Origin of the sequence: Streptomyces sp. 8N114 (assembly GCF_052245835.1) — a bacterium.
Taxonomy (GTDB): Bacteria; Actinomycetota; Actinomycetes; order Streptomycetales; family Streptomycetaceae; genus Streptomyces.
The window spans coordinates 1-56,145 of the sequence record NZ_JBQQBT010000032.1; the positions used below are offsets into that span (position 1 = coordinate 1).

The 56,145-nt window shown below is 69.7% G+C and carries 54 protein-coding genes and 1 pseudogene; 35 read left to right on the top strand and 20 right to left on the bottom strand.

Annotation, left to right across the window (positions count from 1 at the left end; genetic code table 11):
- Positions 1–53: 53 nt before the first annotated feature.
- Positions 54–1,169 carry a septation protein SepH gene (sepH, locus tag ACTWQF_RS33675; protein WP_443283556.1) on the bottom strand — a complete coding sequence of 372 codons (1,116 nt, stop codon included), beginning with the start codon at positions 1,167–1,169 and terminating at the stop codon, positions 54–56.
- Positions 1,170–1,629: 460 nt separating this feature from the next.
- On the opposite strand from sepH, the gene ACTWQF_RS33680 reads away from it, so the two are divergent.
- Positions 1,630–2,808: a hypothetical protein gene (locus tag ACTWQF_RS33680; RefSeq protein ID WP_443283557.1), complete on the top strand. Its 1,179-nt coding sequence runs from the start codon at positions 1,630–1,632 to the stop codon at positions 2,806–2,808.
- A 131-nt stretch (positions 2,809–2,939) separates the two neighbouring features.
- Here the strand turns inward: ACTWQF_RS33680 and ACTWQF_RS33685 are convergent, their stop codons facing one another.
- The gene (locus tag ACTWQF_RS33685; protein ID WP_443283601.1) at positions 2,940–4,268 is read right to left on the bottom strand and encodes a D-arabinono-1,4-lactone oxidase; all 1,329 of its coding nucleotides are present in this window, start codon (positions 4,266–4,268) and stop codon (positions 2,940–2,942) included.
- A gap of 218 nt (positions 4,269–4,486) precedes the next feature.
- On the opposite strand from ACTWQF_RS33685, the gene ACTWQF_RS33690 reads away from it, so the two are divergent.
- Positions 4,487–5,647, top strand: a complete 1,161-nt coding sequence (locus tag ACTWQF_RS33690; protein ID WP_443283558.1) for a ferrochelatase — start codon at positions 4,487–4,489, stop codon at positions 5,645–5,647.
- A gap of 63 nt (positions 5,648–5,710) precedes the next feature.
- On the top strand, positions 5,711–6,544 hold the full coding sequence (locus tag ACTWQF_RS33695; protein WP_443283559.1) for an inositol monophosphatase family protein: 834 nt from the start codon (positions 5,711–5,713) through the stop codon (positions 6,542–6,544).
- A gap of 103 nt (positions 6,545–6,647) precedes the next feature.
- Here ACTWQF_RS33695 and ACTWQF_RS33700 read toward each other — a convergent pair whose 3' ends face one another.
- A complete protein-coding gene (locus ACTWQF_RS33700; protein ID WP_019359798.1) occupies positions 6,648–6,809 on the bottom strand; it encodes a hypothetical protein in 162 nt (53 codons plus the stop codon).
- A gap of 337 nt (positions 6,810–7,146) precedes the next feature.
- Between ACTWQF_RS33700 and ACTWQF_RS33705 the strand changes: the two genes are divergently transcribed.
- The 4 genes from ACTWQF_RS33705 to ACTWQF_RS33720 all read left to right on the top strand — a co-directional run bounded on the left by ACTWQF_RS33705 (position 7,147) and on the right by ACTWQF_RS33720 (position 10,653).
- Positions 7,147–7,800: a response regulator transcription factor gene (locus ACTWQF_RS33705; protein WP_443245584.1), complete on the top strand. Its 654-nt coding sequence runs from the start codon at positions 7,147–7,149 to the stop codon at positions 7,798–7,800.
- A gap of 5 nt (positions 7,801–7,805) precedes the next feature.
- Positions 7,806–9,074 carry a sensor histidine kinase gene (locus ACTWQF_RS33710; RefSeq protein WP_443283560.1) on the top strand — a complete coding sequence of 423 codons (1,269 nt, stop codon included), beginning with the start codon at positions 7,806–7,808 and terminating at the stop codon, positions 9,072–9,074.
- A 455-nt stretch (positions 9,075–9,529) separates the two neighbouring features.
- On the top strand, positions 9,530–9,829 hold the full coding sequence (locus ACTWQF_RS33715; RefSeq protein ID WP_016470291.1) for a DUF4193 domain-containing protein: 300 nt from the start codon (positions 9,530–9,532) through the stop codon (positions 9,827–9,829).
- On the top strand, positions 9,808–10,653 hold the full coding sequence (locus ACTWQF_RS33720; protein ID WP_443283602.1) for a hypothetical protein: 846 nt from the start codon (positions 9,808–9,810) through the stop codon (positions 10,651–10,653). Before ACTWQF_RS33715 ends, ACTWQF_RS33720 begins: the two co-directional genes overlap by 22 nt.
- Position 10,654: 1 nt before the next feature.
- Here the strand turns inward: ACTWQF_RS33720 and ACTWQF_RS33725 are convergent, their stop codons facing one another.
- Complete coding sequence (locus ACTWQF_RS33725) at positions 10,655–11,122, bottom strand: DUF3093 domain-containing protein (protein WP_443283561.1); 468 nt, start codon at positions 11,120–11,122, stop codon at positions 10,655–10,657.
- 56 nt (positions 11,123–11,178) lie between these two features.
- Here ACTWQF_RS33725 and ACTWQF_RS33730 point away from each other — a divergent pair, with 56 nt between their 5' ends.
- From ACTWQF_RS33730 to ACTWQF_RS33765, 8 genes are all read left to right on the top strand, one after another.
- Positions 11,179–11,781, top strand: coding sequence for a PaaI family thioesterase (locus ACTWQF_RS33730; RefSeq protein WP_443283562.1), 603 nt, complete (start codon positions 11,179–11,181; stop codon positions 11,779–11,781).
- Complete coding sequence (dut, locus tag ACTWQF_RS33735; protein WP_443283563.1) at positions 11,778–12,350, top strand: dUTP diphosphatase; 573 nt, start codon at positions 11,778–11,780, stop codon at positions 12,348–12,350. Before ACTWQF_RS33730 ends, dut begins: the two co-directional genes overlap by 4 nt.
- Before the next feature lies 1 nt (position 12,351).
- On the top strand, positions 12,352–13,131 hold the full coding sequence (locus ACTWQF_RS33740; protein ID WP_443283564.1) for a DUF3710 domain-containing protein: 780 nt from the start codon (positions 12,352–12,354) through the stop codon (positions 13,129–13,131).
- Between the two features lie 136 nt (positions 13,132–13,267).
- Positions 13,268–15,925, top strand: coding sequence for an ATP-binding protein (locus ACTWQF_RS33745; protein ID WP_443283565.1), 2,658 nt, complete (start codon positions 13,268–13,270; stop codon positions 15,923–15,925).
- Positions 15,926–15,956: 31 nt separating this feature from the next.
- Positions 15,957–16,643, top strand: a complete 687-nt coding sequence (locus ACTWQF_RS33750; RefSeq protein WP_443283566.1) for a response regulator — start codon at positions 15,957–15,959, stop codon at positions 16,641–16,643.
- 78 nt (positions 16,644–16,721) lie between these two features.
- The gene (locus ACTWQF_RS33755) at positions 16,722–17,126 is read left to right on the top strand and encodes an OB-fold nucleic acid binding domain-containing protein (RefSeq protein WP_276477461.1); all 405 of its coding nucleotides are present in this window, start codon (positions 16,722–16,724) and stop codon (positions 17,124–17,126) included.
- A 3-nt stretch (positions 17,127–17,129) separates the two neighbouring features.
- Positions 17,130–17,855, top strand: a complete 726-nt coding sequence (locus ACTWQF_RS33760) for a DUF3159 domain-containing protein (RefSeq protein ID WP_443245358.1) — start codon at positions 17,130–17,132, stop codon at positions 17,853–17,855.
- Between the two features lie 116 nt (positions 17,856–17,971).
- Positions 17,972–18,955, top strand: coding sequence for a DUF3048 domain-containing protein (locus ACTWQF_RS33765; protein ID WP_443283567.1), 984 nt, complete (start codon positions 17,972–17,974; stop codon positions 18,953–18,955).
- A 30-nt stretch (positions 18,956–18,985) separates the two neighbouring features.
- Here the strand turns inward: ACTWQF_RS33765 and ACTWQF_RS33770 are convergent, their stop codons facing one another.
- A complete protein-coding gene (locus ACTWQF_RS33770) occupies positions 18,986–19,648 on the bottom strand; it encodes a potassium channel family protein (protein ID WP_443283568.1) in 663 nt (220 codons plus the stop codon).
- A gap of 58 nt (positions 19,649–19,706) precedes the next feature.
- Complete coding sequence (locus ACTWQF_RS33775; protein WP_443283569.1) at positions 19,707–20,366, bottom strand: potassium channel family protein; 660 nt, start codon at positions 20,364–20,366, stop codon at positions 19,707–19,709.
- Between the two features lie 70 nt (positions 20,367–20,436).
- Between ACTWQF_RS33775 and ACTWQF_RS33780 the strand changes: the two genes are divergently transcribed.
- From ACTWQF_RS33780 to ACTWQF_RS33800, 5 genes are all read left to right on the top strand, one after another.
- Positions 20,437–22,545 carry an APC family permease gene (locus tag ACTWQF_RS33780; RefSeq protein WP_443283571.1) on the top strand — a complete coding sequence of 703 codons (2,109 nt, stop codon included), beginning with the start codon at positions 20,437–20,439 and terminating at the stop codon, positions 22,543–22,545.
- Between the two features lie 97 nt (positions 22,546–22,642).
- The gene (locus ACTWQF_RS33785; RefSeq protein ID WP_443283572.1) at positions 22,643–23,998 is read left to right on the top strand and encodes a class I SAM-dependent RNA methyltransferase; all 1,356 of its coding nucleotides are present in this window, start codon (positions 22,643–22,645) and stop codon (positions 23,996–23,998) included.
- A 443-nt stretch (positions 23,999–24,441) separates the two neighbouring features.
- Positions 24,442–24,636 (top strand): ribbon-helix-helix protein, CopG family, encoded by a 195-nt coding sequence (locus ACTWQF_RS33790; RefSeq protein WP_443283573.1) that lies wholly within the window; start codon positions 24,442–24,444, stop codon positions 24,634–24,636.
- A complete protein-coding gene (locus ACTWQF_RS33795) occupies positions 24,633–25,025 on the top strand; it encodes a type II toxin-antitoxin system death-on-curing family toxin (RefSeq protein ID WP_443283574.1) in 393 nt (130 codons plus the stop codon). Before ACTWQF_RS33790 ends, ACTWQF_RS33795 begins: the two co-directional genes overlap by 4 nt.
- Before the next feature lie 304 nt (positions 25,026–25,329).
- Positions 25,330–25,941, top strand: a complete 612-nt coding sequence (locus ACTWQF_RS33800) for an MBL fold metallo-hydrolase (protein WP_443283575.1) — start codon at positions 25,330–25,332, stop codon at positions 25,939–25,941.
- A 109-nt stretch (positions 25,942–26,050) separates the two neighbouring features.
- Here the strand turns inward: ACTWQF_RS33800 and ACTWQF_RS33805 are convergent, their stop codons facing one another.
- On the bottom strand, positions 26,051–27,505 hold the full coding sequence (locus ACTWQF_RS33805) for an FG-GAP repeat domain-containing protein (protein ID WP_443283576.1): 1,455 nt from the start codon (positions 27,503–27,505) through the stop codon (positions 26,051–26,053).
- A gap of 304 nt (positions 27,506–27,809) precedes the next feature.
- Here ACTWQF_RS33805 and ACTWQF_RS33810 point away from each other — a divergent pair.
- Both ACTWQF_RS33810 and ACTWQF_RS33815 read left to right on the top strand, forming a co-directional pair.
- Positions 27,810–28,240, top strand: a pseudogene (locus tag ACTWQF_RS33810) (MarR family winged helix-turn-helix transcriptional regulator); the annotation flags it as partial.
- Positions 28,241–28,393: 153 nt separating this feature from the next.
- Positions 28,394–28,885 (top strand): phospholipase, encoded by a 492-nt coding sequence (locus ACTWQF_RS33815; protein ID WP_443283603.1) that lies wholly within the window; start codon positions 28,394–28,396, stop codon positions 28,883–28,885.
- 201 nt (positions 28,886–29,086) lie between these two features.
- Here ACTWQF_RS33815 and ACTWQF_RS33820 read toward each other — a convergent pair whose 3' ends face one another.
- From ACTWQF_RS33820 to ACTWQF_RS33835, 4 genes are all read right to left on the bottom strand, one after another.
- A complete protein-coding gene (locus tag ACTWQF_RS33820; RefSeq protein ID WP_443283577.1) occupies positions 29,087–30,343 on the bottom strand; it encodes a glycosyltransferase in 1,257 nt (418 codons plus the stop codon).
- Between the two features lie 26 nt (positions 30,344–30,369).
- Positions 30,370–31,962, bottom strand: coding sequence for a sensor histidine kinase (locus ACTWQF_RS33825; protein WP_443283578.1), 1,593 nt, complete (start codon positions 31,960–31,962; stop codon positions 30,370–30,372).
- 11 nt (positions 31,963–31,973) lie between these two features.
- Positions 31,974–32,738 carry a response regulator transcription factor gene (locus ACTWQF_RS33830; protein ID WP_443283579.1) on the bottom strand — a complete coding sequence of 255 codons (765 nt, stop codon included), beginning with the start codon at positions 32,736–32,738 and terminating at the stop codon, positions 31,974–31,976.
- 94 nt (positions 32,739–32,832) lie between these two features.
- Positions 32,833–33,360, bottom strand: coding sequence for a MarR family winged helix-turn-helix transcriptional regulator (locus ACTWQF_RS33835; protein WP_443283604.1), 528 nt, complete (start codon positions 33,358–33,360; stop codon positions 32,833–32,835).
- A 129-nt stretch (positions 33,361–33,489) separates the two neighbouring features.
- Between ACTWQF_RS33835 and ACTWQF_RS33840 the strand changes: the two genes are divergently transcribed.
- Complete coding sequence (locus tag ACTWQF_RS33840; protein ID WP_443283580.1) at positions 33,490–35,079, top strand: MFS transporter; 1,590 nt, start codon at positions 33,490–33,492, stop codon at positions 35,077–35,079.
- A gap of 156 nt (positions 35,080–35,235) precedes the next feature.
- Here the strand turns inward: ACTWQF_RS33840 and ACTWQF_RS33845 are convergent, their stop codons facing one another.
- Entirely contained in the window at positions 35,236–35,553 is a 318-nt protein-coding gene (locus ACTWQF_RS33845; protein WP_443283581.1) for a hypothetical protein, read from the bottom strand.
- Positions 35,550–35,894 carry a hypothetical protein gene (locus ACTWQF_RS33850; RefSeq protein WP_443283582.1) on the bottom strand — a complete coding sequence of 115 codons (345 nt, stop codon included), beginning with the start codon at positions 35,892–35,894 and terminating at the stop codon, positions 35,550–35,552. Before ACTWQF_RS33850 ends, ACTWQF_RS33845 begins: the two co-directional genes overlap by 4 nt.
- Before the next feature lie 184 nt (positions 35,895–36,078).
- Between ACTWQF_RS33850 and ACTWQF_RS33855 the strand changes: the two genes are divergently transcribed.
- Positions 36,079–36,921: a helix-turn-helix domain-containing protein gene (locus ACTWQF_RS33855; RefSeq protein ID WP_443283583.1), complete on the top strand. Its 843-nt coding sequence runs from the start codon at positions 36,079–36,081 to the stop codon at positions 36,919–36,921.
- Positions 36,903–37,112, top strand: coding sequence for a DUF397 domain-containing protein (locus tag ACTWQF_RS33860; RefSeq protein WP_443283584.1), 210 nt, complete (start codon positions 36,903–36,905; stop codon positions 37,110–37,112). The genes ACTWQF_RS33855 and ACTWQF_RS33860 overlap by 19 nt, the downstream gene beginning before the upstream one ends.
- Before the next feature lie 91 nt (positions 37,113–37,203).
- On the opposite strand, the gene ACTWQF_RS33865 is transcribed toward ACTWQF_RS33860, so the two are convergent.
- From ACTWQF_RS33865 to ACTWQF_RS33880, 4 genes are read right to left on the bottom strand one after another with little or no spacing between them, the layout of a single operon-like run.
- Entirely contained in the window at positions 37,204–38,097 is an 894-nt protein-coding gene (locus ACTWQF_RS33865) for a hypothetical protein (protein ID WP_443283585.1), read from the bottom strand.
- A gap of 47 nt (positions 38,098–38,144) precedes the next feature.
- Positions 38,145–42,716 (bottom strand): putative T7SS-secreted protein, encoded by a 4,572-nt coding sequence (locus tag ACTWQF_RS33870; protein WP_443283586.1) that lies wholly within the window; start codon positions 42,714–42,716, stop codon positions 38,145–38,147.
- Positions 42,716–43,366 (bottom strand): hypothetical protein, encoded by a 651-nt coding sequence (locus ACTWQF_RS33875; RefSeq protein WP_443283587.1) that lies wholly within the window; start codon positions 43,364–43,366, stop codon positions 42,716–42,718. Before ACTWQF_RS33875 ends, ACTWQF_RS33870 begins: the two co-directional genes overlap by 1 nt.
- Complete coding sequence (locus tag ACTWQF_RS33880) at positions 43,366–43,794, bottom strand: hypothetical protein (protein WP_443283588.1); 429 nt, start codon at positions 43,792–43,794, stop codon at positions 43,366–43,368. Before ACTWQF_RS33880 ends, ACTWQF_RS33875 begins: the two co-directional genes overlap by 1 nt.
- Before the next feature lie 181 nt (positions 43,795–43,975).
- Between ACTWQF_RS33880 and ACTWQF_RS33885 the strand changes: the two genes are divergently transcribed.
- A complete protein-coding gene (locus ACTWQF_RS33885; protein WP_443283605.1) occupies positions 43,976–44,254 on the top strand; it encodes a hypothetical protein in 279 nt (92 codons plus the stop codon).
- Positions 44,255–44,418: 164 nt separating this feature from the next.
- Here ACTWQF_RS33885 and ACTWQF_RS33890 read toward each other — a convergent pair whose 3' ends face one another.
- Complete coding sequence (locus ACTWQF_RS33890) at positions 44,419–45,441, bottom strand: ScbA/BarX family gamma-butyrolactone biosynthesis protein (protein ID WP_443283589.1); 1,023 nt, start codon at positions 45,439–45,441, stop codon at positions 44,419–44,421.
- A 182-nt stretch (positions 45,442–45,623) separates the two neighbouring features.
- Here ACTWQF_RS33890 and ACTWQF_RS33895 point away from each other — a divergent pair, with 182 nt between their 5' ends.
- From ACTWQF_RS33895 to ACTWQF_RS33905, 3 genes are all read left to right on the top strand, one after another.
- Positions 45,624–46,904, top strand: coding sequence for a cytochrome P450 family protein (locus ACTWQF_RS33895; RefSeq protein WP_443283590.1), 1,281 nt, complete (start codon positions 45,624–45,626; stop codon positions 46,902–46,904).
- Positions 46,905–46,913: 9 nt separating this feature from the next.
- On the top strand, positions 46,914–47,636 hold the full coding sequence (locus ACTWQF_RS33900; RefSeq protein WP_443283591.1) for an HAD family hydrolase: 723 nt from the start codon (positions 46,914–46,916) through the stop codon (positions 47,634–47,636).
- 136 nt (positions 47,637–47,772) lie between these two features.
- Positions 47,773–48,429: a ScbR family autoregulator-binding transcription factor gene (locus tag ACTWQF_RS33905; RefSeq protein ID WP_443283592.1), complete on the top strand. Its 657-nt coding sequence runs from the start codon at positions 47,773–47,775 to the stop codon at positions 48,427–48,429.
- Positions 48,430–48,507: 78 nt separating this feature from the next.
- On the opposite strand, the gene ACTWQF_RS33910 is transcribed toward ACTWQF_RS33905, so the two are convergent.
- Together ACTWQF_RS33910 and ACTWQF_RS33915 are read right to left on the bottom strand one after the other, a co-directional pair.
- Positions 48,508–49,314, bottom strand: a complete 807-nt coding sequence (locus tag ACTWQF_RS33910; RefSeq protein WP_443283606.1) for an SDR family NAD(P)-dependent oxidoreductase — start codon at positions 49,312–49,314, stop codon at positions 48,508–48,510.
- A 123-nt stretch (positions 49,315–49,437) separates the two neighbouring features.
- Positions 49,438–50,091, bottom strand: coding sequence for a ScbR family autoregulator-binding transcription factor (locus ACTWQF_RS33915; RefSeq protein WP_443283593.1), 654 nt, complete (start codon positions 50,089–50,091; stop codon positions 49,438–49,440).
- A 335-nt stretch (positions 50,092–50,426) separates the two neighbouring features.
- Between ACTWQF_RS33915 and ACTWQF_RS33920 the strand changes: the two genes are divergently transcribed.
- From ACTWQF_RS33920 to ACTWQF_RS33945, 6 genes are all read left to right on the top strand, one after another.
- On the top strand, positions 50,427–50,564 hold the full coding sequence (locus ACTWQF_RS33920) for a hypothetical protein (RefSeq protein ID WP_443283594.1): 138 nt from the start codon (positions 50,427–50,429) through the stop codon (positions 50,562–50,564).
- The gene (locus tag ACTWQF_RS33925; RefSeq protein WP_443283595.1) at positions 50,561–51,694 is read left to right on the top strand and encodes a hypothetical protein; all 1,134 of its coding nucleotides are present in this window, start codon (positions 50,561–50,563) and stop codon (positions 51,692–51,694) included. The genes ACTWQF_RS33920 and ACTWQF_RS33925 overlap by 4 nt, the downstream gene beginning before the upstream one ends.
- Positions 51,695–52,089: 395 nt before the next feature.
- Positions 52,090–52,857 carry an FMN-binding negative transcriptional regulator gene (locus tag ACTWQF_RS33930; RefSeq protein WP_443283596.1) on the top strand — a complete coding sequence of 256 codons (768 nt, stop codon included), beginning with the start codon at positions 52,090–52,092 and terminating at the stop codon, positions 52,855–52,857.
- Positions 52,858–52,911: 54 nt separating this feature from the next.
- Complete coding sequence (locus ACTWQF_RS33935) at positions 52,912–54,222, top strand: lysine N(6)-hydroxylase/L-ornithine N(5)-oxygenase family protein (protein ID WP_443283597.1); 1,311 nt, start codon at positions 52,912–52,914, stop codon at positions 54,220–54,222.
- An 852-nt stretch (positions 54,223–55,074) separates the two neighbouring features.
- Entirely contained in the window at positions 55,075–55,632 is a 558-nt protein-coding gene (locus ACTWQF_RS33940) for a winged helix-turn-helix domain-containing protein (RefSeq protein WP_443283598.1), read from the top strand.
- Positions 55,633–55,639: 7 nt separating this feature from the next.
- Entirely contained in the window at positions 55,640–56,119 is a 480-nt protein-coding gene (locus ACTWQF_RS33945) for a winged helix-turn-helix transcriptional regulator (RefSeq protein ID WP_443283599.1), read from the top strand.
- The last annotated feature ends 26 nt before the right edge of the window (positions 56,120–56,145 follow it).

The following is a 56,145-nucleotide window of genomic DNA, read 5'->3' on the forward strand; positions in this document are numbered from 1 at the left end:
CCCTTCGTACAGTCCGCCGCGACGGCGCAGGCCCTCACGTTCGACGAACCCGCTCACTCCTTCTTGCGACGGGTGCCGAAGACGATCTCGTCCCAGCTGGGCACGGCGGCGCGCCGCCCCGGGCGGACGCCGTCGGCCTCGGCCTGCCGGTCCGTGTTGCCCTTGAGCCGGTCCCGGTGGGCGCCCCCCGACCGCGGCATCAGCACATCGGCGTACGCCGACCCGGCGCTCGCGGCGGGAGCGGGCGGCTCCACGGCCTCCTGCTCCTCCTCGCGCTCGCTCTCGGTGCTCTCCGCGGGCTCGGCGGAGGCGGCGGCAGGCTCGTCGTCCTCGTCCCCCGGCGCGTAGGGCTTCGACTCGGGGACGACCATGTCGCCCCGGAAGCTGGGCACCGCCTCCAGCAGGCTGGTCAGCGAGTCCGGGGTGCCGCTGCCGTCCTCGGCGCCGGGCACCTGATAGTCCTCGTCACCCGGCGCGGGCGCCAGCGCAGCGGGCTCCAACTCGTGCCGGCCGGAGCCGGAGCGCTCGCCCCGGTCCGTACGCTCCCGCGGCAGCCGGGCGATCCGGGGCACGAACGGGAAGCTGGGCTCCGGGGTGTCGTCGGTCTCGCCGATGAGCGCCCTGGCCTCGTCGTCCACCGCTTGCACCAGCCGGCGCGGCGGGTCGTAGGTCCAGGTCGCCGAGTGCGGCTGGGCCGCGACGCGGTAGGCGAGCAGCACCTCCCAGGTGCCGTCGTCGCGCCGCCAGGAGTCCCAGTGCACGGAGTCCTTGTCGGCGCCGCGCAGCAGCAGCCGCTCGGCGACGGCCTCACCGAGCTGCGGACCGACGTTCTCGCCGGGGCGGCGTACGGGGGTCTTACGGGCGCGCTCGGCCATGAACGCGCGCTCGGCGAGCACGGGGCCTTCGAAGCGGCGTACCCGGTCCACGGGGATGCCCGCGAGAGACGCGACCTCCTCAGCGGAGGCACCGGCTCGTATACGCGCCTGGATGTCCCGAGGCCGCAGGTGGCTCTCCACCTCGATCTCGATCTGGCCCAGCCGCGCCCGGTCGTTCCGGACGGCGGCGCGCAGCCGCTCGTCGATCGGAAGCGTGTATTCCGTGCTGTCGGCAGCTTTGAGCACCAGTCGTGTGCCGTCGTTGCTGACGGCCACGACACGCAGTTCGGGCATGGGGACCTCCCGGGTGGTGCCTGCCGACGTCACGTGCGTCGCTGCTCCCGCTAGACGAGTGTGGCCTGCCCGGGTGCAGCCTGCCACAACCTTGCCGACTTCCTCGGGGTCCGAGGCTGTGTCCAGATCGTTGTTCGAATCCTTTGGAACTGCCCAGAACCGCCGCTATGGCACGGTTACCTCCTCACAACGCACAGTGACCGAGGTGGTCACCGTGTGCAGCCAGCGCCGGGTCAGAACCGAGACCAGGGCTCGTCACACTACTCCATTAGGGCCACCCGGGTGGACCGCCGCGCCACCGAAGTTGCTCCGGAGTAAGGGAGTTGACGCCCCAAGAGTCCATTTGGCCTGGATACGGGGGTGGGAAGCGTCACAGAACCACCCGAAATGGAACCTTCCCCTTCGCTCGAAAGTCCCCTATTCGTGCACAGTGGTTGGAGTGTGCGATCGAGGGCGGTAGATGGACAAGAGCGACAACCGATCGATATCCAGCAAGGAAGCTGACAAAAAAGGAGAGAGCAAGAGTGCCAAGAAGCTGGATCTGAGCGTGGCCCAGGTGCTGGGCAGCGCGGTCGCCGCGGTGGTCGCCGCGTTCGCGGCGGGTCAGCTGGGGGTGTACGGCACCTTCCTGGGGGCCGGTGTCGTGAGCCTCGTCGCCACCAGTGGCGGTCCGCTCTTCCAGCACTTCTTCAGCAAAACCGGCGAGCAGCTCAAGGAAGTCACCGTTCCGCCCAAGGCACGGCAGGCCCCGGTGCGGGACCCCGCCGTGGGCTGGAAGGACGACGAAGGCCGGCACACCAGTCAGACCGTCCACAATGCCGGCGCGCTCCACGACACCCGGCCCGCCGCCACCCAACTGCTCTCCCGCACCTCATGGGGCAGGGAGACCGGGCGCGGCACCGAAGAGAGCTCTCCGCAGGGCGCGGACGCCACCCAGGTGCTGCGCAGTGCGGACGCCACCCAGGTGCTGCGTAAGGCGGACGCGACCCAGGCACTGCCCAGCGCGGACGCGACCCAGGCGCTGCGCCGCGACGATGCGACCCAGGTGCTGGGAACCGTCAAGCGGCCCGGGGGTGCGGGCGGCGGCGAGGAGCGTGCCGGGGAACTGCCAGGGGAGGGGGAGTTCACCGAGGCCACCACCCACGGCATCAAGTGGCGCGGCTGGCGGCGCACGCTGCTGCCCGCCGTGGTGGTGTTCGTGATCGCGATCGGCGGTATCACGCTGTACGAGGCGATCTCGGGCCACAGCGTTTCCGGCGGCAACGGCACCTCCGTCAGCGGTGTCTTCCGGCCGAGCCACGGCTCGTCAACCGGCAACTCGCCTGATGCGCCTCCCGCCACCTCGGAGCCGGACACGTCGCGGAACGGTGAGAGCCCGACCCCTACGCCGGAGGACTCGCAGCAGTCCACCGATCCGAGCGACCGGAACAGCGGCGAGGACGGGTCGACCGACCCCGGCGACAGCGGCAGCAAGTCGACGCCGACCCCCGAACCGTCCCAGCCCCAGCCAAGCGGGACGGGGAACACCGGCAACGGGGACACCAGCGGCTCGGACAGCCAGCAGGGCGGCCAGGACGCAACGGACTCCCCGCAAACCGGTGACGCGGGCAGCGGCTCCCAGCCCCAGCAGGGGCAGTAGCCCGGCCTCTCCTCCGGGGAGGGCAGCGCTTCCGGTTCCGTACCGAAGGGCCGTGCCGTACATCCGAACGGATGGACGGCACGGCCCTTCGGTATGTCTGTGCTGTATCTCTGTGCCGGTCGGTGTCCGTGTCAGTCGCCCAGTACGCGCCGCAGATAGTCGTTGCCGAACACCCGGTCCGGGTCCAGGCGATCGCGCAGGGCCGTGAACTCGCCGAACCGCGAATACACCCCCGCGAGGTACTCCGCGTCCCTGCTGTGCAGCTTCCCCCAGTGCGGGCGCCCGGCGTGGGCCGTCATGATCCGCTCGACGGCGCTGAAGTACGCCTCATGGGGCGTGCCCCGGTACAAGTGCACCGCCACATACGCCGTCTCGCGACCGCTCGCCGTCGAGAGCGGTATGTCGTCCGCGGGGGCCGTGCGCACCTCGACGGGGAAGCTCACCCGGAAGTCCGACCGCTCCACCAGGGCCTTCAGCTCCCGCAGCGCCGGTACCAGCGCGGCCCGCGGTACGGCGTACTCCATCTCCACGAAGCGCACCCTGCGCGGGCTCGTGAAGACCTTGTACGGGATGTCCGTGTAGCTGCGCGCCGACAGGGCGCGGCTGGAGATACGGGCGATGCCCGGAACGGTGGCGGGCACCGCCTTGCCGAGCGCGCAGGCCGTCCGGAAGACACCGTTGGACAGCAACTCGTCGTCGACCCAGCCGCGCACCCGGGACAGCGGCGCTGCGGGTCCTGCGCTGCGGTTGTTGCGCTTGGTGTTGCAGCTGTCGGTGTGCGGAAACCAGTAGAACTCGAAGTGTTCGTTCTCGGCCACCAGTTGATCGAACTCGTCGACGACCCGGTCGAACGGCATCGGCTCCTCGCGGGCCGTCAGCAGGAACTCCGGCTCCACCGCGAAGGTGATCTCGGTGACTATGCCCAGTGCCCCGAGCCCCACCCGGGCCGCTGCGAAGACGGCGCGCTCCTCCTCCGAGCCGTCCGCCGAGCAGCGCAGCACGGAGCCGTCGGCGAGAACCAGCTCCAGCCCCTTGATCTGCGCGGCCACCGAGGCCGAATCGCGGCCGGTGCCGTGGGTGCCGGTGCTGACCGCGCCGGAGACGGTCTGCTCCATGATGTCGCCCATGTTCGTCAGCGACAGGCCCCGCGCCGCCAGCGCGGTGTTCAGGTCCTTCAGCGGGGTGCCCGCGGCGACGGTGACCGTGCCCGCGGTCCGGTCCACGGCGCGTATCCCGGTCAGCCGATCGGGACGTATCAGCACCCCGTCCGTGATGGCGGCGGCCGTGAACGAGTGACCGGTGCCCGCGGCCTTCACCCGCAGTCCGTCGGCGGCGGCGCGGCGCACCACCTCGGCGAGGGCCTCCGTGGTGGAGGGCGAGACCGTGCGCTGCGGTGCGGCCGTTACATTGCCCGCCCAGTTGCGCCACGTCGCCGCCCGGCTGTCCGTCGTCGACCGCATGCCTGACCGCACGCCCATCCGTGACCGTCCCCTCTCGCCGCGCGCCGGCCGAGAGCTCGGCCGGTGGCCGAGGAACGCACCGCGACCGCCGGCGCCCCGCCCCAGCGGGCCCCCACCAGTTGGGGAGGGATCATACTCACGGCCGTCGCACAGCGACCCGGCAGTGTGCACGCCGAGGGCGGCGGCTTCCCGCATGCGCAGGATGGCAGGATCGAGACATGTCCGATGTGCTGCCCACCGAACCTCCCGCCCCCGGGCCGGACTCCTCTCCGGCTCCCTACGACGCGCTTCTGCTGCTCTCCTTCGGCGGCCCCGAAGGACTGGACGACGTCGTCCCGTTCCTCCAGAACGTCACCCGGGGACGAGGTATCCCCACCGAACGTCTCGAAGAGGTGGGCCGGCACTACTACCTCTTCGACGGGGTCAGCCCGATCAACGAGCAGAACCGGGCGCTGCTGGCGGTGCTCCGCGAGGATTTCGCCGCACACGGGCTCGACCTGCCCGTCTACTGGGGCAACCGCAACTGGGCGCCGTACCTGACCGACACCCTGCGCGAGGTGGTCCGCGACGGGCACCAGCGGGTGCTCGTGCTGGCGACCAGCGCGTACGCGTCCTACTCGGGCTGCCGCCAGTACCGCGAGAACCTCGCCGAGTCGCTGGCGGCCCTGCGGGAGGAGGGGCTGCCTGTGCCGCAGGTGGACAAGCTGCGGCATTACTTCAACCATCCGGGCTTCATCGAGCCCGTCGTCGACGGTGTGCTCGCCTGTCTGGAGGACCTCCCCGCCGAGGTACGCAACAGCGCCCACCTCGCCTTCACCACCCACTCCATCCCCACCGCCGCCGCCGACACCTCCGGCCCTGTCGAGGACCACGGGGACGGCGGGGCGTATGTGGCGCAGCACCGCGACGTCGCCGCGCTGATCACCGAGTCGGTCCGGGCGCGCACCGGTACGCAGCACCCCTGGAGCCTCGTCTACCAGTCGCGCAGCGGCTCCCCTTCGGTGCCCTGGCTGGAGCCGGACATCTGCGACCACCTGGAGGAGCTGCACGGGAAGGGGGTGCCCGGCGTGGTGATGGTGCCGATCGGTTTCGTCTCGGACCACATGGAGGTCCGCTACGACCTCGACACCGAAGCGATGGCCAAGGCATCCGAGCTGGACCTGCCCGCGCGCCGCTCGCCCACGGTCGGCGCCGACCCCAGGTTCGCCGCCGCCGTACGGGAACTGGTGCTGGAGCGGGCCGCCGCCGAGCGGGGCGAGACCCCCGCCCGGTGCGCGCTGGGCGCGCTGGGCGCGAGCCACGACGTGTGCCCGGTCGGCTGCTGTCCGGCGCGGTCGCCGAAACCGGCGGCGGCCGGCGCCGATGCGCCGGCCCTGTAAGGCCCCCATGCCCCTTGCGGGCATCCACCCTGCGACGTACGTACTACTGGAGCAGCGACAAAAGTGACTGACACCTCGCAGTCCGCACCCGAGCGCGCCGACGACACGCTCAAGGCCGAACTGCTCGCCCTCGCCCAGGAGGCAGCGGCCCGCGCGGGCACCCTTCTGCGGGACGGCCGCCCCGCCGACCTGGGCGTCGCCGCGACCAAGACCAGCCCCATCGATGTGGTCACCGAGATGGACCTGGCCTCCGAGAAGCTGATCACCGGCTTCCTGACCGAGCACCGCCCGCACGACGGCTTCCTCGGCGAGGAGGGCGCCAGCAGCGACGGCACCTCCGGCGTCCGCTGGGTGATCGACCCGGTGGACGGCACCGTCAACTATCTGTACGGACGCCCCTACTGGTCCGTCTCCATCGCCGCCGAGTACCACGGCGAGTGCATCGTGGGCGTGGTGGCGGCACCGGTACTCGGGGAGACGTGGCACGCGGTCAGCGGACAGGGCGCCTTTCTGGACGGGCACCGGCTGCGGTGCCGCCCGTCGCCGCCGCTGGACCAGGCGCTGATCGGCACCGGGTTCGGATACATCACCGAGCGGCGGGTGGCCCAGGCCGCCGTCGCCCACGAACTCCTGCCGCGGGTGCGCGACCTCCGCCGCGCCGGGTCGGCCGCCATCGACCTGTGCGATGTCGCCTGCGGACGGCTCGACGGCTACTACGAGCGCGGCCTCAACCCCTGGGACCTCGCCGCGGGGGACCTCATCGCACGTGAGGCCGGCGCCGTGACGGGTGGCCGCCCGGGCCTTCCCGCCGACGGTGACCTCACCATCGCCGCCTCACCGGGCGTCTTCGAGGCCCTCCAGCCCCTGCTGGAGCGGCTGGGCGCCTGGCACGACTAGCCTCCGGCGGCCGGTCCGGCGTCATCGCCGCGCCTCTCGACGGGCCGACAAAAGGTGCGGCCCCCGTCCGGGGGCCGCACCGTTGGTTGAGGGAAACTTGCCGTCAGGCGACCTGCACGCCGTGTTCGGCAGCGAGACGGCGGAGGTCTTCCAGTTCCGACTGTTCGACGTCCACGAGGAAGTCGTCGCCCGATTCACGTGCGCGGTGCAGGTCGGACTCGGTGGTCCGTATACGCTGCAAGATGCCTGCGGTGAATGCGTCCATGGTGTGCCCCCTCGTCGCGGGTCGGTGGCACGGGGAGTGCCGAGGGTTTGTGGTGCTTCCCCGATCACGGCGTGGTCCCCGGACTTGCGTCAGCGGTGCGTCGTGGCACGCTGCGCACAGGGCGTGATCGTGGGTGGTTCTCAGGTCCTCCCCAACGGGAACCTCAGAGAAACCTCAAACGCCCTGAAAAAGTGCCAGGGTCCCGTGCCGGAGTCCGTCCCCACCCTCTCACCTCGGCTCTTACCGCCGATTTACCGGGGTCCGATGCACGATGGAGAGCACGATCCCCGTCCATGTCCCGGGGTCCCCCATCCGTATCCAAGGAAGGAACAGCGCCGTGCGCGTACTCGTCGTCGAGGACGAGCAGCTGCTCGCCGATGCCGTGGCGACGGGCCTCCGCAGGGAGGCCATGGCCGTCGATGTGGTCTACGACGGCGCGGCAGCGCAAGAGCGCATCGACGTCAACGACTACGACGTCGTCGTGCTCGACCGCGACCTGCCTTTGGTGCACGGCGACGACGTCTGCCGCCGGATCGTCGAGCTCGGCCTGCCCACGCGGGTGCTGATGCTCACGGCCTCCGGAGACGTCAGCGACCGGGTGGAGGGCCTGGAGCTGGGCGCGGACGACTATCTGCCCAAACCCTTCGCCTTCTCCGAACTGACGGCTCGGGTGCGCGCGCTGGGACGGCGTACGACCACGGCCCTGCCGCCCGTACTCGAGCGGGCCGGAATCCGGCTGGACCCCGGCCGTCGCGAGGTCTTCCGGGACGGCCGGGAGATCCAGCTGGCGCCCAAGGAGTTCGCCGTGCTGGAGGTGCTGATGCGCGGGGAGGGGACCGTCGTCTCCGCCGAGCAGCTGCTGGAGAAGGCGTGGGACGAGAACACCGACCCGTTCACCAATGTGGTGCGGGTGACGGTGATGACGCTGCGCCGCAAGCTCGGTGAGCCGCCGGTGATCGTCACCGTGCCCGGCGCGGGGTACCGGATCTGACGTCGATGGCCTCCTCCACCTCCCCCACCGGGGCCGGCTCCGGCGGCCAGGTGCCCCCGGCACCGCCCAAGCCGAACTGGGACCCGCGCGAGACGCCCCGCTCCTCACCATGGCTGCGGCCCACCATCCGGATAAGGCTCACCCTGCTGTACGGCGGCATGTTCCTGATCGCGGGCATGCTGCTGCTGACGATCATCTATCTGCTGGCAGCGCAGGCGCTGGACGACGCCAGTCAGCTGCCGTTCCGCATCCTCAACGGGAACGCCCAGCCCACCTCGGACCGCTGTCCGGGGCTGACCGGGACGCTGCCCAGCGATGTGTTCATGCAACGGCTGTCGGCGTGTGCGGAGGCGCAGCGCAGGATGGCGCTGGACGGGCTGCTGCGCCGTTCCCTGCTGGCGCTGCTCGGGCTGGCGGTGGCCGCGTTCGCCTTCGGCTATGTGATGGCGGGCCGTGTGCTGTCGCCGCTGGGCCGCATCACGCGCACAGCGCGTCAGGTGGCCGGTTCCGATCTGCACAAGCGGATCGAGCTGGAGGGCCCTGACGACGAGCTGAAGGAGCTGTCGGACACCTTCGACGAGATGCTGGACCGTCTGGAGCGCGCCTTCACCGCGCAGCAGCGCTTCGTGGGCAACGCCTCGCACGAGCTGCGCACCCCGTTGGCGATCAACCGCACGCTGCTGGAGGTGCAGCTCGCCGACCCGAACGCGTCGCCGGAGCTCCAGCAGCTGGCCAAGACGCTGCTGGCCACCAACGAGCGCAGCGAACAGCTCGTGGAGGGTCTGCTGCTGCTCGCGCGGAGCGAGAACGAGCTGGTGGACCGCAAGCCCGTGGACCTGGCCGAGGTGGCCTCGCAGGCCGTCGAGCAGGCCCGTGGCGAGGCCGAAACCAAGGGCATCGAGTTGCGCGGGGTGCGTCAGCCCACATATGTGCAGGGCAACGGGGTACTCCTGGAGCGCGTCGCCCTGAACCTGGTGCACAATGCCGTGCGCTACAACCTGCGTGAGGGCGGATGGGTCTCGGTGAGTACGGAGGCCCAGCCGGGGCAGGCGGTGCTGGTCGTCGAGAACACCGGGCCTGTCGTCCCCGCCTACGAAGTGGACAACCTCTTCGAGCCGTTCCGGCGTCTCCGTACGGAGCGGACGGGCAGCGACAAGGGGGTCGGACTCGGGTTGTCGATCGTGCGCTCGGTGGCGCGGGCGCACGGTGGCGCGGTCTCGGCCGTGCCGCGCGAGGACGGTGGCCTGGTGATGCGGGTGACGCTGCCGCTGTGAGCACCACAGCGGCTGGAGGCCGCGATGGTGACAGACCTGGAGGTGACGAAAAGTGGCCAGAAATGGCTCGATGTAGCCGGGAGGCCGTTCGCTATATGCGGAATTAACGGCGTTCCCACTGCTTGCGACCGAGCTGTGATCGATCACACACGCGAATTTTCAAGTGGGTGCACAGAGTGGCCGGCAGGTGGGAAGAAATCCCGGAAAATCCAGGTTTCCGCAGGTGGAGATCGTGGGCAGTACCCGGGATGGCGTGTGCGGAGCGCTACTGGGGACCGTTTATGGTCCTCCTCGACAACCGACATGATCACCTCTTCAGGGGTGCGGTTGGGTGTCGATTGAGTAACAGACCTTGATGTGAGGCAAAATCTCCGCCTCGGGCCGGGCACAAGTCCGGCCTCTCACGCGTTACGTGCGCTGGAGACACCACAGACACCCAGAGGGGGAGAGCGACAATGGCTACGGATTACGACACTCCACGCAAGACCGACGACGACGTCAACGAAGACAGCATCGAGGAGCTGAAGGCCCGGCGGAACGACAAGTCCGCGTCCAATGTCGACGTGGACGAGTTCGAGCAGGCCGAGGGGCTCGAGCTGCCCGGCGCCGACCTCTCCAACGAGGAGCTGTCCGTGCGGGTGCTGCCCCGCCAGGCGGACGAGTTCACCTGCATGAGCTGCTTCTTGGTGCACCACCGTTCCCAGCTCGCCGCGGAGAAGAACGGCCAGCCGATCTGCCGCGACTGCGCGGCCTGAGAACGGACCGACTGCTCGTGGCGGTCAAAGGCGCACGTGACAACGGGCGAGGCCCTCATGACCGGTCGGCCTCGCTCGTGTCGTACGACGAGCACGGCCCCATGCCGTACGGAAGCGGTCCGGAGCCGTACGAGGGCGGCACCGCGCCGTCCGCGCAGCCCGGGAGCAATCCGCACGGCCCCGGGAGCGACCAGCGCGGCAGGGGCTTGTGGCGTTCACGGGGGCGCCGCGCCCAGGCGTTTGTGCGCACGGTCGCAGAGCGCATCATCGAGACCGCACCGCGCGTGCCGGTACGCGATCTCGACACCCTCCGCACGCAGTTCCCGGGGCTGAGCACCGAGGAGCTGGCGGACAAGCTGGTCGCCGGAGCCACCAAAGGCTCGGCGACCGTGGGCGCCGGTGTCGGCGCTGCGGCCATGCTGCCGGTGCCGCCCGCGATGCCCGCCGAGCTGGCCGCCGAGATCGTCGGCGTCGCCGCCGTCGAGCTCAAACTGATCGCGGAGCTGCACGAGGTCTACGGCCGCCGCGCGCCCGGCGACGTGCGCGAGCGCGCCACCGCCTACCTGGGGGCCTGGGCCTCCGAGCGCGGTATAGAGCTCACCCGGCCCGCCACCCTGAGCACGGCCTTGGGCGGGGAACTCCGCCGCGGGCTGCGGCAGCAGATCATGAAGCGCACGCTGCGCAATCTGCCGAACCTCACGCCGTTCCTGATCGGCGCCGCCGTCGGCGCCTTCACCAACCACCGGGACACCGCGAAGCTCGCCGCACGCATCCGCGCCGACCTGCGCACCACCGCGGACCAGAATCAGCTGCCCGGCGCCTGAACTAGGAAGCGGACGTCTCCCGGGCCGCGCGCAGTGCCGCCGCCAGCTGCTCCGGATGCCGGGTGGAGACGTACACATACGGCGTCGGGTCCTGTGGGTCGGTCACCTCGATCCGCACCGCTGTCGGGATGTAGCCGCGCAGCACCATGTGCGCGCGGGTGTCCGCCTTGTACGAACGCCAGGCACGTGCCTCCTCGGCGTCCAGCGGCTCGGCCTCGCCCAGTGCCGACACCGGGATCCGGGCGTCCCCCGCGACCAGCGAGCCCGCCACCACGCGCACCCGCACACTGCCGTACGCGCTCACGCACACGGACGCCAGCGCGGTGCCGGCCACCAGCCCGCACAGCAGCGGCAGCGGGCCGAAGGGGAACAGCGTCAGCGCACAGGCCACACCGATACCGGCGGCGATCAGCCACCAGGAGCGGGGAGCCGTGAGGCGTTCGTCGTAGGGCGGGACCGCGGGAACCATGCGTCCAGCTTGGCACGGCGCTCCTCGTCGCCCGCACGACGGTAAGGTCTGCACCCGTGAGTGCAGTCAATCCCCCCGGTTCCCCGAAGACCTCGCTGGTGCCGCCGCCCGACGCCGTCCCCCCGGTACGTCACCCGGAGGCCCCCGCGCCCGGTGAGCCGCTGGGCGCCCACTTCGACATGTGCTTCGGCTGCGGCGGGGGACAGCCGCACGGCCTGCACCTGACGGCGCGGGCCGGGGAAGGCGTCAGCGCCACCGCCGAGTTCACCGTCAGGACCGCCCACCAGGGCGCCCCGGGGCTCGCCCATGGTGGGGTGCTGACCAGCGCGCTGGACGAGACGCTCGGCTCGCTCGGCTGGCTGATGCATGTGATCGCGGTGACGGGGCGGTTGGAGACCGACTTCCTGCGGCCCGTCCCGGTGGACACGGTGCTGCACATCGAAGCGCACGCCAACGCCGTGCACGGGCGCAAGATCTACTCCACGGCCACCGGCCGGATCGGTGGTCCCGACGGGCCGGCGGCCGTGCGCGCCGATGCCGTCTTCATAGAGGTGAAGGTCGAGCACTTCATCGAGAACGGCCGCGAAGAGGAGATCCAGGCGGCCATGGACGACCCCGACCAGATCAGGCGCGCACGTGCCTTCGAGGTGAACCCATGAGCGACAGCGTCGAGATCCTGCTGCGGCGTACGGACCCGGGAGTGCCCGTCCCCTCCTACCAGCATCCCGGGGACGCCGGATGCGATCTGGTGACCACCGAGAGTGTGGAACTGGCGCCGGGGGAGCGGGCCGTACTGCCGACCGGTATCTCCATCGCTCTCCCCGACGGCTACGCCGCGTTCGTCCACCCGCGTTCCGGCCTCGCGGCCCGCTGCGGCGTCTCTCTGGTGAATGCACCGGGAACGGTGGATGCCGGGTACCGTGGTGAGATCAAGGTGATCGTGGCCAATCTGGATCCGCGCGAGGCCGTGCGGTTCGAGCGGTTCGACCGTATCGCCCAACTCGTCGTCCAGCAGGTGGAGAAGGTGCGTTTCCGCGAGGTTGAGGAGCTGCCCGGCTCGGTACGTGCCACGGGCGGGTTCGGCTCCACGGGCGGCCACGCGGCAGGCCGCCCGGCCCGGCAGACAGCCTCTGCCGACGAGCCGGGCGTCGCCCGGCAGACAGCCGCACAGCAGAAGGATTACGTTGCGGTCGGTGCTGATCGAGCTTCCGACCTGAGAGGACAGTGACGTGTTCGGACGTCGTCGCAAGAAGAGCGAAGAGCCTGAGGGCACCTCGGACGAGTTCGAGACGGAACAGGACGGCCAGGACGAGCCGCAGGACGGCGTGGAAGCCGAGACCGGCGAGACCCGGGTCAAGCTGCCCCCGGCACCCCGTCCGGACGGCCCCTGGGACATCGAAGAGGTCACCGACCCCAGCTCCGGCAGGGTCGACCTGGGCGGCCTTTTCATCCCCGGCGTGGAGGGCATGGAGCTGCGGGTCGAGGTCGCCGGTGACGCGATCGTCGCGGCGACCGTCGTACTGCAGGACAGCGCCGTCCAGCTCCAGGCGTTCGCCGCGCCCAAGCGCGAGGGCATCTGGGACGAGGTGCGCGAGGAGATCGCCTCCGGCATCACCCAGCAGGGCGGTGTCATCGACGAGGTCGACGGTCCGCTGGGCTGGGAATTGCGGGCCCAGGTGCCGGTGCAGCTGCCCGACGGCACGGGCGGAGTGCAGGTCGTACGGTTCGTCGGCGTGGACGGTCCGCGGTGGTTCCTGCGGGGTGTGATCTCCGGCCAGGGCGCGGTGCAGCCGCAGGCGGCCGGGGTGCTTGAGCAGATCTTCCGGGACACGGTCGTGGTGCGCGGCGACGGGCCGATGGCACCGCGCGATCCGATCGTCCTGAAGCTGCCGGAGGACGCCCAGATGGTGCCGGACGGCGTGCAGCAGGAGACGGTGGAGGAGGGCTCCCGCTTCGCGGGCGGCCTCGACAAGCTGCAGCGCGGACCGGAGATCTCCGAGGTGCGTTAGCACACAGCACGTGCACGGGCCGGGCCCTTCGGGGCCCGGCCTTTGTCGTGGCCGCGGCAGTGATCCATACGGAACTCTGACGGCCGGTGGGCCCTCACGCAGGCAGGTTCGCCCGGACTGCGAGGACAATGGGGGCATGTCATCTGTAGTGCGACCGCGGCGGGGCCAGCTGCGGGTTTTCCTCGGGTCTGCGCCCGGCGTCGGCAAGACGTACGCCGTGCTCTCCGAGGCGCACCGCCGGGTCGAGCGGGGTACCGACGTGGTGGTCGGGTTCGTCGAGCACCACGACCGGCCGCGTACCGAGGTGCTGCTGCACGGGCTGGAGCAGGTGCCGCGCCGCGAGATCACCTACCGGGGCGCGGCACTCACCGAGATGGACACGGACGCGGTGCTCGCACGCCGCCCGGCCGTGGCCGTGGTGGACGAGCTGGCGCACACCAACGTGCCCGGCTCGCGGAACGCCAAGCGCTGGCAGGACGTCGAGGAGCTGCTGGCCGCGGGGATCGACGTCGTCTCCACCGTCAACATCCAGCACCTGGAGTCGCTCGGTGACGTGGTGGAGTCGATCACCGGCGTACGGCAGCGGGAGACCGTGCCGGACGAGGTGGTGCGGCGGGCCGACCAGATCGAGCTGGTCGACATGTCGCCCCAGGCGCTGCGCCGCCGCATGGCGCACGGCAACATCTACGCCCCCGACAAGGTCGACGCCGCGCTCTCCAACTACTTCCGGCCCGGCAATCTGACGGCCCTGCGGGAGCTGGCGCTGCTGTGGACGGCCGACCGGGTCGACGAGTACCTCCAGCAGTACCGCTCCGAGCACCGCATACGCTCCACCTGGCAGGCCCGCGAACGCATCGTCGTCGGCCTCACAGGCGGGCCCGAGGGCCGCACCCTCATCCGCCGTGCCTCCCGGATGGCGACCAAGGGCGCGGGCAGCGAGATCCTGGCCGTCCACATCTCCCGCGCCGACGGTCTCACCTCGGCATCGCCCAAGGAACTGGCCGTCCAGCGCACCCTCGTGGAGGATCTCGGCGGCACCTACCACCACGTCATAGGTGAGGACATCCCCGAGGCCCTGCTGGAGTTCGCACGGGGCGTCAACGCGACCCAGATCGTGCTCGGTTCCTCGCGCCGCAAGACGTGGCAGTACGTTTTCGGGCCGGGGGTCGGCGCCACCGTCGCGCGGGACTCGGGCACGGACCTGGATGTGCACATCGTCACCCACGAAGAGGTCGCCAAGGGGCGGGGGCTGCCCGGGGCACGCGCCGCCCGGCTGGGCACGGTCCGGGTCGTCGCCGGCTGGCTGACCGCGCTCGGCGCCCCGACGCTGCTGACGTTCCTGATGCTGGCCTCCGACCCGGGCATCGGCTTCGCCAACGACGTACTGCTCTTCCTGGTGCTCACCGTCGCCGCCGGGCTGGTGGGCGGGCTGCTGCCCGCGCTGGCCTCGGCCGCGGTGTGCTCGGCGCTGCTCAACTACTTCTTCACCGAGCCCGTCCGTACCTGGACGATCAGCGACGGCCGCAATGTCGTCTCGCTCGCCGTCTTCTTCGCCGTCGCTGTGGCCGTCGCCTCGGTGGTGGACCTGGCGGCCCGCCGCACCCAGCAGGCGGCCAGGCTGCGCGCCGAGTCGGAGATCCTCTCCGTACTGGCGGGCAGCGTGCTGCGCGGCGAGACGCAGCACGGGACCGGCGGCCCCGGCACGGGGCCCAGCCTGGACGCGCTGCTGGAGCGGGTACGGGAGACCTTCGCCATGGACTGCGTCGCACTGCTGGAGCGGGCCGACGAGCGGGCCCCCTGGACGTGCGCGGGCAGCGTCGGCACCACCGCGTCCGGCAAGCGGCTGGCCACCCCGGAGGACGGCGAGACGGACATGCCCGTCGGGGACAACATGATGCTGGTGCTCTCCGGGCGCGTCCTGCCCGCGGAGGACCGCAGGGTGCTCGCCGCCTTCGCCGCGCAGGCCGCCGGGGTGCTCGACCGGCAGCGTTTGCTGGGCGAGGCCGAGCAGGCGCGCGAACTGGCCGAGGGCAACCGCATCCGCACAGCCCTGCTGGCCGCCGTCTCGCACGACCTGCGCACCCCGCTGGCCGCCATCAAGGCGTCCGTCTCCTCGCTGCGTTCCGACGACGTGGAGTGGTCGGCCCAGGACGAGGCGGAGCTGCTGGGCGCCATCGAGGAAGGCGCGGACAAGCTCGACAACCTCGTCGGCAATCTGCTGGACATGTCCCGGCTCCAGACCGGCACTGTCAAGCCCCTCATCAAGGACATCAGCCTGGAGGAGGTCGTGCCCAAGGCACTGGGCGGGGTCCCCGAGGGCAGCGTCCGGCTGGCCGTCGCCGAGGCGCTGCCGCTGGTCGCGGTCGACCCCGGACTGCTGGAGCGCACCGTCGCCAACCTGGTGGAGAACGCGGTCAAATACAGCCCCGAAGGCAAGAAGGTGCTGGTGAAGGCGAGCGCGCTGGCCGACCGGGTGGAGGTCCGGGTCACCGACCGCGGCCCCGGCGTGCCCGACAGCGACAAGGACCGCATCTTCGAGCCCTTCCAGCGCTACGGCGACGCCCCGGGCGGCGCCGGCGTCGGACTCGGCCTCGCCGTCGCCCGCGGCTTCGCCGAGGCGATCGGCGGCACCCTGGAGGCGGAGGACACCCCGGGCGGCGGGATGACCATGGTGCTCACCCTGCGCGCGGCGCACGGGCGCGGGCCCGTACGCCCCCGGCCGTCCGCGCGGACCGGCGCACCGGCCCGGCCGCAGCTCCAGACGCAGTCCCAGCCGCAGCGCTCCGGCGCCTGAGCGGCCACAACGGAATCGAGAGGAAGCAAGCATGCACCGGGTGCTCGTGGTCGACGACGAACCGCAGATAGTCCGCGCCCTCGTGATCAACCTCAAGGCCCGCAAGTACGAGGTGGACGCCGCGCACGACGGCGCGACCGCGCTGCGCATGGCCGCCGACCGGCACCCTGACGCCATCGTTCTGGACCTGGGCCTGCCCGACATGGACGGGGTGGACGTCATCCGCGGCATCCGCGGCTGGACCCGGGTGCCGATCCTGGTGCTCTCCGCGCGGCAGACGTCCGACGAGAAGGTCGAGGCACTGGACGCGGGGGCCGACGACTACGTCACCAAACCGTTCGGCATGGACGAGCTGCTGGCCCGGCTGCGTGCCGCCGTCCGTCGAGCCGAGCCGCCGGCTGGGGTGCCGGACGGCGCCGGTGTCATCGAGACCGACACCTTCACCGTGGACCTGGCCGCGAAGAAGGTGCACCGCGACGGCGGGGACGTACGGCTCACCCCCACCGAGTGGCACCTGCTGGAGGTGCTGGTCCGCAACCCCGGCCGGCTGGTGAGCCAGAAGCAGCTGCTGAAGGAGGTCTGGGGGCCCTCGTACGGCACCGAGACCAACTATCTGCGCGTCTACATGGCCCAGCTCCGCCGCAAACTGGAGACCGACCCCTCACACCCCCGGCACTTCGTCACCGAGGCGGGGATGGGGTACCGGTTCGAGAGGTGAGCCGGGTGCGACCGGTTCGAGAGGTGATCTGACGGCGGCGGGGGAATCGGGGCGCGGTCCGGCGGTACCCTGGCGGTTATGACTGGCGCCACCCGAGAACAGCGGGGCACGGGAAGCGGGCGGTTCCGACGGTTCCTGGAACGGCTCTCCTCCTCCGAGGAGGACCTGCGCTCGGCCGAGCTGCGTGAGGAAGCCGAGGACACGGGCTGTGCCCGTATCTCCGAATGCAGCGACCGCGAGATGGTGCGGGTAACCGGTACGCTGCGCACCGTGACGCTGCGGCCACGTGCCGGGGTCCCGACCCTGGAGGCCGAGCTGTTCGACGGGTCGGCCTCGCTGGACGTCGTCTGGCTGGGCCGCCGCTCCATCGCGGGGATCGAGCCGGGCCGCAAGCTGATCGCCTGGGGGCGGATCACCGTCAACCACGGCCGTCCCGTGATGTTCAACCCCAAATACGAGCTGCGACCCCTCGGACAGGAGTAGCGGGTGACCTCTCCCGACAAGCAGACCGACGCGGCGCCGCCGGACGGGCAGCAGGACGGCGGGGCCGGATCGCAGGCCGTGACGGAAGCGGCACTGTTCGAGGCGTTCGGCGGCGTGCGGGGCCTGGTCGAGACGACCGTGCCCGGCCTGGTGTTCATCGCGATGTACACGGTGACCCAGGACATCCACCTCCCCGCCATCACCGCACTGGTGCTCTCCGGCGTGATGGTCGTCTTCCGGCTGTTCCGCAAGGACACCGTCAAGCACGCGTTCAGCGGGATCTTCGGCGTCGGCTTCGGCGTGCTGTTCGCGATGATGACCGGCAACGCCAAGGACTTCTACCTGCCCGGCATGCTGTACACGCTCGGCCTGGCGCTCGCCTACATCATCACCTCGATGGCGGGCGTTCCCCTGCTCGGACTGGTGCTCGGGCCGGTGTTCAAGGAGAACCTGTCCTGGCGCAAGCGCAACCCCGGCCGTAAGAAGGCGTACACCAAGGCCAGTTACGCCTGGGGTTTCATCCTGCTCGGCAAGTCGGCCGTGCTCTTCCCGCTCTACTTCTGGGGCGACACCACGCAGTTCGGCTGGGTGACGGTCATCCTGAAGATCCCGCCGTTCCTGCTGGCGGTCTACCTCACCTGGATCTTCCTGGCCAAGGCGCCGCCGCCGATCAACGTCATCGCCGAGATGGAGGCCGAGGAGGAGGCCGCCAAGGCCGCCAGCTCCTGAGGGCCGAACGTGGTGGTTGCGGCGCACGGCAGCTGGGGGAGAGCAACCACGACGGGGAGTGTCCGGCGGTTCCGCGACGGCCTCAGCCAGTACGCTCGGCCGACGGAGGCGACGGCATGGATGAGCCCACTCGGGCCGGGCGGCCCGCACACCGAGCGACGCGACGCAGGACGTTGCTGCGTACCGCGCTGGCGGTCGGCACCGGCGGTGCCCTCGCCGCATGCGGGTCCGGCGGCGACGAGGACGACGCGTCCCCGTTCACAGGAAAGCGGCGCAAGGGCGACCACGTACTGGCGGTGAAGGTAGACAACGTGGCGGCGGCCCGCCCGCAGACCGGGCTCCAGCACGCCGACCTCGTCTACACCGAGGAGGTCGAGGCGGGCCTCAGCCGGATACTGGCCGTCTTCGCCTCCGACATCCCCGCCACCGTCGGGCCCGTCCGCAGCGCGCGCGAGTCCGACATCGAGCTGCTGCGCCAGTTCGGCGAGCCCGCACTGGCGTTCTCCGGCGTACAGGGCAAACTCCTGCCGACCCTGGAGGCATCACCGCTGCATCTGCTGCCGCCCGGTGAGCTGCGGGACGGCTACCAACGGGACCCCGGCCGCCGTGCTCCGCACAACCTCTACCTCAAGGCCCGCCGCGCCGAACGGGCAGCGGACGATGCCTCGGAGCCACGGGACATCGGCTTCCGCTTCGGCGCGGCTCCCAAGGGCGGCCGGGCCACGCACCAGGAGACCGTCCGCTATCCCGCGGCCCGCTCGACCTTCACCTGGTCCGCGGACCGCCGCCGCTGGCTCGTGGCGATGGACGGTGCCCCGGCCCGCTCCCGCGGCGACGGGCAGCTCGCGCCGGCGACCGTCGTGATCCAGCACGTGACCGTGCGCCAGTCCCGCTTCCAGGACCGCTCCGGCAGCAACACCCCGTACACCGAGACGGTTGGCTCGGGAGACGCGCTGGTGCTGCGGGACGGCAAGGCGTACGAAGCGCACTGGTCGCGCCCCTCGGCGAGCGGGGGCACCACCTTCACGGAGGCCGGGGGAGGGCGCCGGCTGCCCTTCGCGCGCGGCCAGGTGTGGATCGCGCTGGTGAAGAAGGGCTGACGGCGCGCCCCGAGCGGGCCCCTTCCCGGGTCAGCTCCGGGCCGAGAGCAGGTCCTCCAGCTGTTCCTCGCGCGCGGGGGCTGCGACGAAGAGCATTTCGTCGCCCGCCTCCAGTACGTCGTCCGCGTCCGGGGTCAGTACCCGGGTGCCGCGGATGATCGTCACCAGCGAGGTGTCCTCCGGCCAGTTCACATCCCCCACGCGGGTGCCCGACAGGGTGGACTCCGGCGGCAGCGTCAGCTCGACCAGGTTCGCGTCGCCCTGCGAGAAGCGCATCAGCCGCACCAGGTCACCGACGCTGACGGCCTCCTCCACCAGCGCGGACATCAGGCGCGGCGTCGAGACGGCGACGTCCACGCCCCACGACTCGTTGAACAGCCACTCGTTCTTCGGGTTGTTGACCCGGGCCACGACGCGCGGCACCCCGTACTCCGTCTTGGCCAGCAGGGAGACCACCAGGTTGACCTTGTCGTCACCCGTCGCGGCGATCACCACATGGCAGCGCTCCAGCGCCGCCTCGTCGAGCGAGGTGATCTCGCACGCGTCGGCCAGCAGCCACTCCGCCTGTGGCACCCGCTCGACCGAGATGGCCGTCGGCGCCTTGTCGATGAGCAGCACCTCGTGCCCGTTCTCCAACAGCTCACCCGCGATGGAGCGACCCACGGCGCCCGCTCCGGCAATCGCCACCCTCATGCTGCGTTCCCTTTTTTGTTCGCTTGTTCGCCCATGCTGCTGAGCGCGCGTTCCGTGGTCACGACTCCGGCCCCACAGCGAAGACTTCCTCCACCCGCGCGACCTCGTCGCAGCGCATCATCACATGCACCAGGTCGCCCTCCTGAAGCACCGTCTGGGACGTGGGCAGTATGGCCTCGCCCAGCCGGGTGAGGAAGGCGATGCGCACCCCGGCCTCTTCCTGGAGCTTGCTGACGCGCTCGCCGACCCACGCCGGAGAGGTGTGCACCTCGGCGAGCTGCACGGCGCCGCTCGGGTCCCGCCACAGCGGCTCGGAGCCGGACGGCAGCAGCCTGCGCAGCATCTGGTCGGCGGTCCAGCGCACGGTGGCCACCGTGGGGATGCCGAGCCGCTGGTAGACCTCCGCACGCCGAGGGTCGTAGATCCGCGCGGCCACATGCTGTGTGCCGAACATCTCACGTGCCACCCGTGCCGCGATGATGTTCGAGTTGTCACCGCTGCTGACCGCGGCGAAGGCGCCCGCCTCCTCTATGCCGGCCTCGCGCAGGGTGTCCTGATCGAAGCCGATGCCTGTGACCCGTCGGCCGCCGAAGCCCGAGCCGAGGCGCCGGAATGCGGTGGGGTCCCGGTCGATGACCGCGACCGTATGGCCCTGTCGCTCCAGGGTCTGCGCGAGCTCCGCTCCTACTCGTCCGCAGCCCATGATCACAATGTGCAACGCCCGTCCCTTCGTCCCGTACAGCGGGCCGTCTCAGCATCGCACGACTGGCACGCATACGATCCTCTGCGTGTCCAGGATGACCGACGTACCGAAACGACTCCTCCTCGGGAGGGCGCTGCGCAGCGACCGGCTCGGCGAGACGCTCCTGCCCAAGCGCGTTGCCCTCCCGGTGTTCGCCTCGGACCCGCTCTCGTCCGTCGCGTATGCGCCGGGCGAGGTGCTGCTGGTCCTGTCGGTTGCGGGGGTGTCCGCTTACAGCTTCAGCCCGTGGATCGCGGTCGCGGTCGTCGTGCTGATGTTCACGGTGGTGGCCTCGTACCGGCAGAACGTCCGCGCCTACCCGAGCGGTGGCGGGGACTACGAGGTGGCGACCACCAACCTCGGACGCAGGTCGGGTCTCACCGTCGCCAGCGCGCTGCTGGTCGACTATGTGCTGACCGTGGCGGTGTCCATCTCCTCCGGGGTGGAGAATCTCGGCTCGGCCATCCCGTTCGTCGTCGAGCACAAGGTGTTCTGCGCGGTCGTGGTCATCGTGCTGCTGACGCTGATGAACCTGCGCGGCGTACGCGAGTCCGGCAAGCTCTTCGCCGTTCCCACCTACTGCTTCGTCGTCGGTGTCTTCGGTCTGATCGTCTGGGGGGTGGTGCGCGGCGTGATCCTGGGCGACGAGATGCGCGCCCCCACCGCGGACTACGAGATCCACACCGAGCAGTCCGGGATCGCCGGGTTCGCGCTGGCGTTCCTGCTGCTGCGCGCCTTCTCCTCCGGCTGTGCGGCGCTCACCGGCGTGGAGGCGATCAGCAACGGCGTGCCCGCCTTCCGCAAGCCCAAGTCGAAGAACGCGGCGAGCACGCTGTCGATGATGGGCCTGCTGGCGGTCACGATGTTCTGCGGCATCATCGCGCTGGCGCTGACCACCCAGGTGCGGATGGCCGAGAACCCGGCCAAGGACCTGCTGATCAACGGCCGTCCGGCGGGTGAGGACTACACCCAGAACCCGGTCATCTCCCAGGTGGCGGCTGCGGTGTTCGGCGACGGGACGCTCCCGTTCGTGTTCCTGGCGGCGGCCACGGCGCTGGTGCTCTTCCTGGCCGCCAACACTGCCTACAACGGCTTTCCGCTGCTCGGCTCGATCCTGGCGCAGGACCGCTATCTGCCGCGTCAGCTGCACACCCGCGGCGACCGGCTCGCCTTCTCCAACGGCATCGTGCTGCTGGCCGGCGCTGCGACGATACTTGTGGTGGTCTACGGAGCCGACTCCACCCGCCTGATCCAGCTCTACATCGTGGGGGTGTTCGTCTCCTTCACGCTGAGCCAGACGGGCATGGTCCGGCACTGGAACCGGCTGCTGACCACCGAGACCGACCGCGCGCGCCGCCGCCACATGTACCGCTCGCGCGCCATCAACACCTTCGGAGCCTTCTTCACCGGGCTGGTGCTCGTGGTGGTGCTGGTGACGAAGTTCACCCACGGGGCCTGGGTCTCCCTGGTGGGCATGGCCCTCTTCTACGCCGTGATGACGGGCATCCGCCGGCACTACGACGGGGTCGCCGAGGAACTGGCGGCCGAGGACCCGGGCGAGGCCAAGCTGCGCCCCTCGCGGGTGCACTCCTTCGTACTCGTATCGAAGATCCACAAGCCGACGCTGCGTGCCCTGCGCTACGCCAAGCTGCTGCGCTCCGACACCCTCGAGGCCGTCACCGTCAAGATGGACCAGGACGAGACGGAGCAGCTGCGCAGGGAGTGGGACGAGAGCGGCATCGACATCCCGCTCACCATCCTCGACTCCCCCTACCGGGAGATCTCGCGCCCCGTCATCGACTATGTGAAGCGGCTGCGCCAGGAGCGGCCCCGCGACGTGGTGAGCGTCTTCATCCCGGAGTACGTGGTCGGACACTGGTACGAGCACCTGCTGCACAACCAGAGCGCGCTGCGGCTCAAGGGACGGCTGCTGTTCACACCGGGCGTCATGGTGACGTCGGTGCCCTACCAGCTGGAGTCCTCCGAGCTGGCGAAGAAGCGGGCCAGGCGGCGCGAGCAGTGGAACGCGCCCGGCTCCGTGCGCCGCGGCCCCGTCATCCAGCCGCGCAAGGCGCAGAAGGACGGCAAGGCCGGGAAGGGCGCCAAAGGCTCTGCCGAGAACTCCCGGAAAGGCCCGGGACCAGGGGGAGCCTGACCCGGCAGCGGGGAGAGCAGCCGCGAAGTAGACTCGACGGCTGCGGTCATCTTCCGCCCAGCCCCCGCACCCCCCTTTTCTTTGGAGTCACCCCCTGATGCCCGAAGCCAGCGCGTCCGCCGGCGCGTCCGAAGAGCTCGCTCCCTCCCTGGTAGGGGAGGAGTACGAGGTCGAGGTCGGCCCGGTGGCGCACGGCGGCCACTGTGTCGCCCGTACGGAGAGCGGCCAGGTGCTCTTCGTACGGCACACGCTGCCCGGCGAGCGGGTGATCGCGCGGGTCACTGAGGGCCGCGCCGACTCCCGCTTCCTGCGGGCCGACGCGGTCGAGGTGCTGGAGCCCGCGAAGGACCGCATCGAGGCGCCCTGCCCGTTCTCCGGACCCGGACGCTGCGGCGGCTGCGACTGGCAGCACGTCAAGCCCGGCGCACAGCGTCGCCTCAAGGCGGAGGTGCTCGCCGAACAGCTCCAGCGGCTGGCCGGGATGACCCCCGAGGACGTCTCCTGGGACGGCACCGTCGAGCCCGCACCCGGCGACAAGGTCGCCCCCGGCGAGGTCCCCGGCTGGCGCACCCGCGTGCGCTACACCATCGACGACGACGGCCACGCGGGGCTGCTCAAGCACCGTTCGCACGAGGTGCAGCGCATCGACCACTGCCTGATCGCCGCGCCAGGCGTCGACGAGCTGGGCATCGAGGACCGCGAGTGGCCGCAGATCGCCACCGTCGACGCCATCGCCGCCACCGGCTCCACCGACCGGCAGGTCGTCCTCACCCCCCGCCCCGGCGGCCGGCTCCCGCTGGTGGAGCTGAACCGCGAGGTCTCCGTCCTCCGGGTCGGCGAGAAGGACCGCGCCGTGCACCGGGTGCACGGCCGCGACTTCGTCCGCGAGCGCGCGGACGGCTGCACCTGGCGGGTCGGCGAGGGCGGCTTCTGGCAGGTCCACCCGCAAGCCGCCGACCTCCTCGTCGACGCCGTGATGCGCGGTCTGACCCCGCGCAAGGGCGAGACGGCGCTCGATCTGTACTGCGGCGTCGGCCTGTTCGCCGGTGCGCTGGCCGACCGCATCGGCGAGAAGGGCGCGGTGCTCGGCATCGAGGCGGGTAAGCGGGCCGTGGCCGACGCCCGCAAGAACCTCCAGGACTTCCCGCGCGTCCGCATCGAACACGGCAGAGTCGAAAAGGTCCTCCCGCGCACCGGCATCACCGAGGCCGACCTGGTCGTGCTCGACCCACCCCGCACCGGCGCCGGCAAACATCTCGTCAACCACGTCGCCACCCTGGGTCCCCGCCGCATCGCCTACGTCGCCTGCGACCCGGCAGCCCTCGCCCGCGACCTCTCCTACTTCGCCACCGCCGGCTACCGCCCCCGCTTCCTCCGCGCCTTCGACCTTTTCCCGATGACGCAGCACATGGAGTGCCTGGCGATTCTGGAGCCGGTGGAGAAGGGCTCCTGACCTGCTGGTTCCTTTCGTTTTGCAGGTTTCGGGCGGACGGGTCGTCCAGATTTCGTGGCTGCACGACGTGGAGCTTTTCGCGATGCGGAGAGTGCGCCTGACCTGCAGCTTCGTGGGATGGTGCGCGGAATGACGGATGAGGTGTCCCCACTCAGAGGGGCGCGGGCCGCAACCGTCGTGACGCTCGTTCGACGTCGGTTCTGATGGAGCGTCAGAAGTCGGTGGACAGCTGACAGGTCGACGGCCAGGTCGGGCAGGGTGAGGTTGCGCGCAGAGATGACGCGACCACGAGGGCCGGAACAGGCACATGGCAGACAGCACGCCCTGGCGTCCGGCCCGGTCGGCCGCCACGGCGCCCTCGCGGGAGGGTGGCGTCGTGGTATGGAGTCCCGAGTGGCTGGTATCACCTCGCTACCTAGATACCAGTCCGGTATCATTGCTGTATGGCGATGACACTCCGACTCCCCGACGACCTTGACGCGAAGCTCACCGAGCGTGCTCGGCGCGAGCGCCGCAGCAAGCAGGAACTCGCCATCGAGGCGATCCGCGACGCCCAGAATCGTGCCGAGCTGAAGGTCGATGACGTCCTGGCTGAGCTGGTGGACAGCGATGCGGAGATCCTGGACTACCTGAAGTGACCGAAGTGCGCTACATCCAGATCGACGAGATCCTGGCCATCGCTCGCAAGGTCAACGGTACCGAGCATGGCGTGCGCGACATGGGACTCCTGGTCTCGGCGATCGAACGGCCCCGGACCAACGTGTTCGGAGCCGAGCTGTATCCCACGCTGCACGAGAAGGCGGCGGCTCTGCTGCACTCCGTTGCCCGCAACCACGCGCTGATCGACGGCAACAAGCGCACCGCCTGGCTGGCTATGCGCGTCTTCCTGCGGCTTAACGGCGTCAGCGCCGGTATCGCCCCGCCGCACGTCTCCATCGCCGGTCCGTTCGTCGAGGAAGTCGCGCAGGACAACATCGATGTACCGGTCATCGCCAAGCGCCTGTCGGTCTGGTTTCCCGTCTCCTGACGCTCGACGACGAGAGGGCCGGACACTCGCGTTCCTGGCCCTCTTGCACTACACGGCGCGCTCATCGATGAGGCCGGAATGGTGCCGTCCATGTCGGTGACGATCAGCCTGGTGTTGGGGGAGGGGTTCGCGGACGGGGGCACAAAGCCTCCATGAGGGTCGCCCCGCGCCATCCGCCCGCCGAGCGGTTCGGATGGCATCCGAGCGCAGTGGCGCGTGCCGCGCTCCACCATGTGCGGTGCCCCCTTGCCCTGTCGTGCCGACCGGCTGAGCGCGTGGGACACCTGCCCCGACGGTGGGCAGCGTGACCGCCAGGCTACGGCTGACGCTGCTGGGGGTGGGGGCGATGAATTCACCCCGGTTCGCGCCGGCCGGTCTGCTGCTGCGCTACGGGAAGCTGCGGATCGCCTTCGACGGCGGTCCCGGAGCGGAACCCCCCGAGCGGCTGGATGCCTGGCTCGTCACCGATGAACGGGCAGAGCTGCGCTCGGCGTTGCGGCGTCTGGCCGCCGAGCGGGATGTCGAACCACACGCGGAGGGCCTGGCGCGGGGTGATCTGCGGATCACCTGTCTCCCCGTCGTGCACACCTCGCACCCCGCATACGGCTACCGCATCGCGGCAGCCGGGCAGGTGGCGGTGTGGGCGCCGGAGTTCTGGGAGTTCCCCGCATGGGCCTCGGACGCGGATCTGATGTTCGCCGAGGCCGCCTCCTGGGAGCGGCCCATCCGTTTCCGCGGCGGCGTCGGCGGTCACGCGGACGTCCACCAGGTCGCCGAGCAGGCCGCACGCCACGGAGTGCGGCGGCTGGTCTACGCCCACATCGGACGGCCAACCCTCCGTGCCATGGATGCCGGCCTGGCGCCCGACGCGGGTGAATGGGGCGTCGAGGGGCGGACCTACACCTTGACCGGATGAACCAGAACCACTCGCCGTCCCGGCCGGCAGACATCGGTCGCCCCGACGGCCTCCATCCCTCGTTCGAGGTCAGCGAGTTGCCCTTCTCGGATGAGTTGTCCTTCTCGGATCAACCCGCAGGCGTCACCGCAAACGCAGGGGGCACGTCGACGTCCGACGGGGTGAACTGGCGGGCACGGTCAGGCGCGAAGCCCTTCTTGGTGCCGGGGATCTCCAGGAACGCGCCCTTGCGGGCGGTGCGGAGGGGGACGAAGGCAAATGCGTCGTCGTGCCCGTCGCCGTTGGTGTCAAGGAGCGGGGCCTCCACGCTGAAGTCGTTCCAGCGGTCCGGAGCGGGAGGGCCCGGGAGGCCCTTGGTGCGGGCGTCGATCTCTTGGGCACCCTTCGCGGAAGGGCCGTCGGGGCCGCCCGGGAGGAGGGTGACCAGGCCGTGGGTGCGGTGGAATTCGGGGTTGTTGACGACCATGTCGGGATGGTCGTCGCCGTTGACCTCGCCGACCACTGGCGAGTAGCCCATGCTGGGGTTCGGCCCCTCGATGATCCGGAGGTCCCGCTTGCCGGTGCCGGTGCCGGTGCCGGTGCCGAGGCCGGAGCGGGCGCCGTGGAGGACGCCGACGCCGCCGTCCTCGCCCACCGTCCTGCCCCCGTACGACGCCGGAGGGAAGAGCGGCAGCAGCAGGTCGTCGATTCCGTCGCCGTCCGCGTCACCGACGGAAGGGGAGTTGGGGCCCTCCTCGTCGCTCGCCAGGATCTTGTTCAGGGCCGGTTCGACGCTGCGGTCGCGGGCCAGGCCACGCTTGGCACCCCGGTAGTAGGCGACGGGGGTGAGATCGTCGGGGGCGGAGTCGTCCTGCTCGGCGTCGTACTCGTAGGTGAGGACGAGGTCGGTGCGGCCGTCGGCGTCGAAGTCGCCCACCGCGGCGTCCTCCGGGGACGCGTAACCGTCCTGGCCCAGGTCGAGTGGGACGGGCTTGCGCGGGTGCTCGCGGGGCTGCTTGCCCGCGGGGGCGACGGGGCCGTACAGGATACGGGCGGACGCGTTTCCGGCCGCGGGGTCGCTGTTGGGGTCGCCTCGGCCACCCCGGCCGGCGTCGAACAGGTCGGTCTTCCCGTCACCGTCGAAGTCGCCGACCGTCATCAGGTGGAAGCCCCGGGGGACGTCGAGTGCCCGCGGGCCGGTCAGGCCGCGCGGTCCGCCGAACATCGCGAACGTCTGCTTCTTGGCACCCCGCGACCGTTCCCCCACCAGGTCGGTGAAGCCGTCGCCGTTCAGGTCCGTGCGCTGCGGGGGGTACTCGGTTTCGCCGTCGGCCCGAGTCGTCCAGGAGCGGTTGAGCCCGTTCTTGGAGCCGTAGACCACGAGCAGGGTGTTCTTGTCGAGGTCCTTGCCCTTGATGTCGGAGGTGACGACCGCGGCGTAGTCGTCGTAGCCGTCGCCGTTGAAGTCACCGCTGTCCGGGTCGTCGCCGGAGTCGGCGGCCTTACCGGCCGGCGGGCGCGGGGAGTCAGCCCGGTCGTCCGACGGCGTGCCGGTCCCGCTGCACCCGGTGAGCACCAGCATCATCGCGCAGGACGCGGACGCGGCAGCGACGACTGTGGACCGTGCCCGGCGTCGTGGCCGTTCCCTGCCACTTCGCCGCTTCGTGACGTGAGGTATCACCTCTGGCCCTTCCCTTCCGCCAGTAGGGAGCGTAGGTGAATTCTCCTGGCGGGACCCCGCTTTCCTCCCGGTCTCCCGAGCCGGCCGGCGTCCGGGATCCGACGGCACCTGGGTAGCCCCTGCCACGCACGTTGGCCGCTCGGGACTGATCACGTAGTCGGCTCGGTACGGGTTTTTCAGGGGCAGGACAACTCCAGGGAGGGACCGGGTGTCTGGCAAGCGCGGTGCCGATGTCGGCGAACGGACGGATGCGGTCGCGGCCATCATCGAGGACTGGAAGCGCGAGCGTCCCGAGCTGGACACCACGCCGATCGAGGTGCTGGCCCGGCTGCACCGCGCCTTTGTGCTCTACCAGGCGCAGACCGACCGGTCGGTCAGCGAACACGAGTTGTCTTGGGCGGGGTTCGACGTGCTCACGGCGCTGCGCCGGGCCGGCGAGCCGTTCCAGCTCACCGCGGGCGAGCTGGCGGCCGGCGGTCTGATCAGCTCGGCGGGTGTCACACTGCGGCTGGACCGGCTGGAGAAGGACGGGCTGATCGTGCGTGAGCGCGACAGCGAGGACCGCCGCGTGCTGCACTGCAGGCTCTCCGAGGCGGGGCTGAACTGATCGACGAGCTGTTCGCCCAGCACCTCGACAGCGTCCAACTTTCTCTTCCCCTGAACGAGTGCTGCTCGATTGAGAGTTGAAGCATCTGTTCAGCGACGTGCGGTGGTGCCAAGCTTGGCGTGCCCCGGCGAACCCCACCTGGCCTGGGCGTCTAGGGCTCGTCTTCTTCGGAGGTCATCATGCGAATGCGCCGCCGTCATGCCGTCCCCCTCTCCGCCGTCGCTCTGGCGCTTCCCGCCGTACTCATCCCTGCCGGCTCGGCATCGGCCGCGCCCGCCGACAAGTTGCAGGTCCTCAGCTCCTGGACGCAGACCAGCGCCTCCAGCTACAGCGCCTGGTACGCCGCCCGGCAGAACCAGGGGCAGTGGGCGGCCTACGAGTTCGACTGGTCGACGGACTACTGCAGTTCCTCGCCCGACAACCCGTTCGGCTTCCCGTTCCAGAACGCCTGCGCCCGCCACGACTTCGGGTACCGCAACTACAAGGCGGTCGGAGCGTTCGACGCGAACAAGGCCCGCATCGACTCCGCGTTCTACGAAGACCTCAAGCGTGTGTGCAGCCGGTATTCCGGGGCGACCAAGACCGCCTGCAACTCGACGGCGTGGACGTACTACCACGCCGTCGACATTTTTGGGCTCAAGGGCGCCGACAAGGCTGCCCCTGCCAACGCCTCTTGAGGGACTGCGCCCCGTAAGGGGCGCGGGGAACTGCGCGACCAGCTTGGGGGTACCCCCTGCTCGAAGAGCTTGGGGGAGCACCAGCGTCCGGCACTCAGCGCTACGGCGCCGTCCCGCCGCAACGGCACCGCCGGACACCACTCCGGTGGTTGCTCGCCGCTGCGGCGGGAAAGCGGTCCCGGCGCGCGAAAGGCACGGTGCTCAGCGACGGGGGAAGACCCAAGCGCGGAAGAGCGCGAAGCGCAACACCGTGGCGGCCAGATTGGCGCAGATCAGGACGGCGAGCTCCGCGCTGTGGGGCGCGTCGGCGGCGGCGGTGTCCAGCGCGGCGAGCGAGCCGCTGGTCAGCGCCAGGCCGATGGCGAAGACGAGCAGACCCTGCGCCTGTTGGCGCACGGCCCGTTCACGGCCGCGTACTCCGAAGGTCAGCCGCCGGTTCGCGGCGGTGTTCCCCAGCGCCGACAGCAGCAGCGCCGGCGCGTTCGCGGCCTGCGCGCCCATGCCCTGCCGCAGCAGCGAGTAGAGCGCCAGATAGAGCAGGGTGCTCAACGCGCCGACCAGACAGAAGCCGATGAGCTGGCGCGGCAGACCGCCGGGCACGTCGGCCAGGTGACGGTCGCGCGGATCGTCGCCGAACGGGCGGCGCAGCCGGTCGAGCGGCAGCGCGCCGCTCGCCAGCCCTCGGCCGACCCGCCAGACGCCCTTGAGGTCGTCGGTCACCGTGCGCAGGATGTCCACCCGCGAGTCCGGGTCGTCCACCCAGTCCACCGGCACTTCATGGATACGCAGCCCGGCACGCTCCGCCAGGACCAGCAGCTCGGTGTCGAAGAACCAGCCGTTGTCCTGCACCAGGGGCAGCAGACGGTCGGCCACCTCACCGCGTACGGCCTTGAATCCGCACTGCGCGTCGGAGAACCGGGCGGCAAGTGAGCCGCGCAGCAGCAGGTTGTAGCCCCGCGAGAGAACCTCCCGCTTCGGGCCGCGTACGATCCGCGAGCCGGAGGCCAGCCGGGTGCCGGTGGCCACGTCGGAGTGCCCGGAGATCAGCGGCGCGACCAGCGGCAGCACCGCGTTGAGGTCGGTGGACAGATCCACGTCCATGTAGGCGCGTACGGGCGCTTCGGAGGCGGCCCAAACGGTCCGCAGTGCACGTCCCCGCCCCTTCTCCTCCAGGTGTACCAGCGATACGGACTCGAACTCCTCGGCCAGTTCGCGGGCGACCTCTTCGGTGCGGTCCCGGCTGGCGTTGTCCGCGATGATGATGCGGAAGTCGTAGGGGAAGTGGCTGGTCAGAAAGGTGTGCAGCCGACGGACACAGGGCCCGAGGGCTGCTTCCTCGTTGTAGACGGGCACCACCACGTCCAGCACGGTCGTACGCGTACGGGACGGCAGATGGCGACGGGCCGGAAGGGCGGCCCCGTATCCGGAGCGATCGGTCAGATCGGTTTGTGCGCTCATGTCGCCGACCGTGGCGGGCGGGCCTGTCAGCCCGGTGTGGCCAGGCTGTGAGCCACCTGTGAGGTGCCGGATGCGACCGAACTCATCGGCAGGCGCACGGTGAAGACGGTGCGCCCCGGGCGGCTCGCGACATCGACCTCCCCCTCGTGGGCAGCCACGACGGCAGTCACGATGGCCAGTCCGAGCCCGGTGCTGCCGTGGTGCCGGGAGCGCGAGGCGTCGCCCCGTGCGAACCGCTCGAAGACCCGCCCTTGGACATCGGCCGCGATACCGGGTCCGTCGTCCACGACCCGCACCTCCACCTCGCCGCCGTAGAGGGCCAGTTGGGCGCTGACCGTCGTCCCCGGCGGGGTGTGCGTACGGGCGTTCGCCAGCAGGTTGGCCAGCACCTGTCGCAGCCGGCCCTCGTCGCCCGTCACCAGCAGCGGCGAGGGGGGCAGCTCCAGGCGCCACACATGGCCGGGACCGGCCACCCGGGCATCGCTGACCGCATCGACCACCAGCGCCGACATGTCCACCGGGCGCCGCTCCAACGGGCGCCCCGCGTCGAGCCGGGCCAGCAACAGCAGGTCCTCCACCAGCGCGGTCATGCGTACGGCTTCGGACTCGATCCGTTCGAGTGCGTAACCGCCCCGTTCGAAGAGCTTGGAGGTTCCAGCCGGGCCCGCGTCAGCACCGGTCTGTCTGCGGCGCGACAGCTCCGCGTAGCCGCGGATCGAGGCCAGCGGGGTACGCAGCTCATGGCTGGCGTCCGCGATGAACCGGCGCAGCCGCTGCTCGCTGTCGTGCCGTGCTGCCAGCGCCGAACCGACGTGCCCCAGCATCCGGTTGAGCGCCGCTCCGACCTGCCCGACTTCCGTCTCCGGGTCGGTGTCCCGCACCGGCACCCGTTCGCGCAGCCGCACCTCGCCGCTGTGCAGCGGGAGTTCGGAGACGCGGGTGGCGGTGTGCGCCATCCGCCGCAGCGGCCGTAGCGCGACCCGTACGGACGCCGCTCCGGCGATCCCCGCACCCAGCAGCCCGGCACCGGCCACACACACCTCGACCACGATGAGGGTGCTGATCGTGTCGTCGACCGACGCGGTCGGCAGACCCACCAGCAGCGTGCCGTCCGCGACGGGTACGGAGGTCACCCGGTAGCTGCCCACCTGCGGCAGCTCGGCGGTGTGCGGCTGACCGTCCCGTGGCACCGAGGCGAGTGCCGCGGACTGTTCGTCTGTCAGGGGTTTGATACCGACCCCGGGCCGGTTGTCGGCCGGCTTCTGCTGCACGCTGCGCGCGGCGGAGCTGAACGCGTCGCCAGACGTGCTGCCCTCCGAACTCTCGGCGAAGGCGCCGATGGTCCCCACCGGCTGCCCGCCCACCTCCAGGAACCGCAGCTTCTCCAGCCCCGGCGGCCGCGGATGGCCGGGCGGCCCCGGCCCCGCGGCGCGGAAGGTGACGTCCTTCAGCTGGCTGTCGAGCTGCTGGTACAGATACGTGTGCAGCGCGATCGTCGTGACCGTTCCGATCACCGCGGCCACCACCGCGATCATCGCGACGGCCGAGAACACCAGCCGGGCCCGCAGCGAGCGGCGCATCCGCAGCCGGCCGCGCAGCCGGGCGAAGAGGCCGGACATCGCTGTCTCCCTCACTCCGCGGCCGGTTTGAGCAGATACCCCGCCCCGCGCCGTGTGTGGATCATCGGCGTACGCCCCGCGTCGATCTTCCGCCGCAGATACGAGATGTACAGCTCCACGACATTGCCCTGGCCGCCGAAGTCGTAGGACCAGACCCGGTCCAGGATCTGCGCCTTGCTCAGCACCCGCCTCGGGTTGCGCATCAGATAGCGCAGCAGCTCGAACTCGGTGGCGGTCAGTTGGATCTCGGCGCCGCCCCGCGTCACCTCATGGGTGTCCTCGTCCAGGGTCAGATCGCCGACCTCCAGGAGCGACGACGGCTGCCCGGCGGCGGTGGCACCGGCGCGCCGCAGCAGTCCGCGCAGCCGGGCGATCACCTCTTCCAGGCTGAACGGCTTGGTCACATAGTCGTCGCCGCCCGCCGTCAGCCCGGCGATCCGGTCCTCCACCGCGTCCCGCGCGGTCAGGAACAGCACCGGAATCCCCGGGCTCACCGCATGCAGCCGCCTGAGCACGGTGAAGCCGTTGGCGTCGGGCAGCATCACATCCAGTACCACCGCGTCCGGCCGCCACTCCCGCGCGGTGTGCACCGCCGCTTCACCAGCGGCCTCCGCCCGCACCTGCCAGCCCTCGTACCGCAGGGCCATCGACAGCAGCTCCGTGAGCGACGGTTCGTCATCCACGACAAGGATCCGTACGGCGCTGCCGTCGGCCCGCCGCAACGGCTCCTGCCCCAGCGCCCCGGTACGCACCCCGGACACCGCGTTCTCGTCCATGCACACCAGCCTGCTCGCCGAACCTGAGAGGAAGCTGTGAGAAGCCTGGGGCCCGACTGAGAACCGCGGCTCCCACCGGGAGCCGCAGTGCGCTTCAGCCTTTCTCCTCCTGTGTGCCGGGCCGGGCGCCGGGCTCCAGCGCGTGGTACTCGTCCGCCAGCAGGGAGTCCATGGCGTTGCTCAGCTGGGTCACGAAGCCCTGGAAATCCTGGAGTTGGTCGGGCGTGTAGCGGGAGATCTCCGCCTGCATACGTGCGGTATAGGGGCCGAAGAACGTCACAGCCTGCGGCCTGACCTCCGGGCTGCTGCGCAGCGTGACGATCCGGCGGTCGGAGTGCTCCCGGTTCCGCACTACGTGCCCTGCCTTCTCCAGGCGGTTCAGCAGTGCTGTCGTCGCGCCGGAGGAGAGGCCGATCCGCTCGCTCAGCCGCGCGGGGGAGAGCGGGGTTCCCTTGTCCTCCGCGTACAGGATCTCGGCCAGCGCCACCGCGTCCGTGGAGTGCAGGCCCAGCCAGGCGGCGAACCGCCGGGTGAACTCGGTGTAGTTCGCGCCGAAGGTCCGCAGGCCGTCGAGGAGCCGTTCCGGCGTGGTGTCCGCGTTCGCCGCGCCCTGGTCGTCCATCGCTTCCTCCGCGTCCGTCGCTTCCATTCCACGCACTCCGCTTCCTCGTCGGTCCCGTGCACCGTGCGTTGACAATGGTACGGCCATGAAATAACTTCACGGTGGAATTACTTCATCGTGGAGGAAACGTTGACCGGTACCGCAGCAGCGCCACCCACCACCCGCCAATGGCTCGGCCTGATCGCCGTGTCCTTGGGCGTCGCCCTGATCGTCGTGGACATCACGATCGTCAATGTGATCCTGGCGCCGATCATCGAGGACCTGGAGATGGACTCCGCCGGGGCCCAGTGGGTCCAGGAGTCCTACGCGATCTCCTTCGCCGCGCTCCTCCTGCTGACCGGCCGGCTGTCCGACGTCCTCGGCGCGCGCAAGGTCTTCCTCGTCGGCCTGACGGTGTTCGCGCTGACCAGCCTGCTGGCGGCAGCCGCGCCGGACGGCGGCGTCCTGATCCTCGCCCGCTTTCTCCAGGGGGTGGGTGCCGCGGCGATCCTGCCCACCTCCCTCGCCCTGGTGAACGCCACCTTCACCGGCCGGGCCCGTGGGCAGGCTTTCGCCGTCTGGGGCTCCACCATCGGTGCCGCCGCGGCGCTCGGACCGCTGCTCGGCGGCTGGCTGGCGGACCTCTCCTGGCGCTGGGCCTTCGGCATCAACATTCCGCTCGTGGCCCTGATCCTCGTGGGCACCCTCCGCTATCTCGACGCCTCGCCCCGGTCGCGGACCCGCATCGACGGGATCGGCGGCGTGCTGTCGGTCCTGGGCCTCGGCCTGCTCTCGTTCGCCCTGATCGAGGGGCGCACCTATGGCTGGCTGGAGACGATCGAGCCGCTCGATCTCGGCGCGTTCACCTGGAGTGCGAGCCCGTCACCCGTCTTCGTGGCCCTCGTCGTCTCCACCGTGGCCCTGGTGCTGTTCTGGCTCAAGCAGGCGGCGCTCGGAAGGGCGGAGAACGAGCCGCTGATGGATGTGCGGCTGTTCGCCATCCGCTCCTTCCGCAACGGAAACTTCGTGACCCTGCTGGTGGGCGTCGGCGAGTTCGGCATCATCGCTGTGCTGCCGCTCTGGTTGCAGTTCGCCCTCGGCTACAGCGCTTTCCAGGCCGGCCTGGCCCTCGTCGCCCTCGCGGCAGGCAGCTTCTTCGCCAGCGGTGCCGGCTTCTCGATGGCCGCCTCCGTACCGGCACTCCAGCAGGTACGCATCGGCCTGGTGCTGGAATCGGCCGGTCTGGTGCTGCTGGGGGTCATCGCCTCGACGGACACCGCCTGGTGGCTCATCGCCGGCGCGCTGTTCCTCTACGGCGTCGGCGTCGGATTCGCGACCGCCCAGGTCACCAACATCGTGCTCGCCGACGTACCGGCACCCAGCGCCGGACAGGCATCCGGCATCCAAAGCACCGCCCGCGAACTCGGCTCCGCCCTCGGTATCGCACTTCTGACCACCCTCTTCTTCACCACCCTCGCCACCAACCTCAAGAGCCGGCTCGACGGTCCGGGTCTGGCCGACCGCGATGCCGGGCAACTGAGCGACACGGTCACCCACAGCGCCGGCTCGGCCATACCCTCCCTCGCCGAGAACCCCCGCACCGCGCCCGTCGCCGACGCCGCCCGCGCCGCCATGGCACAGGGCCTGGAGCTGGCGAGCTACACGTGCGCGGCCCTGCTCGTACTGGCCCTCGCGGCAACGCTGTTCGTCAAGTCGGCGCGGGGGAGCGCCAGGGGCTGACCCGCGGGTCTTGCCCCGCCCCTCCCGTTGTTCTGGCCAGGGGGTGCCCTGCCTGGCGTCCGCAGGGGGACCTTAGGCGCGGAGGGGACGCTTCCGGGTCGATAGGTGCGGAGGGGACGCTTCCGGGCCGATTGCATTCGAAGCTGGCACGCATTGCTAACGCGGCGCCGGGATCGTCCCTCCCGACGGTGCACCGCTGATCCCGAGCTCCCGCCAACTGCGCGCATTCACCTCCGCAACGCGGGCGCTCAGCAGCTCGGCGTGGGTGAGGAGTTGGACGGCCTCAGGGTCGGCATCCCACACCTGGCCGCCGGTCAGTGGCTGCAACTGGAGGTAGGGCCCCTTGCACCCCAGCACGATGCCCACCCGATTGCGGACGGGGTCCCGTACGGCGGAGCCGACGACCGGTTCCACCGGCGCGGTGCCGGCGGGTGGTCGTTGTGGCTGCGGCTCGGGACCGTCGCCGTACGTCACCGGGCGGCGCCCCGCACGATCACCGCGGCCAGCGCGAAGGCGACCGAAGCCGAGCAGACGCCGAGGTGTACGAGGGCGTACCGGGCCGCGGTTGCCGAGGCCGCCTCGGGTTCACCGTCGCCGCCGTCCTCGTGCTCATCGACGGCGTCGCGCCACGGGGTGCGTACGTCCATCGCCGGGAGCTGGATGCCCGCGCGGGTCAGCGCGTCGGCGAGCGCGTCGCGGGCCTCCACTGCCTCGCGGATCTTCGCGACCCCTGCCGGTGTCCTGCCCTCCGTCCAGCCCCGGACCTCGTTCCGTCGTGCGTCGTTATCCCGGTCCGGGTGCTGTTGGCTCGTCATGGGGGTGCTCCTCATCTTTTAGTTCTGTTTATTGTGAGATTTCGCTGACCTGAGCGCAACGTGTGAACTACCGTGCGTGATGGTCGCGTTACGAGAATGCGGCCTGGCTGAGCTGCGTACACCGTGGACCGGTTGTGCTTCCCCGGCAGATCAGCGCATGTTCCACACCTTCCACGGAGGCACCATGCCGACGAGGCGAGCGGTCACCGGCCGCAGCCGCGAACCACGCGCCCGGTTCGCGGAGGAACTGCGTCACCTACGGGCGCAGCGAGGGGAGAGTCTGCGCCAGCTCGGCGAACGGCTGGGCTGGGACTGGTCCCTGTTCGGAAAGATGGAGAGCGGAGAGACGCTGGGCGGGCCCGAGGTCGTCGAAGCCCTCGACCAGCACTACGGCACACCTGGACTGTTGCTGGCCCTGTGGGAGCTCGCCATCAACGACCAGACCCAGTTCCGCGAGCGCTACCGCCGCTATATGGAATTGGAGGCCAAGGCCACCAGCCTGTGGCACTTCGCGGTCAGCGTCCTACCGGGATTGCTCCAGACCCCCGGCTACGCGAGGGAAGTCCTCGCGGCCGGCGGACTGAAAGGCATGGAGCTCGAGCAGCAGGTCCAAGCCCGAATGGGACGGCGCGCGTTGTTGGAGGGCGACGATGCGCCGCCGTTCCGGACCATCCTGTCGGAGGCGGTGCTACGGACGCCGCTGCGGGATGTGGGGGAGTGGCGGGCGCAGTTGGAGATTTTGGGGGAGGTGATGGAGCGAGGGAACGTGACGGTGCAGGTGTTGCCGTTCAGGGCGGGGCCGTATGGTTTGGATGGCACTGATGTGTGGTTCCTGCGCCTCCCGGGCGGGCGTACTGTGGCGTACACCGAAAACGTCTACCGGGGGCAACTCATCGAGGAAGACGGGGCGGTTGAACGTCTGCAACGTGCTTACGATGCGGTACGTGATCTGGCCTTGTCCCCGGCCGAGTCGCGGAAGTTCGTCCTGCGCATGTTGGAGGAAGTACCTTGCGATCCCTCGACCTGAGCGCCGTCACCTGGCGCAAGAGCTCATACAGCAATTCTGACGGCGGCGCATGCGTCGAGGTCTCCGACGACTTCGCCACCGTTGTCCCCGTCCGCGACAGCAAGAACCCGCACGGTCCTGTGCTGACGTTCGCGGCGGACGGCTGGTCGGCGTTCGTGACCGCGGTCAAGGACGGCGACCTGCGCGCCTGACACACAGCAAGCTCAACGAGGCGGCCCCCGCGACCAGTTGACCGGTCCGGGGGCCGTTGCTGCGCACCGTTCCATCGCCCTCCATACGGGCTCAGCCAACCCAGCTGCGCATCAGCTGACGCAGTTGCGCATCGATCAGTGCGCCCTCGTGCACCGCAGTAATCACCACACCCCAACAATTGACTGCACGAGAAATTGATGTTGGGCGGGGCGTGGAAGGGATGCTGGCGAAACTGTCCACCTGCACCAGGCCAGAAGGAACTCGCGGCGGCTCCCTCAGCAACGTTTCCATGGCTTCGTGGGCGCCGCTCGGGGAGAGTCCGACGGCGAGTTGAGTTTGATCGAAGAGGCTGAGACAGCTGGCGCTGCTCATGTGTTCTTCAGAGTGCTGATAAGGCACTTCGAATTCCAGAGGGCCGCTCTCTCCGGGCGTGTAGGAGCCACCAACCAGCAGTGACTCAATGACACCCTCGGCACCCGTCCGCCTGACTTCCGTCAGCCATCGAACGCTTGCCGTGGATGGAGCGGTCTCAGAATCTGCTGGTCTACTCTCCCGGAGTGACTCAGAGAATTCGAGAAGAGCCCTCTCGTCATACTTCTTCACTGCGACTTCGAAATCGCCGACGTGCACGGTCAGTACATTCTGCTTGCGTTTCCACGCGAGGACTGCTAGGGGAGCACGCAGGTCGCTCTCGATCACGACGAGACACTCCCAGCCTGATGTCTGCGTAACAAAGAACGAAACCTGTCGTCGGCCAACGTTCCTCAAGCTGCGAAAAAATCGATCGGAATCAAGGGTCTGGCCCGCGACGTCCTCGAGGCCCTGAAGCTTGGCTTCGTAGATTCCAGCCAGGTAGTTTGCCTCAGCTTCGGAGACCGGAATCATGCCGCTGCCGACACTGAGCGCATCAATTGCAATACCAGCCGACTCCCAGTTGGCTTCAGCCAGCTGCGTGCACAGCTGCACGGCATCGCTGAGAAGCATATTCCGACTTGATCGGGTCGCCACTACGGAACTCCCTCCTTTCTCGCTCACTTCGGTGGGACATGCCACACGGTTGCCCCGGAAGTCGATCCCCCGACCAAATGCTCACTGACTTCAAAAACGTCATCAAGGTAGAGCCAGGTGGGATGGAGGGGTTGCCCAAGGGGAAGCGAGTGCTGGAGTACGACCCCTCCGAGGTCACTGCGGCCTTCAGCTGCTCCCCGTGCATATCGCATCGCTGTTTCTGGATTGGTGTCCCAGGAAGTGTACTCACTCCGAGTATTACCGCGGTGATGCTCAACAATATCCGCGGGTCCGCCACGGGGGTGTGCTGTGCCATTGAGAGCGTCCGCGTAACCTGGATGCTCTGTCGAGACTCCGCGATAGATGTAATTAACTCCGGGGTCTGCGGTTATGTCACTTGCTGAGTTCGCCACTCTTCCGGACGGATAGTCCGGTGCAAGTCCATACGGGTCGGCCCAGATGTGCGGGTTGTCGACGTAAGTATCAGGGTTGGGCGCTGGGGTGAGCCCCAGGGGGTCGGAGGTGGTGTACCGGGCGGTGGCGGGGTCGTAATAGCGGTGGAGGTTGTAGTGTAGGCCGGTTTCGGGATCGTGGTATTGACCGGGAAAGCGCAGCGGTGTGGATGCGATGCTGGAGCGGTGAGTCGCCGTGTGGCCCCACAGGGTGTTTCGGGTGCGCCAAGCTATCTCGCCCTCGGGTGTGACCAGTTCGCGTGGCGTGCCGACGAGGTCGGTGACGATGGCGTAGAAGCGGGCGTCTATCTCCGTCTGAGTAGCGCTGTCGAGCAGCCGCTCGGTCTGCGACAGGGGGCTCAGGCCGTCGTGGTCCCAAGTGGTGACCACCGGTTGCGGCATTGCATCGCCGGTGGCGGTCTGTTCGATGAGGAGAGGGCCGTCCCAGGTGAATTCCACCCGCTCCGCCGGCGTTTCACCGTCCGACGTCATGCGTTCCTTGGCGATGCGGCGGCCCAGCGGGTCGTAGCGGTATCGCCAGCGGGTGCCGTCCGGGGTTGTGACCTCCGTCAGGTGGTCTTCTGCGTCGTGGGCGAAGTGCCAGGTGTCCGGGCGCTTGGACAGGCGCTTGTGCCGGCGCACGACCAGGCGGCCTGCCTGGTCGTGCTCGTAACGCACGGCACCGGCGCGCTGGATGCGCGTGCCTGAATACCCACGTTCGCCCTCCAACTCCGGCGGGAACGGTTGCGGCCAGTGAGCCGAAGCCTGGTTGCCGAGTTCGTCGTACGCGTACGACTCGCTCCATCCGTGCGCCGAGACCTGTGTCACCCGGCCCACCGGGTCGAGGTCGAAGCGGTACGCGCCGTTGAGATGATCGTCCAGGCCGGTGAGGTAGCCGTCCTCGCGGTAGTGGTAGCGGCGCTGCTGCAATAGGCGGGCTTCTGGGCCGGCGGTCAGAGTCTGGGCCGACAGTCGGCCTGACGCGTCCCTCTCCGCCGAGATCTCCAGCGTGTCGCCGATGTGGCGGGAGGTTTCGCGTCCCGCCTTGTCCCGGGTGAAGGTCAGGTGGTGGCCGCCTGTGGTCAGGTCGCTGCGGTTGCCCGCGGCGTCGTAGCCGTAGGTGGTCACTGCCCCGGTCGGCGTGACCCGGCGGGTGCGTCGGCCCAGCGCGTCGTAGGTGAAGGTGGTTACCCGGCCGTTGACCATCTCGGCCTTGATACGGCCGAGTTTGTCGCGCTGGTAGATCAGCTCGGCATCCGGGCCGGTCGCCGACAGCAGCCGTCCCGCTGGGTCGTAGTCGAACCGGGTGATCTGGCCGGCGGCGTCCTTGGCCGTCACCCGGCCGAGCTCGTCCCGCTCGAAAGCGATCACCTCGCCCAGCGGCGTCATCCTCTCGGCCAGCTGGCCGGCCGCATCCAGCCGGTAGGCCACTTCGCGGCCGTCGAAGTCCGACTCCGCCACCAGCCGCCCAGCTGCGTCGTAGGTGTAGTCCCACGTGAGCCCGGTCGGGCCGGTGACCTGGGTCAGACGCAGCTCGCGGTCATGCTCGAACTCGTAGCGGGTGCCGTCGGGCTCGATGCGGGCGGCGATCAGGTCGAAGTGGGTGTATTCGTAGCGGGTCACCGCGCCGGTCGCGTCCGCCTGCGTGAGGCAGTTGCCTTCGCCGTCGTACGTCCAGGACGTGGCGGCCCCGTTCGGTGCGATGCGCCGGGCGAGTTTGCCTTCGGCTGTCCATTCCAGGCGGGTGGTCGCACCCGAGGGGTCCGTGGTGGCCACCACCCGGCCGAAGGGGTCGCGCTCGTAGCGCGTCACCCCGCCCAGTGGGTCGGTGATCTCGACCGGCAGCCCTGCGGCGTTGCAGCGCACCGTCGTGGTGTTTCCCAAGGCGTCGGTTTTCGATGCCAGGTGGCCGGCAGCGTCGTAGCTGTAGCTGGTGGTCCGGCCTGCCGGGTCGGTCGCGGTTGTGCGCAGGCCGCGGTCGTCGAATTCCTGCCGCCGGCGGGCGCCGTCGGCCGCGACGAATTCGACAGGCAGGCCTAGCTCGTTGTACTCAGCGCGTGTCTGTCGTCCATCGGGCCGCGTCACTGCAATGCATCGGCCCTGCTCGTCGTAGGCGTAGCGGGTCGTACGCCCCAGCGGGTCGACGATCGCCGTGATCTGAAGGTTGTCGTCGTATTCAGTGCGGGTGGTGTGGCCCAGGGGGTCGGTGATGGCCACAATCCGCGCGGAGTCGTTGACCAGGTGGCGGGTGACGTGGCCGTTCGCGGTGGTCAGCGTCGTGACCTTGTGGCCGGTGGCCTGATCGATGTCGTCATAGGACAGGCGGATCTGGAAGTGCCCGCCGACGCCGCCTTCGGCGATGACCCGGTCCTGGTCGTCGTAGACGTAGTCGTAGCGGCTGTCGTTGGTGTCGGTCCAGGAGATGACGCGGTTCTCGTCGTCGTACTCGAAACGGAGGGGGAGGCCGGAGGAGTTGGTGACGTCGGTCAGGTTGCCGTTGGTGTAGGCGTAGCGCATGACCGTCTGGTCGGTATGTGTTCCATGTGCTCCTGCGAGGGTCAGCGCTGTGATGCGGTTGTCCTCGACGGTCAGCTTCACCACATAGCCGCCGCTGTGGACCAAGCGGGTGGGAGCGCCCGTGTGCTCGTCGTACTCGAAGGTGATGCTGTGGCCGTTGCGGTCCGTGATTTGTTCGAGCTGGGCGGTTCCGTCCTCGGAGGCGCCGCTTTGCGGGGGAGCGAAATGCCGCACCCGCCCTGTGTCCGGCTCGGTGAGGGTGTAGCCGCCGTCCGGTGTGCGCTCCAGCGGCGTACGGGAGGAGCCCGCCGAGGGCAGGGTGGGGACGCCGGGCGCAGGGTGCGGGTACGAGAGCAGGCGGCCGTCCTCGGCGACGAAGATGACGCCCTCCGCGTCGATCTCCAGCCGCTGGTCCACAGTTGAGCTCCACGAGGGGCCGAACCAGTGGCCGAGCCGGTAGCCGGAATCGACGCGGCGGGTGAACGTCAGCGGCAGGCAGCCGGGCAGGGACAGATCGGTCTGCGGGAGGTACATCCTGCCCGTGGCGAGGTCGACCGGGTCGGTCCTGCCGGACAGGATTTCGTCGCCTCTCCGGGCTGCCTGGCTCGGGCCCGTCTCGCCGAGCACTCTGCGTGCGTCGGCGGCCTCCTTCGCCAGCTTTCCGGCCCGGCCGGCCTTGGTGGCCATGCCGATGCCCTTGGTGCCGAGCAGTTCGGGGATGAGGCGGCCGACGCCTTCTGAGGGGTCCTTCTTGAAGGTGTCCCACATCTGTTTGCCGGTGCCGACGGGGTCGTTGGCGACGCGGGCGATGCCGGTGACGGTGGAGTTGAGGTTGGTGACGTATTCGGCGGGGTGGGTGACGTTGTACGGGTCGAGCGGGTTGATGCCGCGGACGAAGTTGTTGAGGCCCGCCAGGCCCTTGACGACGCCGCCGGAGAGGTGGGTGGCGTCCAACTGGAGCCCCTGGAGGCCGTCGCCGGCCTGCTCCCAGTAGTCGGGCTTGGGCGGAGCGGCATCCCGCGCTGCCTTGACGGCGGTCTGGGCGATACCGGCAGCCGTGTTGCGCTGGGAGCGCGCTCTGGAGAGTTGTTCCTCGGCTTCGTCTTTCTTGTCTTCCTTGTATTTGGCGACGGCCTCGCGTGCCTGGGACTGGGCGCGTTCGACGGTGTGGGCGAAGTCCTCCAGCGCTCCGGCGGCCTTCTCACAGGCGTCGGCGGCCTTTATCCACTTGGCCGGTTCCATGCCGACCTTCTCCCAGAAGGCGTCCGCCGCCTTCCCCTTCAACGTCCCCTTGTGAAGGCCCTTGAGGCCCTTCGCGACGTTGTCGAACTCGGTCTGGAAGTCCTTCAGATGCTTGGCCGTCGAACGGATCTTTGCCGGGCTGCCGAAGATCAGCTTCTCCGGGTCCTCGGTCTCGTCCAGCTGGAACTCGGCGGTCTCGGCGCCCATGGCGTTCGCCGCCGAGCGGGACTTGTCCCGTACCCAGTCCCCGCCGCTCTCCCAACCGACATCGTCCAGCCGGTCGGCGCTCCAGTTACCGGCGCCCTCGACAGCGTCACCGGCGCCCTCGACCAGCTCCTCGCCCTTCTCCTCGACGGAGTCGGGTACGAAATCCCGCCAGCCCATCAGCCCTGACCCCCCTGCTGCTGGGCTGCCGCCCGTTCCTCAGGGGACGGACCGAAGGCCCTGTCCCGTCCGGCCTCGATCTGTTCGTCACTGAGGCCGGTGGCGTCCTGGGCCATGTCCATGTACATCCCGCCCCGGCCCTTGGTGGTCAGCTCCCGGCCGGTGTCCTGCCAGTCCTGCTTGATGTCCTGGCCCGCCTTCTCCCAGGACTCCCCGCTCCAGTCCGGCGCGTCCGGCGTGAGGATGTCGCCGTAGCCCTGCTTGGCGACCTCCTCCTCGGTGGCGTGCGGGTTGCCGGTGAAGGAGGCGGAGTTGAGGGCGACCTTGAGCGTTCCTGCCCGGTACTGGTCCTCCTCGTGCGCCATCCCCGCCGACAGACCGAGCTTCTGGGCCAGCGCGTTGGCGTTCTGCACCAGGGCGCGTACGCCCCACTCCCACTTCTCGCAGAAATCCTCGAAATCCGTCGCCAGACCGGGGTGGCCCATCTCCATCCCGGTCAGGGACAGCCCTGCGAAACCCGCCCCCTGGAGGGAGGAGGTCGCCGAGCTGCCGGACTGCTTCAGTTCGTCGATGGCGCCTTTGAGTCCCTTTTCGATCAGGTTGAGGGACTCTTTGTTCCACTTGACGCCGTCGCCCTTGTCGTCACCCATCAGGCGCCCTCCCCCTCAGCGGTGCTTCCCACGGCCACCTCGTCCGGCACGATCCCCGGCACGGGCGGGAACAGCATCGAGCCCTCCTCGTCCGCGACGTCGACGGCGACGCCCGTGGTTCCGTCGAGCGCGGGTACGACGGCGTCCAGCAGCCGGGCACCCAGTACGGCCACGTACTCCCACGGCTCGTCCGGTGCGCCCCCGCTCTCCCGAGCGAACCGCGCCAGCGCCGCCTCGTCCGTGAACGCGAGAATCCAGCGCACCCCGCCGAAGCTCCGCGTCAGCAGCCGGTCCCCGCCCATCCGCGGCACCAGCACCACAGCCCGCCGGAACTCACCCAGCAGCGCGCCGGGGCCCCCGGTCCCGGCCCGCGTCGCAGCGATCTCGTCGACCAGCGACACCACACGCTCCCCCGGCTGCACGAGCAACCCTCCGCACCATAGAACGACACGCCACCCGACCGAAAGACAGCTGCCCGAATACGCCAACGGACAACCCCAGCCGCGCGAACTCGCTGCACGCTGCTTTCGCCGGACCACGCGAGTACTGCGTGGGGCAGGCAATCTGTTCGCCAATGCCGAGGGCGACCACGCCGAGCCAACCGTTGAGCTGCACAGCGACTGTGCCGCGCGTTTCGGGCTGGGCGTCCTGCCCGCTCTTGATCCGAAACAGACGCTGTACGCGGACATGATGGGTTCTTTGGTGGTCGTACGGGCGCTGCTGCGGATCGTCAAGCCGCTACCGGCGCACGGATTGTTCGACGGAGCCGCGCGGACGCTGTTCTCGATGCGGCTGGCATATGCGTTGGTGCACGGTGCCACGGAGGTGCTGTGGCCCGTTCTTGCCGTGGAGATCGTATTCGGTGTCGTTCAGTTTCTTCCTTGGTGACGGCCTCGGGGCATGACCCCCGAAGAGGACATGCGGAATTCGATCCGCCGTTGATTCGCCGTGAATTACCTGAGAGCGGCGTGGAATGAAGGTGGCGGGCTCGCCGGACCCGCCACGCGTGCTCGAGATGTGCCACCCCCGGGAAGGTGCGCGGCGCCCAGATCTCAGGCAGCAGCCGCGGTGACAGGGCCCTGGAGCTGGGCCAGGAAGACGTGCTCACCGTCCTGGTGGCCGGTGACGTGGACAGTGAGATTGCCGGACTGCTGGACCGTGAGCAGATGGGCCTCGATCCAGCAGGGGCTGTCGAACTCCGCGTACCGGCAGAAGTCGGTGGACATGGAGGTCGGGACCAGGGTGTAGCCGGGGGCGAGGAGGGCGCGGGCCGCCTGGCGGGCGGCTTCCATCAGCACCATGCCCGGCACGTGGTCCCCGCCGTGGTCGAAGAGTATGGGGTGGTCGGGGTCGGGTGCGAGCAGCCAGCGGCCGGGCTTGTCGGTTGGTCTGAGCACCACGTCCACGCTGCGGGTCCGGCCGAACTCGGCAGGGTCGCCCGTCTCCCGGTCGCCGCGCACCGTCCCGCGCCTGCCCTGCGTCGGCACCCGGTCCGGCGTGGCGACCGGCTCCCGGCCGCCGCGCAGCCGGCGGTAGGTGGCCTCCGAGACGCAGGTGAACCGTCCGCCGCCGTGCGCCACGGACTCGCCGTCGCGCCAGATGGTGATGTCCACCCCGAAGTCGGAGAGCCTTTTTCCCTTCCACACCGGATCGGTGCACACCGCAGTCAGGGTCAGATCACTGGGGTGGTCGCCGATCAGCAGTCGATCGTGGTCGGTGGTGAAGGACAGGTCCCACATCACGAAGTGATGCCCGAGTGGAACGTTGAATTCCGAGTGGGCGAGATACAGGCCCACCTGCCGCATCGTTTCTGCGGCTTGCAAGGGATCATGGCGACGGCCGTCCGGGCTGGTGAAGAACGTATGCGCCCGGGGCCATTGACCCGTCAACGAAAAGCGGTTCTCGCCGATCTTCTGGCAGCTGGTCAGAAAGACTTCGGCGAGTGAAGCACGGTGCACATATTCCCTGGGCACCGTGGTGGTCAGGCGTGGGAGGCGGAGTTGGTCGTCCTCACCCCCCGCTCCGCGAGGGGCGTTGGTATGGCGATCTTCCTGTCGAGCCTCTAACAAGGTCACAAGACCTCTCCCCCATGAGATGGCTGGAAGCGCTTGAGCCCCGTAAGATACGTCCCCGCCGGTTTTCTTTACAAGACCAAAACGAAAAGCTCGCCTATCACCGCAGCTCAAACCATGATCCGCGATCAACTGGGGATTCTGGTGGGTTGAGTAAACCGAATACCCGGTTTATTGTCCTGGCCGTGGCTCGCTCCCAGTGCACCCTCACCATCGACGCCTCGGGCCGTGATCTGCACAAAGACGCCGCCCGTTTCCGCAACCAGGGACCGGTCGCCCGGGTACTCCTGCCGGGAGACATCCAGGGCTGGGTCGTCACCGATCTCGGTCTGATCAAGCAGTTGCTCCTCGATCCCCGAATCTCCAAGGACGCGCACCGCCACTGGCCCGCCTGGGCCGGCGGCCAGGTGGACGAGTCCTGGCCGATGTCCATGTGGGTGTCGGTACGGAACATGCTCACCGCGTACGGGGCGGAACACGCCCGTCTGCGCAGGCTCGTGGCCGGGGCGTTCACCGCGCGGCGCACCGCCGCGCTGCGTCCGGTCGTGACCACCGCCGTCGGTCAACTGCTCGACGGACTGGCGACGAAGCCCGGTCAAGTGATCGATCTGCGCCGGGAGTTCGCCTGCCAGGTGCCCGCCCGTGTGATCAGTGCCCTGCTCGGGCTGCCCGAGTCCGTGCACGACGATCTGCTCCGCGTGGTCGGCACGCTCTTCCGGACCACGGCCACCCAGGAGGAGGCGCAGGCCAACCAGCGTGAGCTGTATGTGCTGTTGACCGAACTCATCGCCGAGAAACGCGCGTCCCCTGGCACAGATCTCACCAGCGATCTGATCGCGGCCCGGGACTCGGAGGGCGGTGCGGGGCTGAGCGAGAAGGAACTCCTCGACACGCTGCTGCTGGTGATCGGTGCCGGGCTGGAGACCACGGTGAACCTCATCGACCACGCGACACACGCCCTGATCACCCACCCCGGGCAACTGGCACTGGTGCGCGACGGATCGGCGACCTGGACCGACGCCATCGACGAGACGCTGCGCCAGCAGGCGGTGGTGGCCAACATCCCGTTCCGGTTCGCCACGGAGGACATCAGCCTCGACGGAGTGTTCTTCCCGGCGGGCGACCCGATCCTGCTCTCCCTGGCCGCCGCCGGACGTGACCCGAGGGTGCACGGCCCGGACGCGGACGGCTTCGACGTGACGCGAGCCACCCGCCGCGACCACATCCCCTTCGGCCACGGCGTCCACCACTGTCCCGGCCGGCCACTGGCCCGGATGGAGGCGACGATCGCGCTGGAGGAACTCTTCCGGCGCTTCCCCGACATGGCACTCGCCGTACCCGCTGACGAGGTGCCCCCGCTGGAGTCCTTCATCAGCTGTGGCCACGCCGAACTCCCGGTACGGCTGGGCCGCGAGGGCCAAGCGGGCCCTGACGCGTGCGCGACTCCCGGCATGAGAGGTTCGTGAGCTCCCGTCATGACCACGGCGTCCTGCCCACTGCGCCATCTGCGACTGGTCGCGCTCAACATCGACGGTGTCCTGCTCAACGACACCTTCAGCCCGGTCATCCACCGCTTCCTCACCTCCCGGGGAGTCCGCTACACCGCCGAACTGGAGCGGGAGCTGTTCTCCCAGCCGCAACTCGCCGCCGCACGCGCCTCCGGCCTCGACGGGTCACCCGAGGAACTGGTGAAGGAGTACTTCCAGGAGCGGGAGGAGTATCTCGCCGCCCACCCGGTGCGGTTGCTGGACGGTGCGGAGGAACTGCTGGGCCGACTGGACCGGATGCGGGCACAGCAGGACAGGGAGATTCGGCTGGTCTGCTACGGCGGGCTGGAGCGTCACCATTTCGACCGCCATCTGGGCGCGCTGACCCGGTACTTCGACGAACCGGGCTATGTGTGCACCAACGACTTCCGCCCCGGTATCGCGGAGATCACCGGCGGCATCTGCGGTGTCCGGCCGGACGAGGCGCTGTTCGTCGACGACGTGGCACGTGTGGCGGAGGCCGCCCGGGACCTGGGCGCGGCCTTCATCGGCCTGCCCTCGTCGTACGAGCACAGCTTCCAGCGGGAGCTGATGCGGGAGGCGGGCGTACGCCATCTCGTGAGCTCGCCGGGGGAGATCGACGAGGCGCTGCTGCGGGCCGTGGACGAGGAGGCCGCAGCAGGCACGGTGTGGCAGCACACTTCGGCGTAGCTCCGTCCGTCCGCCCGTGGTAGCTCCGGTCACCCGGTCGTAGCCTCCCGTACCCCGAAGGGTGGCGAGTACGATACGTGCTGGACGGTTTCTTTTCGCTGCCTCGTCGTAGCGTCGACACCCGTGGGAGGGTCGATTGGCCCGGCAAGAACGAGCGGTCAGAACACGCCGCGCCGTGCTGGAGGCGGCGGCCGAAGTGTTCGCCGAGCACGGGTACGCGGCCGCGACGGTCGCCGACATCCTCGCCCGCGCAGGTGTCACCAAGGGCGCCCTGTATTTCCACTTCGACTCCAAGGAAGCCCTCGCCAAGGGCGTGCTGGAGGAACAGGCGGCGCACTATCTGCTGCCGCAGGAGCTGAAGCTCCAGGAGTGGGTGGACTCCGGGCTGACGCTGGCGCACCGGCTGCCGCAGGACGCGATGCTCCGCGCCGGAGCGCGGCTGTCGACGGATCTGCGCGGCCTGGAGGAGTACGGCACCGCCTTCCCGCTGTGGACGCAGTTCTCCGCCACGGTGCTGATAGAGGCCCAGCGGCGCGGTGAGGTGCTGCCGCACGTCGACCCGAAGGAGACCGCGGAGCTGATGGTCAGCGCCTTCCACGGCGTCCAGCTCTATTCGCAGGTCACCACCGGCTGGGCGGACGTGGAGCAACGCGTCTGCGTACTGTTCCGGCACGTCCTGCCGACGATCGCGGCACCGGCACTCCTCTCCCGTATCGACATCACGCCGGATCGCGGGGCCCGGGTGGTCGCCGAGGCCAAGCGCATCCAGGCTCCGCCGCTCACGGTGAGCTGAGGGCCCGGTTGACGACCGGACTTGCGGCGGCCGAGGCTCCGGCCTGCGACCGCCGCCGATCAGCGGCCCTCCGGTGGCTCACAGATGGGAGCCACCGGAGGCGTCCAGGCACTGGCCCGTGATCCAGCGCGCGTCGTCCGAGGCGAGGAACGCGACGATGTCGGCGACGTCGTCGGGCAACCCCATGCGGCCCAGGGCCGCGTGGGCTGCGTGCGCCGCCTCCGCCTCGGCCGTGGCCCAGCGCCGTGTGTTCATGTCCGTCTTGACGAAGCCGGGAGCCACAGCGTTGACGGTGATGCCCCGCTCGCCCAGCTCTTTGGCCAGCGCGCGGGTCATGACCTCAAGCGCGCCCTTGGCCATCGAATAGGCGAGCGACTGCGGGAAGGCCACCCGCGTCGCCGCCGAGCTGATGTTGATGATCCGCCCGCCGCTCCCCATCCGCGGCAGACCGTGCTGGACCAGGAAGAGCGGCGCCTTGGCGTGCAACTCCAGCAGCCGGTCCACGTCCCTGGGCGACACCTCGTAGATCGAACCGGGCACGCTGATTCCGGCGTTGTTGACCAGGATGTCCAGCCGTGGTGGCGCACCGAGTTGCGCCAGGGCCGCGTCGAAACGCTCGTACAGCGCGGGCACCGCGGCGTCGTCGGTACCGAGCTCGGTACGCAGCGGCAGCGCTTGCCCGCCGTCCTTGATGATGCGCTCGACCGTCTCGCGCGCGGCCTCCTCGTTGCCCGCGTAGTGGACGACGACCAGTGCGCCGTCCGCCGCCAGCCGTCTCGCTGTGGCGCGTCCGATGCCCCGGCCGGCGCCGGTGACCAGCGCCGTTCTTCCGGAGAGTGCGCCCTTGTCGTGGTGCGGCCGTTCGTCCTGTCCGTCCGTGGCCATGTCGCCCCCGTTCTCCCGCTGTGTCCGACTGTCCACATCGTGACCATCTTGCGGGTTTTCGGCACGCTGCGGGGGGAGTTCGTCAGGGAGCTGACAGCAAACGCCGTGTCGGTGCGCCCCCGCTCAGTCCGGGATGGTGCCCGGGCGGCCGTGCTCGTCGCCCCCGGTGGGCCGGGACCCGCCGGCGACGAGCGTCTCTCGTAGCGACTCCTCGGCGAGCCGGGGCAGCAGCAGGGTCCAGAACCGGGTCACCGTGTGGTGGGAGAGCCACCGGTTGTCCTGCCCGCTGAGGGTCTCGAACCCCATGGTGGCCGCGACCACCGTGGCGGCGGCATCCCGGGCCGTCACGTCCGGCACCAGCGCCCCTTCCGCGTCGGCCTGCGCGAGAACGTCCTCCACCCAGCGCTGCCAGCTCTCCCGGAGCGTCTCGTCGCCACGCGTCTGCTGCAGGGCGTGGCACAGCTCGAAACCGGCGCGCAGTACCGCGTCGTTGCCCAGCCCCCGGCACAGCGCGTGCGTGGCGTCGATGAGGCACTGCAACGGATGAGCGGTTCGGCGTGCGGTGATCCGGCGCAGCCGCTGGGCCGCGGCCTCCCATACGGCATCGGCCAGTGCCGCCTTGTTGGAGAAATGGAAGTGGAGCGCTCCGTTACTCACCCCGGCACGCGCGCTGATCGTGGTCAGTGACGCCACGTCGAAGCCGTCGCGGTCGAACAGCTCCGCGGCGGACTCGATCAAGGCGTTACGCGTGCGTACCGCACGTTCCTGTCTGGCCATCACCGGCGCTCCGTCAGTACGAGTGGCAGGGCGGGTGTCCAGGCCGCCGGTGAACGGGCCGCCATGGACATGACGTTGATAATAAACCGCGCGAACGGTTTCTAACAGATCGAGGGTGTGGGTGCCCAACAGCCCGCGACTGAAGGCAGGTTGCCACTCGGGGTGTGTGAATGGCCACCCAGGGGAGCGGTAATTGGCCGCTATGTGAACGGGCCGTGAGGGGCGGGTACCTTCGGGCGCTCCGACGCCCTTTCGAACACCTTTCGGGATACGCAAAAACAAACCCGCTGCTTGGTATGTTTTTGACAGTCCGCAGAAACGAGGGGAGCCGTAACGTGGACGTGCAGCAGTGGAACGACTTCTGCCTGGTGGGGAACGACTTCCGCCTGGTGACGGCACACGAGGGCGACACCGGCGCGATGAGCGGAGCGCGTGCGGCAGTCCGTACCCGGACCAGAGGGCTCCGCTCGTGAGCCGGCGATCGGCGATCGCGGCCCGGCGCGAGAGGGAACCGGAAGAACGGCCTGTCGGGCCGCCGGCCGCGGTTGCCCTCGACGAGCTGCTGGCCTCCGACTCCCCCCGCCTCAACGGCGAGGACAACGCGCACATCAGAGCGCTGGCCGCACTGGAAGCCCCGTTGCCGCCGATCCTGGTGCACCGCGGGACCATGCGCATCATCGACGGTATGCACCGGATGCGTGCGGCCCGGCTGCGTGGCGAGGACCGGATCCAGGTGGAGTTCTTCGAGGGGGGCGAGGACGAACTGTTCGCGCTGTCGGTGAAGCTCAACATCACCCACGGGCTGCCGCTCTCCCAGGCCGACCGCAAGGCCGCGGCGAAGCGCATCATCGAGGCCCACCCGTACTGGTCGGACCGGCGGATCGCCGCCAACGCGGGCCTCGCCGCGAGCACCGTCGCGACCATCAGACGCCGTTCAACCGGCCGGAACGCACAGTTGAACGTCCGCGTCGGCCGCGACGGGCGGGTCCGGCCCCTCCATGCGACCGAGGGGCGGCTGCGGGCCAGCAAGATCCTGGCCGCCAACCCTGACGCGTCCCTGCGGCAGATCGCGGAGGAGGCCGGGATCGCAACGGCCACCGCCAAGGACGTACGCGACCGGATACGGCAGGGCCAGGACCCGGTCCCGCCCCGGCTCCAGGCCGCGGCGCTCGCGCGTCGCGGGGCGGTGGCGTCCGTGGATGCCGGCCAGGCCGTGAGCGCCGGAACGACGCCGGGAGCCGGGGTCGCCGCGGGCACGGGCACAGGTGCAGGGGCGACTGCCAGGTTCGGTCTCGGGCCGGGTGCGGGCGCTGTCGCCGATGCCATGGCCCGGCTCGGTGCCGGAGTTGCCGCTCCCGGTACGTCTCCCGCGGCCCTGGACGCCGTCCTGGCGAACATGCGCCGGGACCCCGCCCTGCGTACGGATGCCGGACGGCTGCTGCTGCAACTGCTCAGCGCGCATGCCATCGGTGACGAGGTGACATGGCAGCGGCTGGCGCGCAGCGTTCCGGTGCACCGCGCGGAGACCCTGGCGCAGGCAGCACGCCGGTGCGCCGACCACTGGCTGCGCTTCGCCAAGGGGGTCGAGACGAGGAGCCCGTGACCACCACGGACGGGAAGCGGTGACCACAACGGAGGGGAGTCCGTGACCACGGCGAGCGGCAGCCGGCGACCCCCCACGGGCGGATCCGGACGGCTCCGTGCGGCCGTGACCCGGCCCACGATCTCCTGGCCGGATATCACTCCGGCAACCCGGCCAATTGCCGTGCGGTGATTGACAGATTCCGTAAAGAATTCCGCACGCGCCCGTCACCTCCTGCGTTGCCGTAATTCCCTGTGGAGCGCCCGCTGTTCAACCCGGAGAACGGCAGTACAACTGGTGGCCCCGGGTCTTGCGTCGTTACGCTCGATTTCCGTCGAGGGCGGCTTCGAAATTCTCCCGGAGGCGGCGACCCAGCTCGATCATTGACCGATCCCTTCACGAAGGATGTGCGTGCCTTGTTCGTTCCCGAGCAGTACCGTGAGCCGGACGGCTCATGGATGGTCGATTTGATCCGGCGGAATCCGCTGGCGCTGCTGTCGGCCAACGGGCCCGCGGACGGCCCCCCGTACGCCACTCATCTGCCCGCACTCGTCGACCCGGAGTGGGAGGGTGAGTGGGGCCAGGACCTGTCCGGCGGACGCCTGGTCGGCCATATGAACAGGGCCAACCCGCACTGGGACGCGCTGCGTTCCGGAGCCACGGTCGTGCTCGTCTTCACCGGGCCGCACGCCTATGTCTCACCCACCCTGTACGGAACCACGCCGGCCGCGCCGACCTGGGACTTCACCTCCGTACACGTCCAGGGCGTGCTGCGGAAGATCGAGCCTGCGGAGGCGGGCGCGCGGACCCTCGAGGTGTGCAAGGCGACGGTGCGCGCCCTGGAGGGGGAGTTCGGCGCCGGCTGGGACATGACCGAGTCCGTCGACTACTTCCGCCGGATCGTGCCCGCCGTGGGCGCGTTCGGCATCGAAGTGCTCCGCGCCGACGGCATGTTCAAGCTCAGCCAGGAGCAGCGGCCCGACATCCGGGAGCGGGTCCGGCGGGACTTCGCGGAGCGCGACTCGACCCGGCACCGCGAGACAGCAGCGCTGATGAGCCGGCTCGCTTCGGCCGGCACCTGCCCCGTACCACAGGAAAACGGTCACATGGTCAGGGAAAACGGCCGAGTGGCCAAGGAAAACGACCACGCAGCGGAGGCTGCGGCGGCGGACGGTATGCACTGACGGCACGAACAGCACACCAACGGTTCTCAATACCTCAGGACGGGGAGACCTTTCATGAAGCAACACGACGATTACGCGGTCGTGGGCGTCGGATTCGGGCCGTCAAATCTGTCCCTCGCCGTGGCGCTGGACGAGCACAACCAGGCCGGCGGAAATCACCTCTCCGCCACATTCGTCGAGCGTCAGCCCGCGTTCGGATGGCATCGCAACATGCTGCTCCCGTCGGCGAAGATGCAGGTCTCCTTCCTCAAGGACCTGGCCACGTTCCGCAATCCGACCTCCCGGCACAGCTTCGTCTCCTATCTGCACGAGGCGGGGCGGCTGGCGCAGTTCGTGAACAACCAGGACTTCTTCCCGACGCGGCAGGAGTTCCACGACTATCTGGAGTGGGCCGGTTCCCACTTCGCGGACCGCGTCAGCTACAGCGCCGAGGTGACGGCCTTCCGGCTGCCCGCGGGCCGGCGTGGTGGGCCGGCGGACACGGTGCAGGTGGAGGTGCGGGACAAGGGCGAGGGTGGTGGCACGCGGCTGCTCAGCGGTCGCAATGTCGTCGTCTCGACCGGCTTGGTGCCCAAGATGCCGCCGGGCATCGACAGGGACGAACGCGTCTGGCACAGCTCGGAGTTCCTGGGCCGGTTCCGCACGGTGAACCCGGTGACCGTCCGTCGGGTCGCGGTGGTCGGCGGCGGCCAGAGCGCAGCGGAGATCGTCCGGTACGTCTACGACGAGCTGCCGCATGCGGAGGTCTCGGCGGTGCTGCCGTCGTACGGCTACGCGATCGCGGACGACACCCCGTTCGCCAACCAGATCTTCGACGCCGACGCCGTGGACGACTACTACCACGGCAGCGACCGGGCGCGGGACGCCTTCTGGCGCTACCACCGCAACACCAACTACGGCGTCGCGGACACCGACACGATCAAGGACCTCTACCAGCGCGTCTACGCCGACGAGGTGGCCGGCAACACGCGGCTCTCCTTCCGCAACCTCTCCCGGATCGACGCCGTCAAGCAGATCGGCGACGAGGTGCGGGCCACCGTCTTCTCGGCGCGCAGCGGTGAGACGTACGAGCTCGATGTGGACGTGCTGATCTTCGCCACCGGCTACGACCCGATGGATCCCGCGGACTTCCTCGGCGATCTGGCGGAGCACTGTCTGCGCGACGACAGCGGCAGGCTCCGCGTCGGCCGGGACTACCGCGTCCTGACGAGCCCCGAGGTGACCGCCGGAATCTATCTGCAGGGCGGCACCGAGCACACCCACGGGCTGGCGTCCTCGCTGCTGTCCAACATCGCCATCCGCAGCGGCGAGATCGTGGACTCCATCGCTGCGCGCCGGCCCGTGGCGCAGCGCAGCGCCGCCTGACGCTCCTGCGGCCTGGGGGCACCTCCCGGCCGGAGGCTGGCGCCTCCCCCGACGGGGCCCGGCAGTGGCCTGTACGGCCGCTGCCGGGCCCCTTTGTCGTGTCCAGCGGGGTCCGGTGTGCCTGACGTACCCACCCGGCGCATCCACCAGGCGTACCCGGCGCACGGCAGCCCGGTGCGGCCGCGCGAGCCGTGCGGGCCGTGCGAGTTGCGAGAACTGTGGGACCGATGTGAGCAGTTGAAAACCCGCTCGTCGGTTTGTTCTGCGCTTCGTGCGGCGTCTCGTCAAGTGCTCGAAGCGGGGCAGGGTGATCCAGTGAGGTGGCGGACGGCTCTCCGGGTTGTCTTTCCATGGTGCGGCCGAGAGATCAATTGGATCTCTGATATATGGCTTCAGCTGCGTATTCTTTGATCGTTTACTCTCGGCCCCGGTATCTCGCGGACGGATTCCGCCTGGCGCGGGTGCCTCTGGGCCTTGATCCAGGGGCAGTTGAGTGAGCGATGAGTGGCCCCCTCTTGGTGTCAGGGGGCTCGGAAACAAACCCGACCACTGGTATGTTTCTTTTCAAGCGCCAGGACCCTAGGTCCGCGCGCTGCCCCGCGCTGTTTTCAGCGGACCGTGGGCACAACGGGGAGGAGATGGTCTGCCGTGAACGTTCTTGCTTCCTGCGCCGGAACAGGCGCCCACGAACGGCGCTGCCCCGCGTAGCAGGGCCTTCCGTTTCAGGTACCGAGACCCGCAGCCGCACCATTCTCCAAGCGAGCCCCGGGTTTTCCGCACGCCTGCGTATTCAGGAGCTGCACCACAAGTCTGCCCTGATGAACCCGAGCTGCTATGAAATTCGGAGTGCACATGACCTCGCAAGTGGCGAACCGGCACAACACAGCGAGCACAGCGAACAAAGCATTGAACAAGGAGGTACAGCTGCTGAGATGGCCCGTCCAGCGGGAACTCCGCGAGGAATGCCGAAAACGCGGCGTGCCCCGCATTCTCGTCGTCGAAGCCGGCCTGGAGGCCCCCGTCTGCGAGGACATCTACGAGGACTGGGTGCGCGCCCCCGTCACCTCGCCAGACCTCAAGGCACGCGCTGACGCACTGGCCCAGCGCTACTACCGCAACCGCTCGCCGCAACTGGACGAGAACGGTGTGCTGTGGTTCGCCTCCCGCTCCGTGACGCTCTCCCCGAAGCAGGCCGAACTGCTGGTGCTGCTGGTGGCCCGGTTCGGCAAGGTCGTCCCCCGAGAGGCACTGCGCTTCCAACTCGGCCAGGACGAGGGCCCGATGACCCGCAACGCCCTGGACCTGCACATGATGCGCATCCGCCACCGGATCAGCGCCATCGGCCTGACCGTGCGAACCGTCTGGGGCCGGGGTTACGTCCTGGACGCCCACCCGCAGCTGGCGTCGTGAGCGCGTCATGACGAAGCCGCCTGGCACCCCCCGCATCCCGGACTGTCCGCTGGCCAGGGCCGCCGGTTTCATCGGCGACTGGTCCACCCTCGAACTGCTCCATGAGGTGTTCGACGGGCATACGCACGTCGAGGAGATCCGCGGCAACCTGCGCTCCGACGCCGACGTGCTCGCCGCCCGGCTCGACGCACTCGTCGCCCGTGGCGTGCTGAAACGTTCCGCCGGGAGGCGGGACCACTACGAGCCCACCCCGCTCGGCCGCTCCCTGCGGCCCGTGCTGCTGACCCTGGCGGCCTGGGGCAACCGTGAACTGGCGGCCGGGGAACGGGGGATGATCCTGGTCGACACGCGCACCGGCGAGGAGGTCGAACCCGTCGTGGTCGACCGGGCGACCGGCCGGCGCGTCGACACCGAGGCGTACGCCTTCGCGCCCGGGCCCGCGGCGAGCGGGGCGATGCGCGCCCGCTTCGGTCGGCGGAGCGACTGAGGCCGAACGCCGTCTTGCAGGCCGTC

What these genes read in the sequence shown, in the direction of transcription:
- sepH (WP_443283556.1), bottom strand. Translation starts at nt 1,169, where the DNA reads ATGCCCGAACTGCGTGTCGTGGCCGTCAGCAACGACGGCACACGACTG.
- ACTWQF_RS33835 (WP_443283604.1), bottom strand. Translation starts at nt 33,360, where the DNA reads ATGGACGACCAGGGCGCGGCGAACGCGGACACCACGCCGGAACGGCTC.
- ACTWQF_RS33870 (WP_443283586.1), bottom strand. Translation starts at nt 42,716, where the DNA reads ATGGGCTGGCGGGATTTCGTACCCGACTCCGTCGAGGAGAAGGGCGAG.
- ACTWQF_RS33915 (WP_443283593.1), bottom strand. Translation starts at nt 50,091, where the DNA reads ATGGCCAGACAGGAACGTGCGGTACGCACGCGTAACGCCTTGATCGAG.
- ACTWQF_RS33690 (WP_443283558.1), top strand. Translation starts at nt 4,487, where the DNA reads ATGTCCGATGTGCTGCCCACCGAACCTCCCGCCCCCGGGCCGGACTCC.
- ACTWQF_RS33820 (WP_443283577.1), bottom strand. Translation starts at nt 30,343, where the DNA reads ATGAGCGCACAAACCGATCTGACCGATCGCTCCGGATACGGGGCCGCC.
- ACTWQF_RS33850 (WP_443283582.1), bottom strand. Translation starts at nt 35,894, where the DNA reads ATGACGAGCCAACAGCACCCGGACCGGGATAACGACGCACGACGGAAC.
- ACTWQF_RS33785 (WP_443283572.1), top strand. Translation starts at nt 22,643, where the DNA reads ATGCCCGAAGCCAGCGCGTCCGCCGGCGCGTCCGAAGAGCTCGCTCCC.
- ACTWQF_RS33805 (WP_443283576.1), bottom strand. Translation starts at nt 27,505, where the DNA reads ATGATGCTGGTGCTCACCGGGTGCAGCGGGACCGGCACGCCGTCGGAC.
- ACTWQF_RS33945 (WP_443283599.1), top strand. Translation starts at nt 55,640, where the DNA reads ATGACGAAGCCGCCTGGCACCCCCCGCATCCCGGACTGTCCGCTGGCC.
- ACTWQF_RS33790 (WP_443283573.1), top strand. Translation starts at nt 24,442, where the DNA reads ATGGCGATGACACTCCGACTCCCCGACGACCTTGACGCGAAGCTCACC.
- ACTWQF_RS33865 (WP_443283585.1), bottom strand. Translation starts at nt 38,097, where the DNA reads ATGCTTCTCAGCGATGCCGTGCAGCTGTGCACGCAGCTGGCTGAAGCC.
- ACTWQF_RS33680 (WP_443283557.1), top strand. Translation starts at nt 1,630, where the DNA reads ATGGACAAGAGCGACAACCGATCGATATCCAGCAAGGAAGCTGACAAA.
- ACTWQF_RS33755 (WP_276477461.1), top strand. Translation starts at nt 16,722, where the DNA reads ATGACTGGCGCCACCCGAGAACAGCGGGGCACGGGAAGCGGGCGGTTC.
- ACTWQF_RS33715 (WP_016470291.1), top strand. Translation starts at nt 9,530, where the DNA reads ATGGCTACGGATTACGACACTCCACGCAAGACCGACGACGACGTCAAC.
- ACTWQF_RS33830 (WP_443283579.1), bottom strand. Translation starts at nt 32,738, where the DNA reads ATGGACGAGAACGCGGTGTCCGGGGTGCGTACCGGGGCGCTGGGGCAG.
- ACTWQF_RS33855 (WP_443283583.1), top strand. Translation starts at nt 36,079, where the DNA reads ATGCCGACGAGGCGAGCGGTCACCGGCCGCAGCCGCGAACCACGCGCC.
- ACTWQF_RS33875 (WP_443283587.1), bottom strand. Translation starts at nt 43,366, where the DNA reads ATGGGTGACGACAAGGGCGACGGCGTCAAGTGGAACAAAGAGTCCCTC.
- ACTWQF_RS33745 (WP_443283565.1), top strand. Translation starts at nt 13,268, where the DNA reads ATGTCATCTGTAGTGCGACCGCGGCGGGGCCAGCTGCGGGTTTTCCTC.
- ACTWQF_RS33700 (WP_019359798.1), bottom strand. Translation starts at nt 6,809, where the DNA reads ATGGACGCATTCACCGCAGGCATCTTGCAGCGTATACGGACCACCGAG.
- ACTWQF_RS33910 (WP_443283606.1), bottom strand. Translation starts at nt 49,314, where the DNA reads ATGGCCACGGACGGACAGGACGAACGGCCGCACCACGACAAGGGCGCA.
- ACTWQF_RS33940 (WP_443283598.1), top strand. Translation starts at nt 55,075, where the DNA reads ATGACCTCGCAAGTGGCGAACCGGCACAACACAGCGAGCACAGCGAAC.
- ACTWQF_RS33710 (WP_443283560.1), top strand. Translation starts at nt 7,806, where the DNA reads ATGGCCTCCTCCACCTCCCCCACCGGGGCCGGCTCCGGCGGCCAGGTG.
- ACTWQF_RS33900 (WP_443283591.1), top strand. Translation starts at nt 46,914, where the DNA reads ATGACCACGGCGTCCTGCCCACTGCGCCATCTGCGACTGGTCGCGCTC.
- ACTWQF_RS33825 (WP_443283578.1), bottom strand. Translation starts at nt 31,962, where the DNA reads ATGTCCGGCCTCTTCGCCCGGCTGCGCGGCCGGCTGCGGATGCGCCGC.
- ACTWQF_RS33725 (WP_443283561.1), bottom strand. Translation starts at nt 11,122, where the DNA reads ATGGTTCCCGCGGTCCCGCCCTACGACGAACGCCTCACGGCTCCCCGC.
- ACTWQF_RS33765 (WP_443283567.1), top strand. Translation starts at nt 17,972, where the DNA reads ATGGATGAGCCCACTCGGGCCGGGCGGCCCGCACACCGAGCGACGCGA.
- ACTWQF_RS33935 (WP_443283597.1), top strand. Translation starts at nt 52,912, where the DNA reads ATGAAGCAACACGACGATTACGCGGTCGTGGGCGTCGGATTCGGGCCG.
- ACTWQF_RS33770 (WP_443283568.1), bottom strand. Translation starts at nt 19,648, where the DNA reads ATGAGGGTGGCGATTGCCGGAGCGGGCGCCGTGGGTCGCTCCATCGCG.
- dut (WP_443283563.1), top strand. Translation starts at nt 11,778, where the DNA reads ATGAGCGACAGCGTCGAGATCCTGCTGCGGCGTACGGACCCGGGAGTG.
- ACTWQF_RS33750 (WP_443283566.1), top strand. Translation starts at nt 15,957, where the DNA reads ATGCACCGGGTGCTCGTGGTCGACGACGAACCGCAGATAGTCCGCGCC.
- ACTWQF_RS33685 (WP_443283601.1), bottom strand. Translation starts at nt 4,268, where the DNA reads ATGCGGTCGACGACGGACAGCCGGGCGGCGACGTGGCGCAACTGGGCG.
- ACTWQF_RS33815 (WP_443283603.1), top strand. Translation starts at nt 28,394, where the DNA reads ATGCGCCGCCGTCATGCCGTCCCCCTCTCCGCCGTCGCTCTGGCGCTT.